The following is a 57,671-nucleotide window of genomic DNA, read 5'->3' on the forward strand; positions in this document are numbered from 1 at the left end:
CTCTGACTACTTTTTGCTTAAAGCTAATACTATACCGGATCACCGTTTGGACATCTCTTGTCATGGTATTACAGATTTTTTTGTTCTTAAATCTGTCTACTTATGCTAGGACAAGACAAATACAGCTAATAGCTATCAGCCATCAGCTATCAGCTTTTAGTGTCAATTGTTGTATTTTCTTTATATTTCTTTGCGTAAACCTTAGTGCGGCTTTGTGGTAAAAAATGAAATGCCGGCATCCGCATTTTCAGAATAACCGGTAGCTTTATCGCCGGTATCCTTATTATCCATGAGTATAATATATCCTTTTTGTGCTCCAATGAGGGCGGCTACTACTTTAAAAATGTGCCGGCTACCGGAAGCAATAATTCACCTAAATCAGCCAAATGAAAAAGATTATTTCAACACTTGCTTTTGGATTTTGTTTGTTCAGCATTTTTGCCCAGGAGCGGCAGGTCTCCCTACCCAAAACAAAATATAACCTTGCCGTAATTGCCCATCGCGGCGATCATACCAAAGTTCCTGAAAACACCATCGCTTCCATTAAGGAAGCAATAAAGAGTGGTGCTGATTATGTGGAAATAGATCTTCGCACAACAAAAGATGGTTACCTGGTATTGCATCATGATGCTTCTGTGGATAGAATGACCGATGGAAAAGGCAATGTAAAAGATTTAATGCTTGCGGCGCTGCAGGCATTAAAAGTGAGCGATAAAAATAAGCCCGCAAAAAAAACATACCGCATCCCGACTTTTGCCGAGGTATTAAAAACATGCAAGGGAAAAATTAATATCTATCTTGATTTTAAAGACGCTGATGTTGCATCAACGTACAGGCAAATACAGGAAGCGGGAATGGAAAACCAGGTAGCGGTTTACCTGAACAGCATCTCCCAATACAAAAAATGGCGTTCAACAGCTCCCGGAATGCCGCTGATCACAAGTGTGATTGATGGCGTTACCAACAAAGAACAACTTTCCTTTTTTCTTAGCCAGGGCACTATTGAAGTGCTGGATAATGTGTATGACACTGCCATGATCGCTACGGCCAATGATAACGGCGTTGCAGTTTGGTTAGATGTTGAAAGCGATGACGAAGCTCCAGCAATATGGAATACCGCTATTTCAAAAGGTATACAGGGTATACAAACAGATCATCCTGCCGAGCTGGTAAAATACCTTGCTGAAAAAGGTTTAAGAAACGGGCTTGGCAGGAATATTACCCAAATTGATCCTTATGCAAAATACAGGAACAAAAATTACAGGGAATTAAAGAATATCAAATACGGTAACGCGCCGGATGATCAGAACAAGTTTGATGCCTATATCCCCAATGATCTTAAACCCGGCGCTAAGGTAATATTATATATTCACGGCGGCGGATGGAGCGGAGGCGATAAATCAGAATTTCCCAAACAACTGATCGAAGAACTTGCCGGCAAAAGAGGGTACGTGGTTGCTTCAATGAATTACCGCCTGGTAAAAGATACCATGAACCGCTTTCCCGCACAGATAGAAGATGTAAAAAAAGTGATTGAATTTATTACCAAAAACGCTAAAAAATACAAATATAACGGTGATGAATACGCGTTGATGGGTGGCAGTGCAGGCGCTCACCTCGCTATGCTGTATGCTTATGGACATGATGCAAAAAAACAGGTAAAGACCGTGGTTGATCTGTGGGGTCCAACGGATCTCACCGATAAATCAATAAGACCTGATGGCAGCGATGCTGACAATACCGTTATCCGTTTTCTGGGCGAAAAAGATGTGAACGCGCAAATTACCAAAGATGCCAGCCCGGCATTATTTCTCAATAAGGAAACCGCAGTCCCTACCATATTATTTCATGGAGGCAAAGACCCGCTGGTAGACGTAAGCCAGGCAGAAAATCTGTACAAAAAATTACAGAACCTGCAGGTGCCGGCCCAACTGGAAATTTATCCTGAAGAAAAACATGGTATGAGCCCGGCTTCAGCGATTGACGTATTTGCTAAAATGCTTGTATGGCTCGACAAGTATTATCCTGCCAATTAGTAATCCAACATATTTTTTATGAAAAAAATGATCATTCTCCTGTTCCTGGCTCCGGCTTATTTAATTGCCCAGCAAAAAGCAACTGATATTAAAAATGTGATTGTAATTACAACGGATGGTTTACGCTGGCAGGAAGTTTTTAAAGGCATGGATACTGCACTTGCAAACGACGGACGCTTTAACCAGGGACGAAGAGACAGCATTGAAATATACGAAAACTACTGGTCAGAGGATCCTTCCGGCAGGCGAAAAAAACTGATGCCTTTTTTCTGGAATACTATCGCGGCTAAAGGCCAGCTATACGGCAACAGGGAAAAGAACAATAAGGTGAACGTGGCAAACCCACACTGGTTTTCATACCCTGGCTATAATGAAATTTTTACCGGCTATCCTGACCCTGCCGTAAATTCTAATGAATATCAGGCCAACCCTCATGTAACCGTGCTCGAGTATATCAACAATTTACCTGCATTTAAAGGTAAGGTAGCGGCGTTTGGCGCATGGGGGGCATTTAACAGGATTTTGAATGAAGAACGTGCAGGTTTTCCTGTAATTGCCGCTTTTGATACAACTGGTGGTAAAAACCCCACAACAAAAGAATTGCTGATTAATGCAATGCTTAAAGATTCCTATAAACCATTTGGATATGGGGAATGTCTTGATGTTTTTACACATTATGGTGCAATGGAACACTTAGAAACAAGAAAACCCAAAGTACTATACATTGCTTATGGTGAAACAGACGAATGGGCTCACGCCGGCAGGTATAAAGATTACCTGGATGCTGCAAAAAACCTCGATAAATGGATAAGTGATATCTGGAATTATGTGCAGCGTACACCAGCATACAAGGATAAAACCGCACTTCTTATAACCTGCGATCATGGACGCGGGGATTCGAAAAAAGAGCAGTGGACAAGCCACGGCTCACGCATAGCAGGTGCCGATGAAATATGGTTTGCCGTAATGGGACCAGGCATTCCTGCAAAAGGTGAAGTATCAAAAGATATGCAGCTCTATCAAAAACAGTTTGCACAAACCATCGCCTCATTGCTTGGCTTAACATATAAAACCGAACACCCTATTGCAGATGCTATTAAAGAAATAAAAAATTAATACTGATGACTTTTTTTTCAAAACAAAAATGTATGATCACTGTCATGGCAATATTTATATTGCCCTATGCAAATGCCCAGCAAACACCTAATCCTTTTCCTCCCCTGGAAAATCCTGACAGAATAGTTCTGAATGTAACCGAAGATCCTTCAACCTCGGTTGCCATTACCTGGCGCACATCAACCGCCGTAACTAAAGGCATTGTTGAAATAATGCCGGTATCTGCAGACCCGGCAGATATTGTAAAAGCAAACAAGCATGAAGCAGTTTCTTCTCCTTTTCAGCACAATGATATTTCAGCTTATTATCATTCTATAGTAATAAAAAATTTAATGCCGGCCACAAAGTATATGTACCGTGTGGGTTACGACAAATACTGGAGCGAATGGTTTCATATTAAAACAGCAGGTAAGCCAGGCGATAAAATTTCTTTCATATATATGGGAGATGTACAGGTTGGTATGAAAACCCTATGGCCACGAGTTGTTAGACAAGCTTTTGGCAAAATGCCTGAAGCCAATGCCATTATGTATGCAGGCGACATCGTTAACCGTGGTGATAATGATGATGAATGGGGAGAATTGTTTTACGGCGGAAGTTTTATACATGCTATGATACCAGGCATTCCTTCTCCGGGAAATCATGAATATTCCAAAACAAAAGATGGAAATTTATCTGCGCTTTGGAGACCACAGTTTACTTTACCAGAGAACGGGCCCGCAACTGAAAAACTGAAAGAAACCGTATACTTTACCGATATACAGGGCATGCGTTTTATTTCGCTCAACTCTAATGAAGCAGAAGAAGTACCGGAGGATCTGATCAGCCAGAAACTCTGGCTTGACTCTGTTTTGAAACATAATCCCAATAAATGGACCTGCATTATTTTTCATCACCCTGTTTATTCTGTAAGTAAGAGCCGCGATAACCCCTGGCTGAGAGATAATTTTAAGCCATTATTCGATAAATATAAAGTTGATCTCATACTCCAGGGGCATGATCATGCCTATGCAAGAGGTATGAAAAAAATTCCTTACGAAAACGGCCCTGAGTTTTCCGGAACCATGTATGTGATATCGGTTGCAGGCTCAAAAATGTATGAAGAAAATAAAAAAGACTGGATGGATAAAAACGGAGGGCACACACAATTATACCAGCTTATCACTGTTGACGGTGACGTACTTTCTTATAAATGCTACACCGCAACCGGGGCGCTTTATGATTCTTTTGAATTGATAAAAAGAAAAGGCCGGAGAAATAAACTCGTAGAAAATGAACCGGGAGTAGCGGCAATATGGCAAAATCATCTCACAAATATTAAGGATTACTAACACGCTGTTTCTAACAAAATCTTTACCTTGCTCACGCTCAATAAATTATTATTATCATGTATATTCCACAACTGAATCAAAAAAGCCGGCTAACACTTTTATTAGGCTTAGGCTTACTTCTCTCTAATATCATTTATAGTCAAACAAAAACAACATCAGCCACACCATCTCAGCCCAAAATAGTTGTTGGTATGATGGTTGACCAGATGCGCTGGGATTATTTATATCGTTTTCAAAACCGATATACTGAAGGTGGATTTAAAAGATTGATACGTGAAGGCTTCTCCTGCGAAAATACATTGATTGATTATTCTCCTACCATTACTGCATGCGGGCACACCTGCGTATATACAGGATCAACACCTGCCATACATGGTATTGTCGGTAATGACTGGTATGACAGGAAAGCCGGGAAAGATATTGGCTGCGTTAATGACGATGCTACCTTAACCGTGGGTGCTGAAAAACCCGGCAGAGGACAATCTCCTCATAATAATCTTGTTACCACTGTTACCGATCAATTAAGGATAGCCTCAAACTATCAAAGCAAAACAGTGGGTATTGCCATTAAAGACAGGGCCGCTATTCTGCCTGGTGGTCATGCCGCTACCGGAGCATTCTGGTATAATGGTGATGGTAATTTCATTACCAGCACCTATTATATGAAAGAACTACCGGAGTGGGCTAAACGATTTAATGAGAAAAAAATAGTTGATACCTATTACAAAAACGATTGGAAAACCCTGTATCCCATCGAAACTTATACCTTGAGCACGGCTGATGATAAGGATTATGAGGGCACAGCAAATGGTGAAAAAAAACCGGTATTTCCCAAAGACCTGAAACAGTTTATCGGCAAAAACTACGGCGCGGTTCGCACAACGCCTTATGGCAATACACTCACTTTTGAATTTGCCAAAGCAGCTATAGAAGGTTATGATTTAGGAGGTGGTAAATTCACAGATTTTTTAGCCATCAGCTTTTCTAGTCCTGATGCTATAGGGCATACTTACGGACCAAACTCAATAGAGCAGGAAGATGATTATCTGCGCCTGGATAAAGACCTTGCAGACTTCTTCAACTATCTTGATAAAAAATTCGGCAAAGGCAACTACCTGTATTTTATAACAGCAGATCACGGTGTTTCAGAATCACCTGGTTATTACCTTGAAAACAAAATGCCTTCAGGTGCTATTTCAGGAGATGATTTTTCAGGAAAACTGACCGAAACACTGAAACAGAAGTTTGGCGTAGAAAAACCGATCCTTGCTTTCACCAACTATCAGCTTTACATGAACTGGGATGAGCTCAATCAAAAAAATGTTGACCGGAAACAATTAGACGCAATAGTTAAAAGCGTGCTGCTGAAAGCGGACGGTATTGCCAACGTATTAACCAATGAAGAGTTGGGTACAGCGGCAGTTCCCGAACCAATAAAATCTATGATGATTAAAGGATATAATGTAAAAAGAAGTGGCGACTATACTGTTGTTATTCAACCAACCTGGAAAGGCGGAAGCATAAAAGGCGCCACACACGGCACATGGTATCCTTATGATGCGCATATTCCATTGGTGTGGATGGGCTGGAAAATAAAACCAGGCTATACCAACCGTGTAACCGGTATGACGGATATTGCTCCAACAGTAGCAGCATTATTAAGAATACAAATGCCAAGCGGCTCTATTGGTCAGCCTATACAGGAAGTTACGGGAGGAAGATGATATGAATAATTCAGTTACCTGTATTTAGGGCTTGCTGTTTAACTCCATTTGGTGATATTCTGATAAAGATCATTGTATATTCATACTTTGGTTATTAAATTGCTGCAAGGGTTTTGAATCAAATTTTTCAAAAACCATGCAGCTGTTTCGCCATAATTAAATTTTACGAACCTTTTTTGCCTCCACAGCCGGCGGGCTGCGTAACCAGAACGCCGCTGCTTTTTGTCTTTTGAAAAAATATGTTTCGCATTTTTTCAATTTTGCCTTCGGCGAAACCATACAAAAAGAGGCGGCTAACCCGGTTACTGGTAAAAACTTAAAAAAATAAATGCCGGGAGTTAAACAGCAAGCCCTATTTAGTAACTATATCATAGTTTGTATAAAAGTGGGCGGTGAAAATATAATCACCACTCACTTTTTATTTTTTCTGTATTCTTTATTCATATATCTCCGGTATATCAATCAGGGTTTGCAGGTACATCAGGCGTGAACCTTTTACATTGGGGTGGTGATAATAATGTCCCCAGTTATTGATGCGGGTATAGTCTTCGTGCCACATCGTAGTTTTGTCTACTTCCTTACCATCACGGTTTAAGGAGGTAGCAATATCAAACCTGCAACCATTAATACCGTATTTTTTTCTAACTTTTTCAATCAGCATATTAGCTTCCCGCTGTGTTGCATGTTCATTAGCCGGTATATTATTGAGGATTGGTATGGCTCCGTTTGCCTGAATATATTCAATCAGCTCGCCCAGGTTTTGCTCTGTATTGCCACCATTGGTACCTATGGTAACCATTACATATTTTGCCTTTATATAAGGCAACTCATTCTTAATACGTTCAAGCACTTCCTTAATGGTGCAGCCACCACGTCCACTCGATATCGACCTCCCCTTTACATGCTGCATGATAAGTTGCGTCCACGATAACGAAAAATCCTTAGCCGGAAAATATCCTTCGGGCTGGGTAATGGAGTCTCCATATATCAATAAAGTAAGCCCGCTCTCCATTGCCTGCACACATATCTGCCTTATGGTTAATGCATCGCCGTCCAAAAGCCCGAAACAGTAATAATCCCATTGATGTACTATACCATGCTCATTGTTATATGCACCTTCACCAACGCCACCTGCACCGTTGCCGTTTATTACCACTTCCTGTTCTTCACCGGTAACCAGATCTGCAATAATAACTTTGGATTGCTGGTAATGGCGCTGTATTTCCACTATATATTCATTCGCAGGGTCGATCCTCACCCGTTTCCATATAGCAGGATTGGTTTCTATAGCAACCGTTTGCCCGGGAACATCTATTACCACTTTAAAATCTCCTGTACTACTTTGAAATACAGCTTTGGTAGTTGCAGAAAAACGAGCATGGTAACGCACCAGTCTTTCTGCCAGGGCATAATATTTATTCAACCGGATGATCTGCTGCTTTCCTGTAATAACCAATCCCTGCGCCGTAAAATTACAGGCTACATTATTCAATAACAGTTCCGGGAATTGATCACTATCGTTTAAAATTCTTTTATATAAAATTGTAGTGGCTGTTTGCTCAATCTGTGATTGTTGCGGGTAAAGATTTACAAATGTTTGTGTAAAAGCAAATAACAAAAGTATTTTTTTCATTGCTGCTGCAAAATTTGAATAAAAATATTGAACAAGATACAATTCAGAAGATTAGGAGCGATTTTCTTTGTGCATATTTACAGGCTGGTTGAAGTTAGTGCGATCAAAAAACAAAAATCCCTGCATAATTGGTTATTATGCAGGGATTTTCTTAGAAAAGAAAATTTTCCTGTTTAAGTTGGTTAAAAAACAACCTGCTATTTTGCTTTAGCTATAGGCTCTTCTTCTTTCATTTCCACAACATCAGCAACAGTACCTTCTCCAACATGACACTGACCTTTAAAAGTAACCGTAGGTTCAACCTGCAGTTTACCGGCACTGATATTACCTTTAATAATTGCCTTACCCCTAAGGTTTAACAGATCTTTGATCAGGATTTTACCGCTTACTTTACCCAGAATATCGGCTTGCTGGCCTTCCACATCTCCTTCAATCACACCTTCAGCACCAATCAACACCTTTGCCGAGCCTGAAATATTACCTTTAAGCGTACCATCAATCCGGATATCACCATTACTTATAATATCACCTTTAATTATTGTACCCGCACCAATAAGGCTTGTGCTTGAGGAAGATGGGTTAATTTCAATGTCAGACCTGGATTTTGATGAAAACATAGTTATTGGTTTTTAGTGAATTAATCTTCGGTTTTATCTTCCTTAGGTATGGTTAACAGGGTTGTATCTGTAATAATAGCTGTAGTATTTCCTTTTAATACATTTTGAATATTCTCAAAGTATTTATCTCTGTATTTCATTTCCTGCTGTAACGAATCAACCTGCATTTTCAATGTTATCAGCTCCCTTCGCTCCGATCCGCTTCCATAACCCGGCACATAATACCTCAGCGGCGTAAATACCAGCAAAGCAACGGTTAAACCCACCAGTAACACAAAAATTGTGCACAAAGTAATATATACGCTCAATCTCGAAAGCCTCAGCGTAACAACCTCTTCATAGGTATCATCATTCATAATCACCATTCTGTACCTGTTCCTGAGCCGTTGAAGCGTTGCGTCTGCGTCGAATATTTTTGCCATTATCAGTTATTTCTGTTAAAAATAACCACTTTGACCAAGTTGTAAGAACTTATACTTGAAAAAATGTACAATTGAAATAATTTCGCTGAAAATTAGTTTATTATACTACCGAACTACAACTTCATGTCCTATCGTAAAAAAGCTTTAACGACATTGGTTCTCTTTTTATTTTGTTGTGGTTTTATTTCATCTGCAATAGCACAAAAAGATGCTACACTGGATGTAAAAAAACCCGAGAAATATGAGAAACGTATATTAGGTTCGGATAAAACCTTTACTACAAAGTATACCATTCCACGCAGGCTGATGCAGGGGATGAGCACACATTACAATTTCTTTTTTAACGGTGAGATCAAGTTAAATGATGTTATTACAGGAGCCAAGCAGGCTTTCAGGGATGACTATACAGAACTATTGCCGTTTTATAATTATACTTTAGAAGCTACCGCTGCCCAAAAAACCGAGCTGGACTCAGTGTTGCAAAAGTGCAATGCCGCTATTCTGCTGCACGATTTAAGAAACGAGTGGATTGATGATATGTATTTTTTAATGGGCAAAGCATATTTTTTTAAAGACCAGATGGACTCCGCAGGCATCACCTTTCAGTATCTCAATTATTATTTTCAACCTAAGAAACCGGAAGAGCTGGGATTTAAGAAATTTGTAGGCAGCAACCTGAATGATGAGGGGAATGTATATAACATCTCTACCAAAGAAAGAAAAGGTGTTGTTCAAAAAGTATTTAGCGAACCCCCAAGGCGCAATGATGCATTGGTGTGGCTGGTCAGAACTTTTATAGAAGACAGCGCATTCGGACATGCATCTGGCTTAATCCAGACATTAAAAAGAGATGAGATCTTTCCTGAAAGGTTAAAGCCTTCATTTGAAGAAATGCAGGCGTACTTTTTTTATAAGCAAAGCATGTGGGATAGTGCAGCACATCATCTTATACCTGCATTAAGCAATGCGGAAAATATGGCTGAAAAGGCAAGATGGGAGTACCTCATCGGGCAATTATTCGCCCTCAGCAAAAACAAAACAGAAGCAAATAAATATTTCGATCTTAGCATAAAACACGCCATTGATCCGGTAATGATGGTATATGCAAGGCTCAATCAAATTAAGCTGGCACATGGAGATGATGACAAAAAAGTTATTGAAGATAATATTCAGGAACTGCTGAAAATGGCCAGGCGTGACAGGTATTATAATTACCGCAGCATCATTTATTATATGGCAGCCCAAATGGAAATGGAGCGCGATAATTTTGATGGAGCAAAAACCTGGCTCCTGAAAAGTGTAACCTATAATCAGGAAGACCTGACACAAAAAAACCGTTCATACCTCTACCTCGGAAATCTTGCTTTTGACCATAAACAATATGAACTTGCCGCAAAGGCCTATGACAGCCTTGATGCAGGCAGCCCGCTTATTAAAAATCCTGAAGAAATCGGGCAGAGAAAGGCGGCTCTAGCTGAAGTAATTTCAAGACTGAAGACGATATCTACACAGGACAGCCTCCAAAAAATTGCGGCCATGCCTGAGGCTGAAAGAGAAAAATTCCTGAAAGCGGCGGCAAAACGGCTACGTAAAGAAAGAGGACTGAAAGAAACCGATTCTTCGGGCAGTTTCAGCTCTAATAACCCCTATGCCAATAAAGGCGCCGGTGACATGTTTGCAGCTAACGGAAAAGGAGATTGGTATTTTTATAACAACTCCTTAAAATCAAAGGGGTTTTCAACATTCAGAAGTACATGGGGCACCAGGCCAAATGTTGATAACTGGAGACGCATTACCGATGTTTCAGCCCGGTCAAAATCGCCCAATATCAATCCAGGTGCAAGCCGGGTACCGCTCGACCAGAAAGAAGAACAACTAACCGACATCAGTTATGAAGGATTATTAAAAACAGTTCCGCTTACGCCTGAGGCATTAACTGCATCTAACGATTCTGTTGAATCAGCACTGTTCTTTCTCGGTAATACATTTAAAGACAAATTTGAAGATTACGGAGAAGCGGTAAAGAAATACGAAGAGTTGCTGAACCGCTTTCCCAATACACCCAACCTGGAGGAAGCGCTGTTCAACCTGAATTACTGTTACACTAAATTAAATCTTCCGGTTAAAGCAAAACAATACAGGGAATTACTGACGCAGCATAACAAGCAAAGCAAATACCTGCGGTTTATTGATGACCCTAAAGCTGCGCTGGAGAGCATTAATAAGCTGCAAACCGATGCCACTAAAAATTACGAAAGGATATATAACCTGTTCCTTGAAGGAAATTTTGAACAGGCTGTGATTGAAAAGATCAAGGCTGACAGTTTATTCGGCAACGTATACTGGACGCAGCAGTTATTATATATTGAATCGATTTATTACATTAAACAACGCGATGACAGTTCTGCAATAAATGCTTTAAAAAATCTTATAAATATCAACGCCGAATCGGGCATGGCTAAAAAAGCTGAAAATATTATTGATGTTTTAAAACGTCGTGCTTCTATTGAAAAATATCTTGCAGATTTAAATATTGAACGTGCCGAAGAAGATGCTGTCATATTACCCGAAGAAAAAAAGCCCGAACAACAGATTGTTGAAAAACAACCGGAACCTCAGTTAAAAGCTCCTGGTAAAGAACAGGTAGCCCAGCGTAAGCCGGAACCTAAAACTACCGATATAACAGCGCCCAAAGCAACCGCGGCAAGGCCTGCTATAGATTCTTCCATGCTTAAAAAACCTGTTGTTAAGCAATCGGGGTTCACCTATAATCCCGCCGAACCGCATTTTGTTGCTGTCGTACTCAATAAAGTAGACGTGGTATATGTTAACGAAGTGAGAAATGCATTCAACAGGTATAACCGGGAATCATACAGGGCACAACCGGTTGAAATGAGCATAGAAACATTAGACGATAACAACAAACTTATTTTAATGTCGGATTTTTCAGATGCCGCAGCAGCGCTCGAATATGTTGAAAGAACAAAAAAGGTTGCGGGTGCGCAGATTGTGCCCTGGCTGGCTGCCGACAAATACTATTTAACTATAATTTCACCGGCAAATCTTGATGTTTTAAGAACAAATAAGAATCTTGACATTTATAAGAATTTTGTGCAGTCAAATTATCCCGGACAACAGTAAAAAATCGTGCATTCGTGGTATTAATTCTAAAATATGCGCATGAAATTTGCAAAACATATACAATTGATATTTTTTAATAATTAATTACAGCTATGGCTAAAGCGAAAAAATATTTGTGGAGAATTTTCTTTATAGGACTGGGATGTGGCATTCTATTTATCCTCCTGATAAGCTGGGGTGTATTTGGGAAATTACCCTCACTTTCTGAGCTGGAAAATCCATCCATATTATCGGCTTCAGAGGTACTTGCCAGGGATGGAAGACTAATGGGGAAATACTATATCACCGACAGAACAAATGTTCCCTACAAAGATATTTCACCTAATGTGCTGAATGCGCTTGTTGCCACAGAAGACGAGCGCTTTTACAAGCATTCAGGTATTGACGGGCGAAGCCTTGCCAGGGCGGTATTTTATTTTGGCAGTGAAGGTGGTGCAAGTACCATTACACAACAGTTGGCAAAAAACATGCTTGGGCAAGGCAGCAAAAACACACTCTCCAGGATGATTGAGAAGTTGAAAGAAATGATCGTTGCCATTAAGCTGGAAAGAAATTTTACCAAGGAAGAAATCATTGCTTTATACCTTAATACAGTTGAATACAGTGATCATGTATATGGTATCAGGAACGCCTCCAGAACATTCTTTCAGAAAGAGCCCGACAGGTTGAGCGTTGCGGAATCAGCCGTTTTGATCGGGATGCTTAAAGCTACAGGTACTTATAACCCGAGAACAAACCCCAAACAATCGTTAGACAGAAGAAACACCGTAATAGACCAGATGGTGAGGAATAATTATATAACTGCTGCCGAAGCTGCTAAAATAAAAACTACGATCATTGATCTGAAATACGAAAAAATGACGCAGAACACCAACCTGGCTCCTTATTTTATTGATGTTTTGCGCAACGATCTGAGGAAATGGTGCAAAGAACATAAAAATCCAAAAACCGGTGAACCGTATGATATTTACAAAGACGGGTTAAAAATTTATACAACCATTGATCCCCGTATGCAATTGTATGCAGAGATGGCAGTGGCGAGACATATGCCAAATCTTCAAAAGGTTTTTGACAACCAGAAAAATATTAAAGATGGCAGTGTTTGGAAAACAAAAGATGGTAAAGCTGTTCTGGAAAAAGCTATGAAGTCGAGCGATCGCTGGCAAAAGATGAAGGATGATGACATTAAAGAAGCCGATATACGGAAGGCATTTAATGAAAAAACACAAATGAAAGTATTTGCATGGAACAGCAAGCGGGAAAAGGATACCGTAATGTCGCCACTGGATTCTATTAAATACTGCAAGCAGATGCTGCAGGCATCTTTTGTGATAACAGATCCGCTTACCGGGGAAGTGAGGGCATGGGTTGGCGGTATTGATTTCAAGACTTATAAATATGATCATGCCAACTATTCAACCAAAAGACAGGTAGGCTCTACATTTAAGCCTATTCTGTATACACTTGCCATCATGAACGGTTACACGCCTGAAACGCCTATTCCGCTCGACCCGGTCAATCTTGGCGGAAAGATAATTGCAGATAAAAAATATACAGGAACGCGTCCGCTGAGTTATTGTCTTGCAGCTTCCATAAATACTGCCGCTGCCAAATTAATGAATGAAATAGGTGTAAACAGAACGGTTGAATTTGCGCACCAGGCAGGTATACAAAGTAAAATACCTCCCTACCCTTCTATTGCGCTTGGCGCCGCAGATCTTTCACTGCTGGAAATGGTAGGCGTATATAGCATGTACCCTGGCGGAGGAATGCATACTGATCCCATTTATATTTCCAGGATTGAAGATCGCAACGGCAATGTACTGGAAGCTTTTAATACAACACATAAAGAAGTGATCAGCGAAGCTGACGCTTATATTATGACCAGGATGATGCAGGGTGTAGTAGATTTCGGTACGGGTAAATCTATGCGGAGCGCATATAACATAACAAGCGAAATAGCAGGTAAAACCGGCACCACCAACAATAACGCTGATGGTTGGTTTATGGGATTTACTCCTCAATTATTAGGTGGCGTATGGGTTGGAGCTGATGACCCGATATTGCGTATTTCAAACAACTATGTTGGACAGGGCGCCCAGATGGCAATGCCTATATGGGCCTATTTTTTCCAGGAAATATATAAGGATAAAACGCTGGGTATTGATCCGAAACAAAGATTTGTAGTACCGGCAAGCATCAAGAGTGAAATGATACAGGATTGGAGCGAACCTGCAACAGATACTCCATTTGTTGAAGGTGAGAATGCAGGACAGAGCGAATCCAACCAGTATATTGACGTTCCTGTTAGCGATGGAAGGGAAAGGGTTCCTACGGAATCCAAGCTTACTTCAGAAGAAGAAAGGATAAAAATGGAAGCGCAGGGCAATAAAAAAGAAGAAAAGAAAACTGATTCTTCAACCGGCGAAAAGAAAAAAGGCTTTTTTAAACGCCTGTTTGGAAAAAAAGATAAAAATTAGCAGCTACTGCTAAAACAAATGCTTTATCGTAATTGCCCTGGTACAATAATCTTATTCTCTTACTGCTTAATTGCCGCATGCACTTACTCTGCCAAAAGCAGCCAGCGTTTGTTGAAAAAGGCTGAGGCAAATGCTCCATATGATGTAATAGTTGTTCCGGGCATTCAATTTGAAAACAACCAGTGGGATACCGTTATGAAAGGACGTGTATACTGGTCAAAATTTTTGTTTGATAAAGGCATTGCCCAAAATATAATATACTCGGGCGCCGCGGTATATACACCATATTGTGAGGCAGAAATAATGGCCATGTACGCTGAAGCTATTGGTATTCCCAAAGCAAATATCTATACGGAAACCAAAGCAGAGCATAGCACTGAAAACATATTTTACGGGTATAAAAAGGCATTGCAACTCGGTTTTAAAAAAGTCGCGCTGGCATCAGACCCTTTTCAAACAAAAATGCTCAGGAAATTCATCCGCAAAAAAGTGAGTAAAGATGTTGCAATAATTCCTTTTGTAACTGATACTTTAAAAATGTTGCAGCCGGCTATGATCACTCCTTCTATTCCTTATGAAAAAGCATTTAAGGAAGATTTTATTTCAATAAAGGAAAGAGACAGCTTCTGGCGCCGGCTCCGGGGCACCATCAGGGGAAATATAGATACAACAGCCTATCGTTAGGGTAACATGAACTGATAGCTGACACAGCCTATAGCCCCCCGCTCACAATCCTGCGGTGATAATTAATTTGCCCGGTATGATAATTCAAATGCCCGAGCAGGTGCAACAAAAAGTAAGCTGTATTTGTTTTTTCATCAATTACAGGCAGTGGATAATCTTTTTGCAGATCATTTTTAGAGAGTTGTTCCAGTGTATCGGTTACTACCGCACGTGTAATTTCAATATCTTCCAATAGTTTGCCTCTTGGTACATTCTTCAAACGAAATTCCGCATCGCGGTTACGTACATAGCCAGAATCGCCCAGTACGGCGCCAATGTAATGCTGGAGGTTTCCGGTAAGATGAAGACAAAGATTACCGCCGCTGTTGGTAATGCCTTCTTTAACCTGCCACAATAATTCGTCTTTGGGATATAAAGTAATTTCTTCTTTTAGCTTATCGAGATCTTTCTGAAAAAGCGGAATAAGATGTAAAGTGATCATGATTTTTTCATTGATATACTGTGCGATTATGAACGCAATATCAGCATTTAAATTATCAGAAATAAATTTTTGTATTTACCTGTTTTGAACTTTATTTGAAAAATCCAGCTTTCAGCATTGATCATATGCTATTAAAATAAAAGTACTTTTCCGGAACGCCTTTTTCAATATTTATCCCGGCAAGTTTTTTACAACCATGAGTATTTATTAACAGAAACCATATTTAGTTCGTAAAAAGCAATACATGTTTTGAAAACCATTAAGAAGTTAAGGGTCATTAAGGCTTTTTACTTAATTTTCTTAATATCTTAATGGTTAATTATAAGAATTGATAGTATTCCCGGCTAATAAAAAAAATTGCCCGCTCTTTGTATTATTTAAAGAGCATTTAATAATGAAAAGAATTTCAGGCTTTCTGTTGCTTACCTGCTTAACTACATCAATATACGCGCAGTCTCCCGTAACTGAACAATCGCTTATTTTTACGTGATGGAAAATGGGCATTCCCTGGTAATGATATTGATGATGGGCGATACCGGTTAAGCCTGTATCTGTCTGACGATGAAGGGAAAACCTGGAAATGGAGAACCGCTATTGAAAATCATGAAAAAAACGAGGGCGGCTATTCTTATCCCTCACTTATACAGGGAAAAGATGGATTTTTGCACATGACATACTCTTATCATAACGACAAAAAAGTAAAATCTGTTAAATATGTTGTGGTAGATCCGGCAAGAATACTACAATAAATGCCGGTTTTATATTAAAACTGAGCTTTTATTATTAATAAACAGCCGTTTTTAAGCATAAAAAGCCTCCGAAAGCCTTGCCATTTCTGCATTTTTGCCTACCTTTGCCGTCCCAATTTTTTAAAAGCATTGGGTTTATATCATGTCAGATAATCAAATTGTTAACTCAAACGCTGATGTTCAGGAGGCTGCAACCGCACCTACAGCGATAACAAATCAACCTGCACAGGTACCGGCCGAACCGGAAACTGCTCACGACGATTTCGACTGGAGCATTGACAAACGCAACGTATCTTCTTATAAAAAAGAAGAAAAAGAAAAGTACGATGCAGTATACGAAAGCACTTTTAAGACCATTACAGATAATGAAATGGTGGAAGGTGTTGTGGTAGGCCTTACTAAAACCGATGTTGTAGTAAACATAGGTTTCAAAAGCGATGGATTGGTTTCATTGAACGAATTCCGCGATCTGCCAGGCTTGAAAGTAGGTGATACTGTTGAAGTAATGGTAGTAGAAAAAGAAGACAGGGAAGGACATCTTCATCTTAGTCGTAAACAGGCGCGTATTACACGTGCATGGGAGCGCATAGTTGAAATACACAAGACAGGCGAAGTAGTTACCGGTGTGGTTACCAGCAAAACAAAAGGTGGTTTGATTGTGGATGTGTTTGGTATGGAAACTTTCTTACCTGGTTCACAAATTGATGTTAAGCCTGTAACTGATTACGATCAGTTTGTTGGTAAAACAATGGAGTTTAAAGTGGTTAAGATCAACGAAACCATTAAGAACGCTGTTGTATCTCACAAAGCTCTTATTGAAAGCGATATTGAAGCACAACGCGCTGAGATCATCAGCAAGCTTGAAAAAGGCCAGGTACTTGAAGGTACTATCAAGAATATTACCGACTTCGGTGCATTCCTTGATCTTGGCGGCTTAGATGGTCTGTTATACATCACTGATATCAGCTGGGGCCGCATAAGCCATCCGAGCGAAGTGTTGAAAATGGATCAGAAATTAAACGTGGTTGTGCTTGACTTTGATGATGATAAAAAACGCATCAGCTTAGGCTTGAAACAACTTACGCCTCACCCATGGGATACATTGCCTGAAACCATCAGCGAAGGAAAAGTAGTAAAAGGAAAAGTAGTGAACATTGAAGATTACGGTGCTTTCCTTGAAATACTGCCTGGTGTTGAAGGTTTGGTTCACGTAAGTGAAATTACCTGGGCTAATACCCCTATCAATGCTAAAGAATTCTTCAAATTAGGTGATGAGCACGAAGCTAAGGTGGTAACGCTTGATAAAGATTCACGTAAGATGAGTCTTTCTATCAAACAGCTTACTCCTGATCCCTGGAATGAGATCGAAAGCAAATACCCGGTTGAAAGCCGTCATAAAGGACTGGTAAAAAACATTACGCCTTACGGTGTGTTTGTTGAGCTTGAGCCAGGTATCGGTGGCATGATCCACATCAGTGATCTTAGCTGGCTGAAACGCTTTAACCACCCGAGTGAGTACACTAAGGTTGGCAGCGAAATCGACATTATCATCCTCGGTATAGATAAGGAAAACCGCAAATTACAGTTGGGTCACAAACAGCTGGAAGAAGATCCCTGGAATGCATTACAGGATACTTTCGCTGTTGGAAGCATACACGAAGGCACTGTAATCAAGAAAGATGATAAAGGCGCAGTAGTTCAGTTACCTTACGGACTGGAAGGTTATGCACCTGCACGTCACCTCTTTAAAGAAGATGGCAAAACAGTTGGTGCAGATGAAACAATACAGTTTGTAGTGATTGAATTTGACAGGAACGAAAAACGCATACTGTTAAGCCATACACGCATTTGGGAACAGGCTAAGGCTGACGAAAAAGAAGCAGAGAATAAAGAGAGAAAAGCTGAAGCTGCTAAAACCAAAAAAGCAGTTAAAGACATCCAGGGCAAGGTTGAAAAAACCACACTCGGAGATCTTGGCGTACTCGCTGAACTGAAAAAGAAAATGGAGCAGGGCGGAGAAGAAAAATCCGCTGAATAAATTCCTGGCAGAGACAAAGCATGCTTTGTCTCTATCCACAAATAAAAAATCCGCCTGGTGTATAGCCGGCGGATTTCTTTATTTTAATAGTACCCCTCCTGTAATCCGTACACCAGTTACTTTTCATTAATGCGCGGGCAGATATTATCTTACCTTCGCCGCCACGTCTCCCATATAACCAAAAGTTGAGCATTAGCACAAAGCAGACGGGGACGTGGCGTATAAGCAGGGTTAATTCGAGATTACAAGCTATGCTGTTGTATTAGAAACCGGATTACAAAACTCACAACGTCCGGCTAAACACAATGCTGGTAGGAGACTGTAGTGAAGAAAAAAAGATTTTTTTATTTGTGGAAACAGGTTACAATAACGATATTTATTGCATTAACCCATTCAATTGCTCTTCTCCAAACTGCGCTAAACTTTGCAGTTTCAGATCAGCGGCATCCCATTTACCCGCATTAAAAACAGATGGCGCCGGCACTACCACACATTTCATGCGTGCCGCCTTAACCGCTATCATTCCGTTAAATGAATCTTCAAAACAAATACATTGAGATGGTGAAACGCCTAACTGCATGGCGCAATTAAGATATACTTCCGGATGCGGCTTACCATATTGTAATGCTTCGGCAGAAGTTATGCTACTCAGGTAGTGCCGGATATTTAATTTATCGGCAACAATATTTGCCAGCTTTATGGGCGAAGATGTAGCTATCGCCATCCTGAATCCCCTGTCTTTAAAAAAAGCAAATATTTCAGGTACCCCGGGCATAGCAACGCCATGTTTTTCAATTTTATCAATGGCTTTATTAATAATACCTGTTACCGCGTTGTTCGCATACTGTTCTTCTATCTTAAAAAAGTTGAACCAGTGCGCTATCCACTCCACAGTACGCAAACCCGTGGAACTATGGTACTGCTCAGGCGTAAGCTCAATATTAAATTCCTTTAAAAGCTCGGCTCCTGCTTCCTCCCATAAAGGCTCTGAATCAATAAGAAGCCCATCCATATCAAATATAACTGCATCTGATTTCATGGCGCAAATATATAACCAGGCAGCAGAATGCGGAGATTCTTTGGGCACATTTCGAATTTTCGAATATAGGTACTGCTGCGGCGGCACGAGGCATCTGCGCTCGCATTTTCCGCTACCAGTCAGTGTACCATCTACCGGAAAGTTAACGTCTGTGAAGGTTTGAAATGCACCCGATTCTTTTCTATTTGTTTCAGATATCAAGTCCCCTTATCAAACTGCTTTAATATTTTTTGAGCTCTCGACTTAAAAGCGGCAGTTTCATGAGGCATCTGATCCTGAATAGTAAGTTTTAACTCAGGTATGATTTCAGGATATTGCTTTGCAAGATTTGCAAGCACGGTTAAGCTGAAAGCCTTCACTGCAACCATCTCTTCCGGGTCAGCTATGTATTGAAAACATAGGTCCATTATCATGCCATGCAATGATTTTGGTATTTCAACAGCCTGTAAAAGCCTGATGGTATTTCTTCTTACAGCATTATGTATACCTGGTTTTTTCAGGTTCAGGATTATTTTTTTCAAATGCTTTTTAATGAGCTCAGGATGAGCGATTACACTATAGCTTAATGGCCATGCTGCTCTTTGCACAACGCGGTATTCATCATTAAAAAAAATAGCTATCAGCGCATCAAACCTCTTTTGATCCTTGCCGATATACTTTACAATGTATTCACATTGTTTTTTTGAATGTTCCTTTAAAATAGCTGCTTTTAAATCCATAATATTAACTCCCAATTTACGAAAACGATTGTGTGATTTTTTAAGATTATTCAATTTATAGCCGCGGGGTTTGTTGTTTTCCTATACTTTTAAATAATTTCGAATGATGCTTAAAAATGTACTTCAGGAATTTGGCCTTACCGCTCCGGAACTGGAAGTAATTCCTTTCGGGTCCGGATTGATCAATCATACCTGGAAAATAAATCAAAACAACGGCAAGGCTTATATTCTCCAACGGATCAATCATAATGTTTTTAAAGCTCCGCAAGACATTGCATATAACATACGATTGATAGGTTCCTATCTTGCAAAGCAATATCCCGAATACTTTTTTGTACGCAATGTATTTACAAATAAGGGTGATGATATTCATTTTGTAGAAGGAGAAGGGTATTTCAGGCTTGTACCTTTCGTAAAACAATCGCATACGGTAGATGTGGTTCAAACCCCCGGTCAGGCTTTTGAAGCAGCCAGGCAATTCGGAAGATTTACACATGTGCTGAATGATTTTCCCGTATCACAGTTAAAAGTAACCATTCCTGATTTTCATAATCTCACACTACGTTATAACCAGTTTATACAATCGTTGCAGAATGGAAATAAAGAAAGAATAACAGAGGCGCAGGAAGAAATTGCCTGGTTAGAGCAGAAACATTATATGGTGGAAAGGTTCGAAGCGATGAAAAATAACCCTGATTTCAAAATCAGGGTAACGCATCATGATACAAAGATCAGCAACGTATTGTTTGACGAGAATGATAAGGGCATATGCGTGATAGATCTCGACACCGTTATGCCGGGTTATTTTACAAGTGACGTGGGCGATATGATGCGTACCTGCCTGTCGCCAGTTAGTGAAGAAGAAAAAGATTTTTCCAAAATTGAAATACGAAACGAGTATTATAAAGCAATAGTACAGGGATACCTTGCCGGCATGGAAGGTGATTTAAGTGAAGCTGAATGCAAAAGCTTTTTTGACGGAGGTTGTTACCTGATATATATGCAGGCCTTACGTTTTATAGCAGATTATATAAACAATGATGTTTATTATGGATCAAAATACCCCGGGCATAATTTTGTAAGGGCAAAAAACCAGATTACTTTATTAAAGCGACTGCTTGAAAAAGAAGAAATGCTGAGAGCTATAGCGTAGCTATCCCTCCCGGCATCTTATTAATGTGTAAGGCGTATCATTATCAATGTGAACATCCACAGCCATGTCCGCAACTTCCATCTCCCTTGTGCTCGTGCTGATGGTGCGTATGCGCATTATGCACGTGCCCGTGTGAAATTTCTTCGGTGCTGGCCTCCCGGATATTTTTAATGGTTACAGCAAACTGCAATGTTCTTCCTGCAAAAGGGTGATTACCATCCAGGATGATCTTATCTCCATCAATATCCGTAACAATCAATTCCTGTCCATCGGAAGCCTGAACCATAGAACCCAATTGCAAACCATCTGCTCCTTCAGGAAATTGCTGACGGTTCACTTCAAACACCAGTTCAGGATTAAAGTCTCCATAAGCTTCACCGGGCGTAAGTGTTACTTTCTTTTCTTCAGCTATTTTCAAACCCGCAAGTGCATTTTCAAGTCCGGTAAGAATATTACCGTGACCATGCAGGTATTCAAGCGGTTCAAATTCCAGATTGCCGTCAACAATATTGCCGGCTTCATCGCTGGCGGTATATTGAATGCTTACTACCTTATCTTTTTCAACAACCATATTTTATTTTTATTGTGTTACTGTAAAATTGATCTTCCTTGCAAGCCAGCTTTGTTTTACAGGAATGATCCAGCTTTGTTCAAGCTCCTGTTTTGTTTGCACGGTATTATTGAAATATAATGTATCCGGTTGAACGAAACCATTTTCAGCCGCATACTGAATTTGCGGTAAAGGCAACAGTTCTATTTTATCATTTTTTATAAATGCCAGTAATTGCCTGTCGAATAAAGCAATATTGAACCGCTGCTCCAGGTCCTTTATTACTCTTACAGAGCTATCGGTACTGCAGCCGCTTACACCGGTTTGTGTTTCATCAGCCATCAATATAACAAATTGCCCGTAGAATATAGTTGCAAACCCTTTTACAGGCGAGCCATGTGCATTCCATTTACCAACAAATTCATTCAGTATTTCTTCTGTTGCCAATACTTCAGAAAGCATAAACTTCCTGTTTGCCTGGTAAATCCACACCCTGGAAAGGGGGTCAAAATCTTCGGGAAGTAATTGTTGATAGTGTAAATCCATCCTGCAAAAATACGGAAAGGATTGGAAAAGCCTATCGCGTGTACGTATTTCAAATTTTCAATGCATATTGGTTTGCGCCCCTTTGTTCCCACCACGAAGCAGAACAATAGTTAAAATACCTACAGGCTATTTGGCGGAGGAGTCCCGGTCTTCCTTTCAATTTCTACCAGTTCTGCCTTTCGCATTTCATCGCTGTTATATAACCCTTTTCCCAATAATTTAAGATCATCATTTGAAAACGTCTCAATCCGGTTCAGGTCAAATTCGTTTAAAAACACATCGCTCACATTCCAGGCACTCAGTTTGCCCCGGTAAAATGTCACTTCATCTTTGGTAACCTCAGCCACCCTGAAATACCTTACAGTTCGGTTATTGTTATAATCTGTATACCTGATTTTGTATATGTCGCCGGTGCTGGGCTGATTAAGCAACAGCGCGATGCTCTCCTTTCTTTCTTTGTTTACATAACGAATGTAAAAGAACAGGAATAAGCCTATCGCCAACGCAAGAATCAAAATGTTTTTTCCGTAACGCAAAAGATTTGAAATTTTAGATTTTAGGGTTTCCGGTTTTCTTTTTATATATGGTATCTTTCACATTTCCATACAATCGCATTTCCACATTCGCCCCACATTTTTAAATTCATTAATTCTCAAATTATTCCATCGCCATTGCTACTAACTCTGCAATATCCAGCACTTTAGTATCTTCTTCTTTCTCTTTACTTTTCACGCCATCCGTAAGCATGGTATTACAAAAGGGACAGGCAGAAGCAATAACTGCCGGATTAACACTCAGAGCCTCTTCTGTTCTTTCAGTATTTATTCTTACTGTTCCCTTCTCCTCCTCTTTAAACATTTGCGCGCCACCGGCGCCGCAGCATAAGCCTTTACTTTTGCAGCGTTTCATTTCAACCAGTTCGCTATCCAAAGCTTCCAGCACTTTTCTTGGTGCTTCATATATATTATTGGCGCGTCCCAAATAGCAACTATCGTGATAGGTGATCCGTTTCCCCTTAAAACCTCCCTCCTCTTTCATTTTTATCTTTCCTTCATCAATCAATTGCTGCAAAAATGTGGCGTGATGTATTACTTCGTAATTGCCACCCAGTTCCGGGTATTCATTTTTGAGTGTGTTAAAACAATGCGGGCAGGCAGTTACTATTTTCTTGATGTTATAATTATTCAACACCTGAATGTTCTGGTATGCCATCATCTGGAATAAAAACTCATTGCCGGCTCTGCGTGCAGGATCTCCTGTACAAAGCTCTTCCTTCCCCAAAACAGCATATTTAATGCCTGTTTTATTGAGGATAGTAGCAAACGCCTTAGTAATTTTTTGTGCACGCTGGTCAAAGCTACCGGCACAACCTACCCAAAAGAGTATTTCAGGATTCTCCTGGTTTGCAAATAATTCTGCCATTACCGGAACACGCATAGGCAATAATTTGTTTCAAAGCTAAACGAAATTTATTACTATCCTATTGCAACCGCTAAAGTTACCAGGGTAAACGCATCTAAATTAGTTTACGCTATTCACAAATGTGTATAACGAGGGGAGTTGGAAAAAGTCTGAAAAGTTATCCTGAAATGATTTTAGGATATGGACGAAGACCGATATATGCATTTAAAAAATGTTATCATTCTTTGATGACTTAACTGTTCCGAAAGTCGATCGCACTATATTACATTCCGTAAAAGATATAATTGGCATCACTATTTTATGCGGTAATAAGCGGCTGTGATGATTGGGATAAGATAGCGTTTTACAGACAACAGAAATCCGATTGACTTAAACAGTTTTTAGCATTGCCCAATAGCATTCCATCATATAATACCTTCAACCGTGTTTTTGCTGCTCCTGGTCTGCACGAACTCCGGCATTGCTTTATATCGTGGGTTCAGGGCCTTGCCCCAAATTACGAATACACCTGTTGTGAGCATTGATGGTAAACGGTTAAGCAATAGTGTAGTTGATGGCAAAAGGAATTCATACGTATGGTCTGCGCCTGGTGCAATGCCTGCAATATGGTTCTGGGTCAGGTAAAGACCGATGAGAAAAGCAATAAGATCACTCCTATTCCTGCATTGCTGGATTTATTAGCACTGGAAGAGGCTATTATTAACATAGATGCAATGGATTGTCGGCAACAAATTGCTGAAAAGATAATTGATCATAAAGCAGATTATATACTTGCAGTAAAGGAGAACAAGCCCCATTTACCTGATGATAATAAAAGAAGCCTTTGAACAAACAACTGAGCCTCCCGACCATTACAAAGACCATTTAAAAAAGCTAAACAAATTCAGACCTGATGAATATTTTGACCTGAAAGACTTTTTCAGGTCATAATTAATAAAATATTCAAAATCAACTTCCTCACCTCAAAATAATTTTGCTCTATATTTACCCTCTTTAACCAAACATTGAAAGAATGCCATCAGGTATTTTTGCCATTCTGGATGATATAGGCGCATTAATGGACGATGTAGCAGCAGCAAGTAAAATCGCTACACGTAAAACAGCAGGAATTTTAGGAGACGATTTAGCAGTGAACGCAGAAAAGGCCACAGGGTTTCTTGCCTCCCGCGAAATACCCGTGCTTTGGGCAATTACCAAAGGATCGTTTCTGAACAAGCTTATTATTGTTCCCATTGCCTTACTACTCAATGCTTTTTTTCCTGTTGCCATTAAAATAATTTTGGTGCTGGGAGGATTTTATTTAGCCTACGAAGGTGTAGAAAAAATTATAGAATACCTGTTTCACCGTTCACCTAAGAAACATTCTGTTATAGAGCAGGAAACAGAAGGCAATGCTGCAATCGCGGAAAAAAATAAAATAAAATCCGCTGTTACAACTGACTTTATTCTTTCGGTTGAGGTTGTAATTATAGCATTAGGAGCAGTTTCAGACAAAACACTGGCAATACAAATTATAGCTGTTTCTGTTGTTGCCATTCTTGCTACGATAGGTGTGTATGGACTGGTTGCATTGATTGTAAGAATGGATGATGCCGGCCATAAACTTATAAAACAGTCAAACGGCAAAGGAGCTTTATCGCAAGTTGGTAAATTATTAGTTAAATCGCTACCGGTTGTTATTAAGCTTTTAGCGGTTATTGGCACTATTGCATTATTGTTGGTTTCCGGAGGTATATTTGTTCACAACATTGATTACCTGCATCATGCATTTCCGGAGGTGCCGTCAATCATTAAAGAACCTGGCATTGGTTTTATTGCAGGGTTAATAGTGGTGATAATAGTGGCGGGGATAAAAAAAATCATTTCGGCTATCAGGAAGTAAGATTCACTTATAAAGCTAACTATAAATATGTCTCTGTTCATTTCCATATGTATTGGCATTGGGTTAGCTGCAAGCAGCGGCTTCAGGATTTTCATTCCCTTACTTGCTGCAAATATTGCAGCACTCACAGGTTTTCATCAGTTTGGTAATGGCTTTGAATGGCTGAATGGATGGACAGCATTCTACATTTTACTTACTGCAAGCATTGCAGAAATTGCCGCATATTATATTCCCTGGCTTGATAATGTTTTAGATCATATCGCAATGCCTGTTGCCGTTGCGGCCGGTACATTATTAAGTGCTTCATTTATATCTGCTGAGTGGGAGCCTGCGCTTAAATGGGGATTGGCATTATTGGCAGGCGGGGGTACTGCCGGTATTATTCATAGTGGCATGGGGCTGTTGCGTTTGGGCTCCACTGCAACTACAGGTGGACTAGGAAACCCGGTTGTTACCACGGCCGAAAATGGCGCATCAATCGGATTTTCGGTAATGGCATTACTCCTGCCTGTTTTAGCGATAATTGCAGTGCTGGTATTGCTTTTTTTTATTTTACGGAGAAAAAAACTGAAAGCCGGGATATGAGTCATTTCATGTCTCACAATAAAACATACATCATGTACATTATTTAGCCATATTTATTGTTATCACCGGCTCATTCATCTTTCTTTTACCCCGACGCCGTACGATACTCCTTTTGCGGTAAATTGATTTTATCCATGCTATCAGTCCGAAAATTATACCAGTCAGACCTACCGCGGCAATAATAACAGCAACAACTTCAGATCCGTTACAGGCTATACTACATGCTAATGCCGCCAGTAACGCCGTTAACACAACTCCTGAAAAAATAGCAAGAGCAAGCTTCCAACCTTTATTTTTTCCTGTTCCACTTTCGCCGGGCTTCGTTATTACTAATCGCTTTAGCTGCTTCTTCAATCCTGCTTTTAACTTCCGCCATTCTTTTATTGAAAGCTTTTCTTGCTTACCATCCTTACCAGGTACAACCACATTATTATTCCTTTCAGGAAAAACTATACTTGCATGGGCTGAATTATGCAATTGCGAAAACAAATTGGTATTAAATGTAATGATCAGTATAAAAAATGAGCAAAGCGCAATAATAAAATCGTTTATTTTCTGCCTGATATAATAACGGTATTCAAAGTAAACTTTCTTTTGTCGTTTATCGGGATAAATAAACACTGCAACAATGAAAAATAATAAAACAAGACTGAAAGCTTTATCAGAAAAATATATACCCTGCTCCTGCAATTGATTTCCTGTGTATAATGCTAAAAAGAAGAGCACGATTTTAATCAGCAGCATTATCAGCCGGGCTTGCACGGCATGATACATAGCCCATGAGGATATTTTTTTCATAAGCAACCATTTTAATTTCTTACCGGTAACTTTCCTTTTCTAATGTAAGCATAAAAAACAAAATTCCCATCTTTATAAAAACTTGCAGGGTTATTTACAATTGCACGGAATGGGTTGGGTGGAGATTACTATATTATCAAAATATCTTTCCTGATCCTTTACAGCACCTTTATTCCAATAGTTTTCAAAAAATATCGCATTGATCTTATAGCTGCCGGGTATATTATTCCAGTCTCCATGCCAGTTCAGATCATAGCTGCCGGCCTGCAAAACATCATCAATCCAAAATTCAAATATACCATCACTTTTACCGGGAGTATTCAATTTTACATGGGCTACAATACAATACCATTTACCTGCTTTAACATCACTAAAAATATCATTTACACCTCGCTTATTACCCAGCCAGCGCAGGTTCCTGAAATCATTATACCGCTGGGTTACCAGTTCCCCTTTATCATTTATCCCACTTGCGGGATCCATTACAAGATAATTATGATCAGCAACTCTTCCTCCAGACCATATATGTGCAATCATAGACTGCTGCCAGTTTCTCCCTGCAATAACAGTAGCCCTGGAAAGCTTATCCCCTCCTCCACCCTGCCAGTTGGGTTCAAATTTAATATCCATACGCCAGTATATTTCATCAAAATCTTTGTCAGGCATAGCGGCATGGCTCATATAAGGGTCAGGGGATCTGCCAATAGCTTTATGAAGTTTTCCTGCATCTACTTCTCCTTTCTGCCATCTTACACGCATTCCGGCACTTCCATTTCTCCCAGCATTCTCCATAAGTATAAAATCGCCATCATCATCATCGTATGCAAAATATCTTTCCCGCAAATCTTCCTTATTTTCAAAATCGTCACAAAATATTGTTCCTTCGGGAGCATTGCTGCAGGAAAAACAATCAGGTTGAGCATTAAGCCCTGCATTGATTAAATAAAGCAGATAAAGTACAAGATGATGCATGAATCTTTAATTTAAAAACAGCCTGGGTGCTTCTTAATTTTCTGAATGCCTTAAGAACCAATTATTATTTGCCATATCAATATAAATGCTTTAATTGTTAAAAAAAACTGTGATCCGATTTATTATTTTTTTTCTGCTTACTGCAATTTCAGGCTGTAAAACTACAGTCAGCTATTCCTCTAACGCCTCCCGCTTAATATACAATAATGATGGCAGTGAAATACTTGGGAACAATTGGTTTGATCAACGCCCGCTTACGATTGCAGATGTCAATCAATATGTAGATATGATCGCCCATTCACAGGTAACTACATTTATGATATGCTCAGGCAGTGATTTTTTTTATTACCCTTCAAAATATGGCAGGTTAATCGGCGATGATAAAAATGCAACATTGAGTTGTATAAATGATACTGCTCTATATAAAGCATTGCGAAGGTTTTATAACAATGCAGCAGCACTTGAAAAACAAGGCACTGATATTATTGAAGCCACAGTAAAGAGAGCTAAAGAAAAACAACTGGAAGCATTTATAACCTATAGAATGAATGATCTGCACTTTGCTGACACCAGCACTCATTGTTCACTCCAGTATAGTGATTTCTGGAGTGAACATCCAGAGTTCTGGACGAATGATACCACCTTAGCTGGCTGGAACAGCCGCAACGCGCTTGATTTTGCTCATAAAGAAGTTAGAGATCACAAACTGAACATCATAAGAGAACAACTGGAGAAGTACGGCGCATTAATTGATGGCTATGAACTGGATTTTATGCGTTTTATAGTGTATTTTAAAAAAAGTGAAGCAGAACAAAATGCACCGCTCATTACAGACCTTATCCAATCCGTAAAAAAAATCACAGATTCTGTTGGTAAAATTCATAACAAAAAAATATTACTTACCGCCCGTGTTCCCTCAACAATAAGCGATTGCAAAAAGAAAGGACTGGATGTACAAACCTGGGTGAAACTGGGATTAATAGATTTCATAACGCTTGGCGTGCATTGGAGAGGAGAGCCTGCCATGCCTGTAGCAAATTTCAAGAAAGCGGCAGGCCAGGCAATTCCTGTATATGCAACACTTGATGACGGAGGCTATAATCCCCGCGAAGTATACTCGCATGGCATGTATAGGGGAATGGCTTCCCATGCGCTTGCCCAGGGAGCGGCGGGTTTAAATTTGTTTAATTATTTTTTTACTGCTTACAATAAGGCTGGCGGTCAACTAACAACGGAACAGGGAACAGTAGTATGCAGGATTATTGCTCCTGAGTTATTACAGGAACTGGGCTCATTGAAAACATTAGAAAAACGAAACAAAATTTATACGTTGTCTGATGGTGCCACTTCATACGACTTAACGCCCAACAGCCCTTTACCATTAAAAATTCATTCAGATAATAAAGCGAATATTTTTGTTGGCGATGATGTTAAAAAGAACAAGCCAAAGGAAATTGTACTATTTGTAAGAACAGGCGATACGGATTCATGCTCTGTATCTGTAAACGGATATATATTGAAAGATACAAGTGCCGCATACCCGGAACTATACGACAGGCGGAAAGGATTAAGTAATGATCAGAAAGTTTGGGCATTTGCTGTACCGCACGATTATATAAAACAAGGTAACAACGAATTATTGTTCTCCTCCGCAAGTAACAATTTAATGGTGCTCCGCATTGAATTGGCATTGAATTACGGCGACATTAAAAACTATGGTTATTTTTAGTATACAATAAATGCACTATAACAATAATGACTAAAGCATTACTAACCGGGTACTGCCTGCTGATGTTGAGCATAACCTGCACTTACGGCAATACAGATAGCATTCCCGGCGTAAAAAAAATAAAGGACCTCATCATCTATAATGACGCTGCATTTTACTGTGCATTCCCTTCTGTTATAAAAAAGCCTGATGGAGAATTAATCGTTGCATTCAGGCGTGCGCCCAACCGGCTGATTTTTGGAGAGAAAGGCAACAATCATGTTGATCAAAACAGTTACCTGGTAATGGTTAGATCAAAAGATGGAGAAAACTGGTCAGCCAGCCCTGAACTGCTGTATGCACATCCATTTGGAGGGTCGCAGGATCCCTGCCTGCTACAATTAAAAGATGGAACAATATTATGTGCAAGCTACGGCTGGACACAGGTACGTGCCGATGGTATACCGAATTTGAAAAAACCCTACTTTGAAAACAGTGGGTATATTTTTCTTGGAGGCTATCTTACAAGATCAACAGATGGCGGCAAATCATGGAGCGATGCAATTTACCCATCGCATACAGCTGCTGAGATTCATTACAATGCTTATGGTCAAAAGCTGCCTGCATATAACCGTGGAGCAATGTATGAAGCAAAGGATGGAAGAGTGCTGTGGATAGTTGCCAGTTCAGACAGTGTAAAGAAAACATCAAATTATTTGCTAACGTCATCGGATAAAGGCTTAACCTGGCAATACAAAAGTGAAGTTGCCAAAGATCCAGCCATTTCCTTTAATGAAGCCGCTGTTTATGAAACACCCGGGGGAGATATCATTGGTTTCCTCCGCACTGCCAATTTTAATGATAATGCTGTTATAGCCCGTTCAAAAGATGGCGGCAAAACTTTCAAATGGGAGTCAATGGGTTTCCAGGGACATCCTTTAAATGCGCTGCGGCTTCCGGATAACAGGGTGCTGCTTACATATGGTTACAGGCATAAACCCTGGGGTATAAGGGCAAGAATATTAAATGCGGAATGCACTGATTTTAAAACAGCGCCTGAAATTATTTTACGTGAAGATGGCGGCAATGGTGATATCGGCTATACATGGCCTGTACTACTTGATAACAAACGAGTATTAATCGTATATTACTTTAATCAAGAAAACGGTATACGCTATATTGCAGGAACTATACTGGAAATAAAATAAACATATAAAAGCCTTAAAAGTTTAACTACAGCTATTTTTAGTAATATCATTCTGCTGAAATTTGCAAACGCTATGAAGCCTTTAATTATTTTGATCCTTGTTTTTGGGATTGCATTACTATCGGTAAAAACAATAAGTGGCAATTATGATCCTGCTTTTTCCGCAAGAATAGCTATGTCAGCAATGTTACTGTTTACCGCCATTGCCCATTTTGCATTTTCGAAAGGAATGGAAATGATGTTACCGGGTTTTATTCCCGCCAAAAAGGCTGTGGTGTATTTTACGGGGCTGATAGAGATAGCTGCAGCAATAGGTTTACAGGTATCAAACTTAATAACAACGACAGGCTGGCTCCTTATTCTTTTTTTTATACTGATTCTGCCTGCCAATATTTATGCAGCCATCAAGAAAGTAGATTATCAAAAAGCCACAGCAGAAGGAGCAGGAAAAAAATATCTTTGGTTCAGAATTCCCCTGCAAATATTTTTTATCGCATGGATTTATTTCTCAGCTATTGATTACCATTAATAATGCTGTTCGAACGTATCCGCCCATACATTACATATATTTTCCCGTGCATTTTATCCCTGATTAACCTCCAACTCACTTTCTCCCCAGCAAATACGTTGCTACATCTGCCAGTTGCTGCCCTGTTACGCCTGCCACTGCAGGTTCCGGCATCAGACTCTTATCCTGTTTTTTTCTTGAACTTATTTTTTCAACAGGAACAATATGCTGTTTTCCCGCCACATCTTTTATAGTGATGGATTGATTGTTCTCACTTATTAAAAAACCAAAGAAAGATTCTCCGTCTTTTATATTTACAAGCCAGGGCTCGTACCCCAACAATATTGCGCCGCTCGGATTGATGATTGCATCCAACAAACCAATCTTATCAAATTTCTTACCGATACTCGTTAACTCAGGACCAATATCATTACCTGTTTGCTGAATGCGATGACAGGAAGCACAAAATTCGGTGAATACTTTTTTCCCTGATTCCGCATCGCCTTTCAATACGGCAATCTCTTCAATCGGATATACTTTTTGCCCGCCGGGCTGTTTAAAATATTTACCAGCCTGTACTCTCACCGCAAGGTCGGGGTTCTTAAAAATGTATTCTTCCATCGGCGGAACAAGCAACTTAGGAAATTTATTATCAGCAGCCAGGCCTATCAGCATTTGTCCTCCTACAGAATCTCTTGCCATATCTCTTAACCTGTATCTCCTCGCATCAAATGACAGTCCCTCATCCAGCACCGCATGCATTTTCGCTTTCATTGTAGCTACTTTACGCTCATGCCCGGTATTTACATTTATTTTTTTCCAGTCAAGCAAATTATACCAGTCATTTCCCTGCCTGAACGAGAGCCAGTAGGAAGCCTGTTCTGCCACATCTTTCATCGTACTTTTGCTTAATGAGAACATTGTTTCAGCAGCTTTCTTGTCTTTCATAAAAGCAATAGCTGTAATAGCCGCCCTTCTTTCTTTAGCATCAAGCGTTGAATCTGTTGCTCTTTGCAAAAGATCGCCAAGCGCTGCCGCAGGATGCAAATCCCATGCTATGCCTGTCATCTTCCCGTCCCATTTACCGGGTGCTTTTCCTTCAGCAAACACTTGTTTTATTTCGGCATATAAGTCTTCCTCATGCCCTTTTACCGCAGCGGCAATTGTATTCAGGTACCATTTGTCTTCGCCATCATATTGTTTCAGCAGTTCGATAAGAACTGGTTTCGTTCTATCAAACGATAGATCACGTATAGCAACTGCCACCTCTCTTCTCACTAATGCAGAAGGATCGCTTTGCAATTGCAAAGCATAAGGCAATATATCAGGTACGGCTACACGAAGCGACCTGAACGCAGTAACGCGTATCATTTCATTGTCACTCTTTAGCAGTTGTTCTGTTTCAGCAACACCCTTCGTTCCGAGCTGCGGCAACAACCAAACGGCCCTTGCCTGTATGTATGGATTCTCATCTTTCAGTAATGCCTTTACCGGTTCAATCACTGATTCTCCTTGTTTCTTCAACGCGGTAAATGCCAGATACCGTACGTTGATAGCCGGATTCCGGAAGGCAGCTATCTGTCCTTCCGTATTACTCAAATCAATATTGGGTGTAGTAAGTTTTTTATTTTTGGGTGTGATGCGGTATATTCTTCCAAAGCCTGTAGTATCCTTCATCTGGTGACCGCCCACCACTGGATCATACCAGTCGGCAATATAGATAGCGCCGTCCGTTCCTATCGCTACATCACTTGGCCTGAACCATTTTTCCTTATGCGTATTTGCAGCGCTGTCATTCCACACATACATAGGATTATCATCACTGAGAGAAGTAATAAAATTGGTTCTCTTACCTGGCAAAAAACCTGACTTTTCCCGAATAGGGAGATACCCGAAAATCACATTTCTTCCGGCATCAGCACTCATCAGCATACCGCGGTACGCAGCACCTAAAGCATCACCTTCATTCAGCACTATTCCTGTAGGCGCTCCTGCCCCGCTCCTGTCGCCCACCGGCATTACACCCGGATCTTCCTGGTGCCAGTGCGCTGTAAATATATCCTGGTCGGGCCGTTGATCTGCCTGCCATGATCTTGTGCCATCAGTACTAAAAAAACCCGCATTACCACCTTCCATCAACCATGATACACGACAAGCCGCAACTTCATCATCATTATCATTCTGCCATATATTACCATAAGAATCCATTGTAAGCTCATAGGCGTTCCTGAAATTATGCCCGACCACTTTTAAACCCGCACCATCAGGTTGTATGCCCAAGGCAAGACCTCCCACCCAAACTTTACCGTCATCACTTTTCATATTGCCTTCATTCTTTTTATTATAAGGCGTGCCGCCGGTATAAATACTTCCTGACCGCAACGTCCATCCATTCTTATCCGTTACAATATGCGGACCTGCATTACCGGTATTAAAATACCAGTTCCCGTCCGGTCCGGCAAGCACCGCATGCAAAGAATGATCATGGTCTTTTCCACCAAAACCTGTGAGAAAAATTTCTTTCTTATCAGGAATATCATCGCCATTATCATCGGTATAAACAATGATATTCGGCGCACATGATACATATACTTTATTACCTATCACAGCAATGCCCAACGGCGCCACCAGGCTGGTATCCTGCACAAATAATTTAGCAGTATCTGCCACGCCATCGTGATCGGTATCTTCCAGTATCATTACCCTGTCGCCTTTAGCGTGATGAAAAAATTTAGTGGAATCATTGTTGAAATTCCTGTAATTCACCGCTTCGGTTACCCACACTCTGCCTCTCGCGTCAATATCAATATTGGTAGGATTAAAAAACATGGGAGATTCAGCCCACAAAGTAGCTTCAAGATCATCAGGAAGATAAAAAGGTAAATCTGTTTTGGCTTTCGTTGAGGGCTGTTTACAACTTATACTTATTAATAAAAAAAATACAGCGAAAAGAGGCAAGCGTTTAAAAATCATTTATAAAATAATTTACGTAAGTAAGCGAGATTATGTTTATAACTTAAAACGGTTTCCGCGCCTTTGGGTATGGCGCCTTCAATCTGCATCCAGCCATTACCGGTATAATTCATTGCATATACGGCATCAGCAACGCCATTCCAGTCTACACTTCCTTTGCCCAGTAAAAAGCCATTTTCTTTCATATGCAGTTCACACACTTTGTCTTTCCCCAATTTTTTAAATTCAGCTACAGGATCAAAACCGGCATCAGCCGTATTCCTGAAATCAAAATATACTTTCAGGTTCTTAGACCCTACAGCATCCATTATTTCTTCGTGTTCTTTTGCATTGAGATAAGATTCGATGCCCAATATCACGCCTGTTTCTTCTGCAAGCGGCATTACTGCTTTAAGGTGTTGTATTGCTGCTTCCTTTCTTGATGCGTCATTGCGCAGATCACTCGCATTAAAAAATGCCAGCAACACTACTTTGGTATTAAGATTTTTAGCTGCTGTTATCGAATACTTTATCCAATCCTGTGTGCGCGGATCGCTGTGAAAAGGATATTGATTAAAGAGCCCCAGTGCAAGACTTGAAACAATAATGCCTGTTCGCCCGGATGCTTTTTTATATGCCTCCTGCACTTCTTTGTGGCGTATATGCAGGTCGTTATCAGGACCACCCATATTTACCATAATACCATCTAAACCAATTTCTTTTGCTACATCAAAAGCTTCCACATTACTGCTCTTGCCAATAGACCAGTCGCATGCGCCAATTTTAATTGCAGGCATTGACGATGCAGCCATCAGGGTTTTAAAAACACCTGTTTGCATCAGCGACGAAAGCAGCAACGATTTCTTAATAAGCAGGCGACGTGAATACATGGCTTTAGGTTTTGAGGTTTGGGCTTTGGGCGGTCAGGTATCAGCTTTCAGGTATCAGCATCCAAGAAGACCCGCAACTTAAAACCTGTCACCACTGATCGCCCAAAGCTGATAGCTGACGGCTGACAGCTCATAGTCCAATAATTAAATATATCAATTTTTACCGGGTTTTGTAAACTTGCATAAATTTAGAAAATGGCGACCCAGATAAAATGTCCGAATTGCAGTCATGTGTTCCAGATGGAAGATGCGGTTTCTGAAGAATATAAAAAGGAACTGCGTGAAAAGATGAACGAGTATATCAAAAAGAAGGAAGAAGAAAATGTAAAAAAACAGGAAGAGTTCTTTAAAAAAGAGCAGGCATTATTACAACAAATACAACAAAAGGAAACGGAATACTCCAACCGCTTATCGCAGGAAAAAATAAAGCTCCAGCAATCGCTTGAGGAAAACCTGCGTAAAAGTATAAGCGCGGATTTTGAAAACCAGCTCAGGTTATTGCAGCAATCTAATAAAGACAATGAAATAAAATTACAGGAAGCACGCAATATGCAGCTGGAATACCTGCGCAAAGAACAGGAACTGAAAAATAAAGAGCAGGAGCTGGAAATACAGGTACAGAAACAATTGCTCGCAGAAAGAGAAAAAATAACGGATGAAGTGCGCAGGCTGGAGGAACAAAAAGTGCATGCCCGGGAAACCGAGCACCAGCTTAAAATGAAGGAAATGGAAAAGCAGCTTGACGATCAGAAAAAGCTGATTGACCAGATGAAACGCAAAGCCGAACAGGGTTCAATGCAAATGCAGGGCGAAGTGCAGGAGTTATTGCTTGAAGATTTGTTAAAAAACGCTTTCCCTTTTGACGAAATAAATGAAGTAGGCAAAGGCGCTAAAGGAGCTGACTGCATTCAAACCATCCGCAACCAGTTTGGACAGGAATGTGGTAAAATTATATACGAAAGCAAGCGTACGCAGCATTTTTCTGCCGACTGGATAGAAAAATTGCGGGTTGATATGCGTACCCGGGATGCAGACATAGCCGTAATTGTTACGCAGGCCATGCCTAAAGATATGGATCAGTTTGGAGAAAAAAACGGTGTTTGGATCTGCACTTTTGCGGAGGTAAGCGCATTGGCGCATATTTTGCGGGATAGTATTATTAAAATTTTCACTGCCACCCGGTCGCAGGAAAATAAAGGCGATAAAATGCACCTTTTATATGATTATTTAACAGGCAGAGAATTCGCCGAACAATGGAAGGCAATACGGGAAGGTTTTCTTTCCATGAAAATATCTATACAAAGAGAGAGAGACGCTATGGAAAAACTATGGAAGGCGCGGGAAAAAAACCTTGAAAAAGTATTGTTAAATGCCGCCCATATCCGGGGATCCATAGAAGGAATAGCAGGTCAGGACTCTATTGACCTAAATTTGCTTGAAGAAGAGGATAAAGATAATTTATTGGGTAACTGATACGTTATACCTTGTCCAAGCGCGTTTTGATGTATATCTGGATAATACCCATCATATTAGCTATTGCTTTAATCTGGCACTTTTCGCATACGCGTATCCGTCAGACGATTACTGAATCTGCTGATCAGCAGGGGCATGATAAACTTGCCCAGGAAGATGCGCATATTGAATGCCCGCTGGTATACAATGGCAGCGAACTGGAATTTTCTGATGAAGTATTTCATATTGTACTTTCAAAACATTTTCAATATTATAACCGCCTGCTGGATATTGATAAAGAAAAATTCATCAATCGCCTGCGCAAATTCATTCATAACAAAATATTTGTAATTCATGATAAAAAGGGATACCGCGAAATGCCGATCCTGCTCAGCGCTTCGGCTATACAGTTGACTTTTGGTTTAAAAAAATTCCTGTTATCACATTTCAATATCATACAAATTTTTCCGGAGGCTTTTGTGGGGCTGGAGCCCTTCAGAATACTTATAGGCAATGTAACCGGCAATACCATCAATATTGCCTGGAAGCAGTTTTTGGAAGGTTATAAAAACAAATATGATCTGCAGAATGTAGGGCTGCATGAAATGGCACATGCGCTATACTACCAGAATTTTGAAACCGAATTATATATTGATAAAGATTTCCGTGAATCTTTCCAGATGTTTAATGCCATTGGCGATAAAATATATCATGTAGAAAAAGTGCTCACTATCGGGCTTTATTCAGAATATGCCATTAAAGATTTCCAGGAATTTTGGGCAGAAAGTATAGAGATCTACTTTAAAAGCCCTGACCGGCTACAACTGCATTACCCCGAATTATATAAAGCGCTGTGTGATATCCTCAACCAGGACCCGCTAAACTATCCGAATCATTTGTTTCAGTCAAGTTAAAATGTCGTTTTAAAGAATATTGGAAGATAAAATCAATTCAGTTTCCCGGTTTGAAGCTTAATAAAGTAAAGGAGAAATCAGGGTAAGCCTAAATTCACATATTGCCTTACCTCACATACTTACCTATCTGCTGATATAATTTCTTCCTGTCTGCTGGCGCCAGTGCATCCGCTTCTGAGATTTTACCTTCGGCATCTATAATAATATATAACGGTAATGCATAGCCTTTTCCGTTCCAGAATATTCTTGAAAGATCTCTTATCAGTCTTTCATTGGCTTTAATATGATTACCTTTTAAATCAAAATACTTTATCAGTTCTTTCCATTCACTTTCTTTGTTTTCAACATCCACCGAAATAAACAAATGCTCTACTCCTTTTGACTGGAGATATTTGTGCAACTCAGCTTCATGATCAAACTGATCTTTACAGGTAATACACCAGGTAGCCCAGCATTCAATATATACAGTTTTGCCTTTAAACAGCAGCATTAAGTCCCTGAATGTGTTGATAGCTGCGTAATTCGGGATAATTTTTTGTTCCGGTGAAAACGGTTGGCTAACTTTTTTATCATAAGCAATGGCCTTATCTGCCAGTGGCTGAATAAAAGCTGTGTATGCGCTCTGCGGGTAACGCCTTTTAAAATCATTAAATAATAATCCTAAAGCTTTATAATTTTCTTCAAGCTGTAGTGACGAGTATAGCAGATCCGCCTGCACAAACTCAGCAACCGGGGGTTGCATGTTGTTTTGAATACGTCTGAACATTTCTTTCATATCTGCAGCAGGATCGGCAGGCGGCGCAGGCGATGAGCCTTGTTTATTCTTTTGCCAGCCCAGGTAACCACTTATATAATCTCCGGCATAGGTATTGAATTTATCGCTGTAACCAAAAGTTCGCAATGCCGGGGGATTATTCACCGGGTACTGCTTATATACCTTTTCCCATAGTGTACCGAAATCGGCAGGAAAAACAGGCTTGTAAAACGGGTTGTCTTTTTCAAGCAGGGTAGTCGCATATTTGCTGGCAATTACTTCTGATATTAGTGATGCATGATAATAATCAAGCGTAAGTACTATAAAATCGTAAAAAGCTTTGTCAATCTTTTTCTGTTCATACAACAATTTAAAAACGTTCAATCGTACCTGCTTATCTTCTTCCACGTGCTTCTGAAGTAAAGCAGCCGTTGTATCATTCTTATAGCGCATTATCAAACTTCCGGGATACAGCAGCTCCGCTTTTGTCAATTGTAATTGTCCTTCCCTGTTATTGCCTTCAATAATAAGGGGAGTTTCCTCATTCTCTTCGTCTATGGTTACCCGTAAAGCATCTCCTTTCTGTACAAATAATTTTATTTCCCTGTTAAAAATACTAATGCTTACAAAACCGGTTTGATTTTCATGTAAAGAAATTACAAATGGCTTTTTACCACGGAGAGTATCGGTGCGCATCGCACCCCAGAAAACCGTATGATTTACAGGCAGGAGAATATTAACAAGCCCTTCTTCCAATCCTGCAACTTTTAATTCAATAGTTGCCTGGGGCTTCTGCGCAACAACAGTCAGCACAAAACACCATAACACTAACAACAAGCCTGATCGTTTCAATAGCAATACATTTTTGGGTTGAGTAAATACTGCAAGGGTATTATAAATCTTAATCCAGCACCTGTGTGCTGATAATATCGTCTATCGTTTCTCTTCTTCTTATCAATTTGGCTTCACCGTTTTTAACCAATACTTCCGCAGGGCGAAATCTTGAATTATAATTTGAAGCCATTTCAAAGCCATAGGCGCCGCCATTATAAAATACCAGGTAATCGCCTTCTCTTACTTCCGCAATCATACGGTTGTCTGCAAATGTATCCGTCTCACAAATATTTCCTACTACATTATACGGCAACATTTTCCCTTTCGGATTTGATATGTTTTCAATATGATGATAAGAGCCATAAAACATTGGGCGAATCAAATGATTCAGCCCGCTGTCCACCCCGGCAAAACGGATATCGCCGGATTGTTTCAGCACATTTACTTTCGTTACAAAATATCCCGCTTCACTCACCATAAATTTGCCTGGCTCAAACCATACCCTGAATGTTTTACCATATTGCTTTGCATATGCGGAAAATGCCTCAGCTACCTTTTTACCAAGTAACTGGATATCTGTTCCCTCATCACCTGGTTCATAAGGCACTTTAAAACCTCCACCTAAATCAATTATCTCAAGCTCAGGGAAATGCTTAGCTGCTTCAAACATTACCTCAATGCCTTTTACAAATACATCCACATCTTTTATTTCGCTGCCGGTATGTATATGCAATGTACGGATATGAAGATTCGTATCTTTTACCAACTGCACTATTTTATCAACATCTTCTAACGGTATACCAAACTTACTTTTACTGTGACCAGTGGAGATTTTTAAATTGCCGCCTGCCATAATATTGGGACGCAGCCTTATCCCAACAGGATAACTATGCCCGTATTTTTTCCCAAATTTTTCGAGGTTGGAAAGACTATCGATATTGATATGCACGCCCAATTCTTTCGCCGCTTCAATTTCACTGAAAGCGATATTATTGGAAGTGTACAAAACCCTGCCCGGCTCAAAACCTGCCATCAACGCTAACCTTGCTTCATTTACAGAGCTGCAGTCAATATTGCAACCAATGCTTTTGATGTGCTTCAGCACATTAATATTGGTAAGCGCTTTGCATGCGTAAAAAAAAGTAGCATCAATGCCTGAAAATGCATCTGTCAGCCTGCTGTATTGCTCAGTAATTCTTTCTGCATGATATACATATGTTGGAGTGCCAAATTTTTCCGCAATATCAATTAATTGCTGATGACTTAATACCTGTGGCATAATTTTGAGAGATAAGAAGCAAACGAGGAAAATATACTCAAGGTTTTACTTCCTGGTTAAAAAATTTGGCTGCGAAATTACAGCAATAGCAGTAGATCAGGAAAAATAGGTTATTATTAAAAATTACCGATCAACGCCGGACAGGAATATACAAGTTGTCAATTTATACCGGGTTTACAAAAATTACCTGATTGAACAATGATCTGACAGCAATAAATTTTAAGGTTTTGTAACATTGAAAAAAGGAAAATTCCAAAAAAAGGTTGTACCATTAACTATCAATTAGCGTAATCTTATGGAAACCGACAAAGTATTTGCGGAGCAATATTCAAAGCCATCTGACTTTAAATTCAGTAGTAAAGTAGCCGGCGTTTTTGACGATATGGTTAACCGTTCCGTTCCCTATTATGAAGAAATGCAAAGAATGGCGGCTGAATTGGCCGCTGATCATGCAACAGAAGGTTCATATGTATATGATCTTGGCTGTTCTACAGGTACAACGCTGATCAATATGGATCAAAAAGTACCTGCTACCATTCCCTTTATAGGCATTGACGATTCAAAAGACATGCTCGACAAATGCAGAGCTAAGCTGAATGCCCTGGAAATCAAGCGTAAAGTAGATTTAATTACTGCTGACCTTAATAAAGATATTACTATAGAAAACGCATCGGTAGTAGTGCTTTGCCTTACGTTACAATTTGTGAGACCAATGAACCGTGAACGCCTGCTGAAAAAAATATTTGATGGGGTAAACCGGGATGGCTCCTTGATATTGATTGAGAAAATTCTTGCGGAAGACAGTCGTTTTAACCGGGACTTTATAAAATATTATTACGACATGAAACGCCGTCATAATTATAGTGAACTGGAAATTTCACAGAAAAGAGAAGCGCTTGAAAACGTGCTCATTCCTTATAAGCTCAGCGAAAATATAACCCTGCTCAGAGATGCAGGCTTTGAGCACTGCGAGATATTTTTTAAGTGGTACAATTTTGTTGGAATAATAGCCAAAAAGAACGCATGATAACTATAGGCAATTTCTTTTTTAAATACCGTAACCTGCTCTTTATTGTATTATATCTTTTGCTTTTCGTTCCTTCACCCCCGCTTTTCAGCGAAGCTGCTTTTGGATCAAACTATTATATATGGCCGCTGGTGCTTGGTTTATTGGTAACAGTAACAGGGCAAATAACAAGAGGAATGACCATTGGACTTGCTTATATAATAAGAGGAGGAAAAGATGGAAAAGTTCACGCAGATCAACTGGTTACCCAGGGCATTTTTAATCACTGCCGCAACCCTTTGTATGTAGGCAATATATTAATGCTAGCCGGGGTAGGCATCCTCGCAAATTCATTATTGTATATGTCGGTTATAATACCGTTATTCCTTTTTATATACCAGTCTATTGTTTTAGCCGAAGAAAATTTCCTCCGGGGAAAATTTGGTGAATCATTTGAAACTTATTGTAAAAAAGTTAACAGGTGGGTACCCTCGCTAAAAGGAATATCAGCTACATTTTCATCAATGAAATTTAAATGGAAAAGATGGCTGATTAAAGAATATAACACTCAATTCGTATGGCTCACAGGTATCACCCTGATCATCCTTTTTAAATACCCGCAGCTCACGCAAAATGATACCGGAAAAAGAAATGTGGTATTGGCTGTTATTTTACCGGTACTGTTATTATACTACTTCACTATACGATATCTCAAGAAATCAGGCAGGTGGAACGATTAAAGTAATCAAGGTCATTTAAAATGTAAAACAGTGACAAAAACAGCTTCTTAAAGCTGTTGGCTGGAAGCTGAAAGCTACCGTTGCTGAACTGACAGTTGAAAGCCTTAATAATACCCATACATGCTCCTTACCTCTCTCACTATATCCTCAATCACCGCGTCATCACCCTGGGCATTATAGGTTTGTTTCAGGCTGCTGCCAAACACCCATGCCACGCTCTGCCAGAAGCCGGCGGAAAAACTGCCTTTATAATCTTTGATGATCTCGTAGCAGGTATTGCCTGTTTCCCTGGCAATCAGTTTCATCAAAACTTTACCCTGGTAAACCGAGAGGTCAGTAAGCGGTTTGGTAAACTCGCTGCGCAGGTCCTTTTCGCGGCTTTTTACATAAGCTTTGCGCTTTTCCTTATCCGGAATACTATCCAGGTGCGCCTTAATATCATTAAAAACAACAGAAGCTTTCCTGGCATAAGGATAGGTAACATATACCGCGTTCCTCAGCCTGGTCCATTCCTTATGCGCCCTGCGTTGCGCCGGTGTAAGATCAAGAAAAATATATACGGTAGACAGCTCGCGGTAAGGCATGGTATCGCCCTTATAAATAATAGCAGGAACAGTAAGGGTATCATTCACTCCATACCTGCTTTGTGATTTTGCCGCAAAAAAGCACAGCATAACACAGAGTACGGTAAGGGTCGATTTACGATATAATTTACACACACGCGTCATTCAATAATTAAAATAAACGATTTTTCCTGATTTTTAATACGTCTGAGACAATAATGGTAACCCAACCGCTGCCAACATGGAATAATTTAACTAAAGCAAAGTTAAAAAGCTTTATCAGGGAATATTATTTTGCATAATATACGAACGTGTATAAATACAGGTTTGGGTATCTGGCGGGCTATTTATTCTTTATCTTCAGCAAGCACATGAAACAATGGATTGCATTTTCTTTGGTAGTATTACTTTTTATTGCATGTAAAATCAAACCCAAAAACGACACACCTGCAATAGAAGAACCCCCGGTTTCATCATTATCGGGGAAAGAACTGGCTTTAACCTATTGCAGCAGTTGCCATGCTTTTGTTAATCCCGAATTATTGCCTGCTTCAAGCTGGAAGCTCTCAGTGCTGCCTGCTATGGGTTACCGCATGGGTATATATAACCGCGGATCCAGGCCCGACAGCTTATTTGATGCTGGTATAAGCGGCGAAGTGGTGCGCAATGCCAATATATTTCCTGAAAAGCCTGTTTTAGCAAAAGAAGACTGGCATAAAATAGAGGAATATTTTATAAAAAATTCACCTGATACCATTTTGCCGCCTGTACGAAAAACCCCTATCCGTATCGGGCTTAAACATTTCCGGTATAAGGAAACGTTATTTTCGCATCGTCCCGCATTAACCACAATGGTTAAAATACTGCCAGACAATAAGGGTATAGCGTACGCAGATGGAAAACCCGGCCGAAGTATTTTAACTTTTTTAAACCCTGACCTCCGGGAAAATTTTAGCTTACCACTTAGATCAACGCCTGTGCAGTTCAGGGAAAAATCAAATGAGTTATTCCTCACTATTGCAGGAAATGGCATTTTTCCTACTGATGCATTCGACGGTTCTTTACAACGCCTGGTAAAAAAAGATACGGGAATGGGATTTCAATCAGGTGATATGCTTATTCCAAACTTAAAAAGACCGGTTTGTATAGCTTTTGAAGATTTGAACAAAGACGGGCTGGAAGATGCTGTGATTTGTGAGTTTGGTAATCAAACAGGTGAGCTGGCCTGGTTTCAGCAAAACCAAAACGGTGGCTATACCAAAAATCTGCTCAACAGTAAGCCCGGCGCCATTACCGCAATTATTAAAGATGCCAATAAAGATGGATTACCAGATATATATGTATTGATGGCACAGGCTGATGAGGGCGTTTTTTTGTACGAGAACCTGGGAGCAGGCAGGTTTAAAGAAAAACGGTTATTATCATTTCCTCCACTATACGGATCTCAGTACATTGAGCTGGCTGACTTTAACAAAGATGGTTTTGATGATATTGTATATGTGTGCGGTGATAATGCTGACAAAACGCCAATCCTGAAAAATTATCACGGCATTTATATTTTCTTAAACGATGGTAAAAACAATTTCCGCCAGTCTTATTTCTACCAGATGAATGGCGCATATAAAGCCATGGTAAACGATTATGACCTGGACGGAGATCCTGATATTGCTGCTATTTCTTTCTTTCCCGACTATCGCAATTATGCCACCGAAAGCTTTATTTACCTGGAAAATAAAGGGCACCTGAAATTTGACGATTACTCATTTCCGGAAGCAACAAAAGGGAGATGGATTGTAATGGACGCCGGGGATATGGATGCAGACGGAGATACAGACCTGGTTTTAGGCTCTTTTGTTTATTTTATAGCAGACGGAGACACAACAGGGCTGGGAAAACAATGGCTGACTACCGGTCCTTCTGTTATTGTTCTGGAAAATACAATAAGATGAGCGGGAGGAAAAATCTAGGATGCATTCCAAATCCAGGAAAAATATAAGGATGACATTTGCTTTCTTTCTACAAACAGTTGGCCGCTATGCGGCAGGATGCCGGTTACAGCTTACAAGTTCCCGGCTTACCGGTTGCAATATTCACTGGTTATTTCACAGAGGTACACGAAGGCTACACAAAGAGCCACAAAGAATAATAAAACACTCTGTGTAACTTTGTGTATCCTTCGTGGCTCTTTGTGTAACAAACCCATTCCCGCCGGGCAGACACCGAAATTCGTGGCAGGAAATATATCAGGGGTTATTTAAAAATAACTTCGGGCATGCCCGATACGCAGAATGGAACACGGATAAAACGGATATGGCGGATATTTACGGAATATATCGGTGTTTATCAGTATCATCCGTGTATTCCGTGTGCTATTCTATAAAAAGTATTTGTTGTAATGCTAAATCATTATACACACGGCGCAACGCAGGAAACCTGTTTTTCAATTCATCCGTAATGATGTCATTATAAGGCACGAGGCATCTGCCATAAATAGCAGTAGTACCTACATTCGGAAAATTGGAATACTCTTTCTTAAGGAAATGACATTGAATAGTGAATTTAAAAAAGCCACGTCATAATCGACATGGCTTTAATATTTTTGAAATCTCAGAGGTTAGATGTCTTACGGTTAATAAGGGAGCTGATGATTTCCGGTTCTAACGGGTTGGTTGTTCAGAATTTGGAGTGGTGCTTCCAGGTATTGGTTTACTGCTTTTTAAGGATGATGGATTGGTTTTTAAGCATTGGAGTGATATATGGTAATTGCTTAGGAGTGGATTTGAGTTTCAGAGGATCCGGATTTATCTCGGTGGCTTTCTCAGGATTTGGATGGATTGTGCTTTTCTAACGGTTTCCGGTTTTCAGAGGATGTGGCTGCTGTATCGCTGTTTGACAATACAAAGATGTAAAGGAAACAGCAGCTTTAAAACTTATTTCGGTAAAGGTGAATAATGCTTCGATTTTCGGGAGAAAAGCCCCGATGAAGAAAATAATCGTGACAAAAAAATAGGGAGTACTGTTAACTCCCTATAATCCGTTAAACCTCATATCTCAGGTAAAATGGCCGATTGTTGAAAGCAGTTAGCTGAAACGCATCACACCACTCTCCCCATATAAGGATCTGTAATATTTTCCTTACCTGTTTCAACCCGGCCGGCAAATCTTTTTTCAAAATTTCCAGCGCCTGATACTTTTACCGTAAAGTCATACCAGCCACTGCTTTTACCAAGGTTAAGCACAACATTTTCTGTGGTAGATTTTGTTATAACTCGCTTTACAATTTTGTTTTTATATGCATTGTCAATAACCTCAACGTGTAAGGATCCCCGGGCGCTTTTGTTTGTAAGCTTTAACTCAATATTGCCGGATATATTTTTTGTTGCAGAGGATTCGTATTTACAAAGAATATCAACAAGAGGGTCATTCTTATCTCCTTTAAACTCCCTGAAAAAGCCATTAGGCCCATAAGCGCATAAATGATATTTACCGGCTTCAAATGCATCAACCGGCCATTCGTATGTCAGGCTATCGCCTGCTACAACTGCAAACGCCCAGTTTTTTCCATTTTCAGTTTTACCTTTTTCATCTGTAAACGCTCCCGGGGCATATATGCTGAATGGTGATCCGCAGGATTGATTTCCGAAAACTGCGTTACCTGCTGTCAGCTTAATTGCTATGTTTTTTCTATCACTGCTTAACCGGCTATCAGCGTATAATTCATACGATAAAGGAGTGGCTTTTCTTGTTCCTTCTTCCTGTGATGACATCAATCCTGATAAATCGGCTTTCTTTACTGATTGCTCAATTTCACTGGTTGAGATATTTTTATAGCTGGCCGGCGCATTCTTAAACTTAGCATTATAAATATCTTCTACAAATTCATTTCTCTGCAAAAAAGGAACTTTGTTTACCGGTGTACCATCAAAGGGGCTGAATGCCGAGGTAAGGTCTCCACATATAGTACGCCGCCATTTACTGATATTATCTAAGTGGATATTTTTATTGAATTTTTTATTGATGAAAGTTTCAAGAAACTGCAGGGTGGATGTGTGATCAAATACTTCTGAACATACCTTACCGCCCCTGCTCCATGGTGATGCAATGACCATAGGCACTCTGAAGCCTAAGCCAACCGGTGCTTCTCTTGCCTGCTTTTCAGGAATACCGTGTTTTAATTCATGTTCTAGTCTTACATGTTCTATTTCCGTATCAATGCCTTCAGAGCATTTGCCGGTTCCCGGCTTATTATTATCCGGTATGGAGAACGGTGGTATATGATCGTAGTAGCCATCATTTTCATCGTAGGTTAAAATGAGAATGGTTTTCTTCCATACCTCCGGATTTTTAGTGAGTATATCCAGTACTTCAGAAACATACCATGCTCCATACCAGGGTGCGCTGGGATGATCAGAAAAGTTTTGCGGGCCGGCAAACCATGAAACGGTTGGAAGTTTTCCTTCATTCACATCTTTACGAAATTGATGTAGTATATCTCCTGCAGGTATGGTTACTGTTCTTTCCTCATTGCCATCCCTGTACTTTAGCTGTGTAATACTGCGATAGTTTGGATCGCCTTCGTTTACAACAAAGGCATTGCGATAAAGATTTTTTTCCTTTTCAGGCAGCTGCTCAAATGTTGCCTTATTCCACTTCTTTAATTCTTCCTGGGCATTACCAAGCACCTCTTGTTTTTTCGCAATTTCAGTTTGTATTTTTTTAGCGGCATCTTCGCTTGAAGGACTTTCTTCCTGCAGTTTTGTTATTTGACCGGGTAATTCATCGGCAAGTTTTTGTAAGTTTTGAATATATCGGGGAGAAAATTTTACATTGTATGCCGCGAAAAATTCCAGCAGGTTACAACCAAAGTTTGCCAGCCATGATCGCTCTTCTCCCTGGAAGCCACCACCGCAGCTTATCTCATTCTGATAAAACTTCCACGATATATCGTTCTCCTGCAATAGCTCAGGAAATGTTTGCCACTGCATTTTGCCATAGCTGTAATTATCATTACGGATATTAGCTTTGGGAATATCGTTTTCTATATTGGTTATTTTACCCGTCCAGAAAAAAGAGCGGTTGGGCGTTGTGCTCGTCATTGCTGAGCAAAAATTCTGATCGCAAACGGTGAAAGCGTCCGCCATGCCAAAATTAAATGGCAGGTCAGCTCTTGTATAATGCCCCATAGTTAAAGGCATATCTGAATAGTTTTTATTGCCCGATTTTTTTGCCTGCAACCACTTATCGTACTTCCCCCCGTTATGCGCATCTACCTGGCTTGGCCGGGAGTGGGGAAGATCACCCATCCATGTTACTTTAGTATCTTTTATATCAAGCCTGAACGGTGCATAAGTTTCTCCCTTATCATTGGTTTGAAACCAAACAGGTTTTTTATCCGGTAACAAAATGGCTCTCGGATCATTAAAGCCTCTTACGCCCTGCAACGTTCCAAAACAATGATCAAAAGACCTGTTCTCCTGCATCATTATTACAATATGCTCCGCATCCATAAATGTACTGCCGGGGGCAGGATCAATAGCAAATGCTTTTTGGATAGATTCAGGAACAAAAGATGAAAGGCCTGCAGCGCCGGACAGCAGCATTGACTTACGAAGGAATTCTCTTCGGGTATCCATAACAGATTTATTGAATTAATATGAGCAATAGCAACCCTTTCAAATATCGTACATTATACCTAATAGCTATTATTATTTTTATTGTTTTCTCAATGTCATAATAAAATTTTCCAAACACTTGTATTAAGGATAACCTGTGTTGTAACTTTATAGACATAAAATAGCTTTTATGAAACAGTATAATAAATTTCGCTTTATTGCTCCAGGTATCGCGTTATTTTTTTGCCTGTATTTTTTTGCTTCCTGCTCCACCACAAAACAACCTGTTGAAGTAGTGGGTGCGTCTGAGGCAGAGATGGCGCAGGCGATCACATCAGGTAAATGGATATTTGTTGCCAACCAGGTTATGCCTCAACGTGGCCGCTCACGAACGCTTACCTCACGCTACACTGTTATTTTAAATAATGATACACTTACATCAGCGCTTCCTTATTTTGGACGTGCCTATACCGCACCCATAGGCGAAACAACAAGCCCGTTAGATTTCAGCTCAACAAATTTTACCCTGAACAAGAATGAATCAGGTACAGGAAGATGGGACATCAATATCAGGGCAAATGATGTTCGCGAAGTTCAGGTATATAATTTTACTTTATTTACCAATGGCTCGGCTCAGTTAAATGTGCAGCTTACCAACAGGAGCCCTGTCAGCTTCAGTGGCAGGGTAATGCCGGTAAAATAACTGGTTGGCAGCCTGTTATATTTAAACGATGGATATTGCATTTTGCGAATCGTAATATCCGTCGTTTTATAAGCTAAAACAGATTTTCTTCCTAAGCTGGCTTCTAACATGCATGTATACAATACGTAACCACGCCCCACACGGCAAAATCTGCTCCCGATATATCAACGTCAATCGGTGAAAGATTTTTGCATTCAGGAATAAGCCTTGTTTTGTTAAAAGTTTTTTCTAACCGCCGTATCAGCATTTCACCATTGAGCACAGCAATCACAATTTTACCATTGGCTGCCTTCACCGACCGGTCTACTATTACAATATCACCATTGGAAATACCTGCATCAATCATAGCATCGCCGCCTACACGCATTATAAATGTAGCGGGTTTATTTCTCATCAATTCTTCATTCAAATCAATACTGCGTTCCATATAATCATCTGCAGCAGCTCCGAATCCTGTAGCATCCGAATGCTCCACATCCCACTGGCTGAATTTTTTTGTTCCGTTATAACTGGATTTATAAAAAACTTTCTCTTCCATATATTTAAAAATTTGTTTTACTAAAATATTTAGTAAATTTATGCTAAATAATTGATTGATCAAAATCATCGTTATGCAAAAAATAATTCAGGCATTACCCGGGTATAACGTAAACGAATACCTGCTGGTGCTAAGTCCGCCGGAAGAGCTGTGGCACAAGATCATGAAGATAAAAGAAGATTTTGCCAACACCTACAAAACAGATACTGCCAGGTGGGGCAAACCGCATATCTCCCTGGTAAACTTTGTGCAGTATGAAATGATGGAATCAAGAATCATACACCGGTTGAAAACAGTGGCAATGGGTTCGCCGGCATTTAAGCTGGAGCTGAAAGATTACGGAAGTTTTCCTTCGCACACCATATATATAAATGTGCTATCAAAAATACCGGTGCAGAACCTGGTTAAGGAAATCCGTACAGAAACACAGCGGCTCATGAAATTAAATGATGATAATAAGCCGCATTTTATGCTGGAGCCACATCTTACTATTGCACGCAAACTGGCGCCCTGGCAATATGAAAAAGGCTGGCAGGAATACAGTCACCGGCATTTTACCGGACGTTTTATTGCAGATAGCATGCTGCTGCTGAAAAGGCGTGTTGGCGAAAAAGCATACCAGATAGCGGAGCGGTTTGTATTTCAGAATTTGCCGGTGATGACGAGGCAGGGTGAGTTGTTCTGATTGGATAATCACGGAGATACTGGGACACTGAGTTTCACAGAGAATTTTTAATTACTGAAAATTATGGAACAATATATAGCACAGCTGTATAAACGCTTTCTGAAAAAGAAAAGCAGTCAGCATCTCAAATGATGGATACAGCTACACACTTCCTATGAAAGAAGGAATTAAAAGAATGATTTTATAATTTATCACGCTATGCAGATATGAATACATGACCCGCGTGACTCACTGTATTCTCACTGCTTCTGTGATGCAACAAAATTATATGTCCAACAAATTACAACAAGATCACTATAAAGTATCTGCTCGGGATAAAGAAGAAGCCGAGCAATACCTGCATGGCAGGGGCGCCCAGTTTAATACCAAAAACAAATTCTTAAAAGACGAAATTACCCGCGAACATATTGAAGGCATTGATGACTGGACAGACCCTAATGTTCCCACCCAATATATAGAACAGCAAAGCAAAACCATTGTGAATAAAGTGGATAGCCCTGATGTTGGAATGGCTTACAGCATGAATGCCTATGCAGGCTGCGAACACGGCTGTATATACTGTTATGCCCGCAATGTGCATGAATACTGGGGCTACAGTGCAGGACTTGATTTTGAAAGAAAGATCATCGTAAAAATGAACGCACCTCAATTACTGCGCAAGCAGCTTATGCATCCCAAATGGGAAGTAATGCCGATAATGGTTAGTGGTAATACAGATTGCTACCAACCGGCGGAACAGAAGTATCGCTTAACAAGAGGATTATTACAGGTTTGTAATGAATTTAATCATCCCGTAGGTATACTCACCAAAAATGCCTGGATCATAAAAGATAAAGATGTATTGCAGGAACTTGCACAAAAAAAACTGGTAACAGCAATGGTTTCCATTACCTCTTTTAATGAAGAGCTGCGCCGCGTAATGGAGCCGCGAACAGCTACAGCGGTTCAGCGATTGAGAGTAATTGAAGAACTAAGCAATGCCGGTATAAAAATGGGCATTATGATGGGTCCGATGATACCCGGGCTTAATGACCATGAAATGCAGCGCATCATGAAGTCGGCGGCAGATGCAGGTGCAACGTTTACGGCGTATACATTTATCCGTTTGAATGGCGCCATCAAATTTTTGTTTCACGACTGGCTGTATAAAAATTTCCCCGACCGGGCGGATAAGGTTTGGCACATGATAGAACAAAGTCACGATGGTAAGGTAAATGATACCCGCTGGGGCCTGCGTATGCGTGGTGAAGGCGCCATAGCGCAGATCATAGCGCAGCAGTATAAAAAATATGGCAAGCTCTATCATATGAATGAGGGAAGGCAGGGATTGGATACTACGATCTTCAGAAGACCGGGAGAACAGGGGAAGTTGTTTTGAAGGAATATTGTAGCCTGGTGATTAATGACCTGGTGTATTATTATGACAAAGGATATCTCCTTCAGGTTCGTAAAGACAACGTGTATAAGATTGCCATTAAGAAAACTATAAAATTTTACCAGCGCGTGGATTCCGAAAGCATTTCTTTTGAAGGCCCCAAAACCCGGACAGGGATGTTTCACATCGACAAAGTAAGATATTATCCTGTAGTTAAGTACTTTATTGGCGACAGGTTTAACCATTTTATAAAAGCCAATGCAATTGATTTTAAAAAGGAGGAAGATATAATCAAATTATTCCGGTATTGTAACAAATGATTTTTTGCTTCCTGTCTCCTGCTGCTAAATAACTTTTAAAACTTTCACTGTTGCTATTCACTATTGCCCATTCATTACAAAAACCACGGCACTTCCGGAATTTGTATAGACACCGTAACCTGCTGATCAACGCTTAAACTGTCGGTTTCAGTTTTGATAGTAACAATATGTTGATTGATGGCAATATCAACGTCGTAATAATCCCCGGTAAATAATACTTTCTTCACCACGCCTTTCAGCATTGGTTTTTGTGTGCCGTTAACCGTGCATTGAGAAGAACGTATAAAAAGATTTTTTCCATCCGGCACAGTATAATTTATTACACTTCCAGGCAGTAAAATATATTTACCAAAAAGCCCTGCTGCATATTCGTTAACCGGTCTTTTATAAATTTCCTCAGGAGAGCCCTGCTGAATAACTGCTCCGTTTTGTATGATTAAAATATTATCTGCCCACGATAATACATCCTGCGGATCATGAGAAACAAGGATACAGGTAAGCTGCAGCCTTTTACCAATATCTTCTATAACAGATTTTAAAATGGTTTTGTGTGTAAAATCAAGATTGGAAAAGGGTTCATCAAGCAACAGTAATTGGGGAGAACTAACCAATAATTTAGCAAGCGCTATACGCTGCCTTTCTCCCCCTGAAATTTGATTTGTCCAACGTTTCAGTAAATGATCAATGCGGCAGATGGTATAAATATTTTGTGCTTCATCTTCTTCGAGCGTATTGCCGTACGATAATACTTCTTCAACGCGATAGTTATTTCTTAATTCAAAATGCTGCGACAGGTATGCAATGCCTTTATGCCCGGGTATTAGTGTTTCAAGCGGGCTTAAAACTTTTTCTCCCCTGAACAGTACTACTCCGGAATCGGCATGCGCTAGTCCGCCAATAATTTTTAGCAAAGTGCTTTTGCCTGAGCCCGTTGCACCTGCTATTGCCGTTTTGCTGAACTGAGCAACGGAAAGGTTAATGTTTTTGATTTCAAATCCAAGCTCATCCTTTCTATTTACTTCCGATATTTTTAAAAAGTCCATTTGCTGATTAAGTTTATAGGCTTAGGTTTTTAAAACGCCCGTAATTAGCAGGTAAAAATTATGCCGATACACCATCTGCAATTTCTACCAGTAACCTGGTTAGCCGGTTGCGGAAGCAAAAAAACAAAAATTTAAAGTAACCTTTGCCGGCATATATCCTATGTGCTTAAAATACTCAATTCCGGTCTACGATGTGCTACCTATGCAACTCATAATAATTCACCGGGAGCTGGGAACGCAGATACGCTATTTCATTTTCAGTAAGTGGTGGAGCAAGCGTAGCCGCAATAATATCGCGGAGCTGCTCAGGCGTGCGTATGCCCACAACTGCTGCTGTTACTTCCTGCCGGGCCAGCACAAACTGTAAAGCTGTTTGCGATGCATTTCTCTGCAACCCGGAAATAGCCTGCACCGCAGATGCCATTTTATATACCTGGTCTTCATCATAATTAAGGTATGGGTTAGCGTGTTTGCCCGCAAGTAATCCTCCTGCTAAGCTTCCCCTCGTCAAAATGCCAATCCTGTTTTCTTCCAGCAAAGAAAAACAGGTTTCTTCCGGCCGCCGGTCAAGCAAACTATACTGCATCATCACGCTCACTATAGCAGCGCGCTGCACATATTCACGTATAACATTCGGCCTTATAGAAGAAATACCATAGAACCTGATCTTGCCCTGTTGCTTCAGGATTTCAAAAGCTTCGATTGTTTCATCTATCGGGTCATCAATTGTACCACCATGTAGCTGGTAAAGATCAATATAATCTGTTTGCAATCTTTTAAGGCTTTCTTCCACTTCGGTAAGCATATGCTCTTTCCGGGGATCCCAGTCAAGTCCTTTACCATCTGGCCTGCGGCGGTTGCCCACCTTGGTAGCAATAATTACTTTGCTTCTTTTTTCTTTAATTGCTTTGCCAAGTGTCTCTTCATTAAAGCCATCCTGGTAAATATTGGCGGTATCAAAGCAATTTATACCCGAATCAATTGCTTCGTGAATCAACATGGCATTGGCATCATCATCTCTGCCAAGAGACATGCAGCCAAACACCACTTCGCTTACAGATAAGGTTGACTTTCCAGGTGTGTGGTATTTCATGGAAAATGCTTTGTTATACAAAGTTAGGGGATTAGCGGGGAGCGGGGAGCTATCGGCTTTCAGCTATCAGCAGTCAGCTAAAGAGCTAAGCCCACTGTTTTGCTTTTAGGGGATAAAAAATTTTGATGCTAAAGCTTCACCCATGCCAGGTAAAATACAACTGCTATCCACCACTGATCTGCATTGACCTGACACCCTTACCTTGTACTCTGTTCAATATCCATACACCAATCTCAGACTTCAGCAACCGCCCACCGCTCACAGCCCTTAGCTGATAGCTGACTGCTGATAGCTGACCCATGACCGCTGACTGCTCAATCTTACCTACTTTTGCAGCTATGCGCATAGAACAGCTATATGATCATTTCCTGCAATTTTCATCTGTAGAAACAGATACCAGGAAACTTAAGCCCGGTGATATTTTTTTTGCTTTGAAAGGCCCAAGCTTCAACGGCAATCTTTTTGCCAAAAAGGCGCTTGATGAAGGCGCCGCTTTTGTGGTGGTAGATGAAGACCCGGGCTTTTCTGATAACAGGATCATCCGCACGGCTAATGTACTTACTACCCTGCAGGAGCTTGCGGGTTATCACAGGCGGCAATTCAATATTCCTGTTATTGCTATTACCGGCAGCAACGGAAAAACAACGACCAAGGAGCTGGTTCATGCTGTGCTTTCTTCTGCATACAGAACCTATACCACCCAGGGAAATTTAAACAACCATATCGGTATACCACTTACATTACTGGCTATACAAAAAGACGCGGAAATAGCCGTAGTGGAAATGGGTGCTAACCATCTTAAAGAAATAGAAGGCTATTGTGTATATACTGCGCCTACTCACGGTTTGATCACTAATTGCGGCAAAGCTCATCTTGAAGGTTTTGGCGGCATTGAAGGCGTAAGAAAAGGAAAGGGGGAACTGTTTGATTACCTGCGCCTGAATAATGGCACTGCTTTCGTAATGTGGGATTATGATTACCTGCGGGAGATGAGCAAAGGAATTCCTACCATATATACATATGGAACGGATGCGGCTAATATAACCGGCAATACCATTAAAAGCGAACCTTTTCTTGAAATAGGCTGGATAAAAGCCGGCAATATTATGCCTGTTCAAACACAACTGGTAGGCGATTATAACCTGCCAAACGTGCTGGCTGCTATTGCTGCAGGCAAATATTTTAAAGTTCCTGATGAAAAGATCATTGCATCTATTCAGCAATACACACCTTCAAACAGCCGCTCACAGTTGATTGAAAAAGGAAGCAATAAAATTATACTGGATGCCTATAACGCCAACCCGAGCAGCATGAAGCTGGCAATAGAGAATTTTTCAAAAATCCGGGCTGACAATAAAGTATTGGTATTAGGGGCTATGATGGAACTTGGCCCTGAAAGTAAAAAAGAACACCAGGACATTGTTTCCCTGATAAAAAATTATACGTGGAGCAATGTGATTTTGGTGGGAGGAGATTTTGAAGGTATTGCTGAGCCTTTTGTATATTTTAAAAATGCAACCGAAGCTACAGCCTGGTTAAAGCAACACAAGCCGGTAAATAGTTCATTGCTGGTAAAGGGTTCGAGGAGTATGAAGATGGAAACCATATTAGATGTGTTGTGAGTTGTCATAATGCATTAACATTTGTTCATCTGCAGCAGGTGATCAGGCAGACCCCTCCTTGGGTCGGGGTGACAAGCTATAGTACAATGTTCGGCATTAAAATAAATGTTCAACAATTGTAGTATAGCTCAGCATAATTCCCACAGCTTGTCTCCCCGACCCAAGGAGGGGTCTATGCCTTATGCCAGCGCATATTTTTTAAATCGAAAAATTGAAATATATCCTACCTAAAAAATCCTCCTCCAATTCAGATTAAATAAGGAAATTTGCAAAAAATTCCCCGGAACGATGAGTGAAGAAAAAAAGCCCGGCTATTTATCTTCTGTTTTAGACAACAGGTGCCCACGATGCAGAACAGGTAAGCTTTTCGTGAATAGCAACCCTTACAAGCTCAAATCAGTTGTAAAAATGAATAAGAGCTGCCCCGTATGCGGCCAGCCAACAGAAATAGAAGTAGGCTTTTATTACGGTACAGCCTATGTGAGCTATGCATTAACCGTTGCTTTTTGCGTAACTACATTTGTAGCATGGTGGGTGCTGATCGGCTTTTCTGTTCAGGATGGAGACTACAGGTTATTATACTGGGGTATAATTAATGCTGTATTGCTTATAGTATTGCAGCCTGTATTTATGCGCTTATCCAGAAGCTTATGGCTCTCCTGGTTTGTAAAGTATGAGCCTGACTGGAAAAACAAACCCATTTCTTCTGAAAGCGTGGAACGCGTTGTGCCAGAGCAGATGAATAACTGGTAAAAGCCATTATACGGCGGCCCGCAAGCGAACTATTAAGCATGCCAAATGCAATAAACAGAACACGGATAAAACGGATATGACTGATATTCACAGAATATATCTGCGTTAATCCGCAACATCAGTGTCTTCCGTGTGCTATTTTTAAAAAGAGATTACTGTAGTGCCGCGTCAAGCAAGATGGAATTTGTAGCAGAAAGCGCCAGGAAATCCATTTTCAACATTCATTCACCCGTTTACCCGGGAATACTTATCTTCATTTATAGTATCACTGCTGTAACGATTGTTGTGTTTGCTTCTGTGCCGGCAGATATTTTCATTCATTTCATCTTCCATTCATGACATTGCTCATTATTGCTTTCTGCATTGTATTACTCGTATTGTTGATCACGTGGGGCAAAACAAATGCCTTTCTTGCTTTTCTCATAGTATCACTGCTTGCAGGCTGGCTGCTGGGCATACCTGTAACCAAACTTGCAGGCGCTGTTGAAAAAGGTATGGGCGATACGCTCGGGTCGCTTACTGCCGTAATTATGATGGGCGCAATGCTGGGTAAGCTTGTAGCAGAAAGCGGGGCGGCGCAACAGATCGCTTCATCGCTGATGAAAACATTTGGTGTTAAGTATATTCAATGGGCATTGATGGTAACCGGTTTTGTAATTGGAATTCCCCTGTTTTATAATGTAGGTTTTGTGTTGATGGTGCCACTTATTTTTTCAGTAGCATATCAATATAAATTACCTGCGGTATATATTGGTTTACCAATGCTGGCATCGCTTTCGGTTACTCACGGTTATCTGCCACCGCATCCTGCACCGGCTGCATTGGTCAAACAATTTAATGCCAATATGGGTTTAACGCTGTTGTATGGGTTGGCAGTTGCCATTCCTGCTATAATTATTGCCGGGCCCATTTTTGCCAAAACATTAAAAAAAATTGTAGCCAAACCATTACAAACTTTTCAACAGGAACTAATACCAGAGGAGAAACTACCCGGGCTGGGCA

The 57,671-nt window shown here is 40.2% G+C and carries 49 protein-coding genes (1 of these 49 running past the window's edge); 28 read left to right on the forward strand and 21 right to left on the reverse strand.

Features of this window, described 5'->3' with window-relative positions; genetic code table 11:
• Positions 1–386: 386 nt before the first annotated feature.
• Genes DC498_RS22290 through pafA form a run of 4 tightly spaced genes read left to right on the forward strand, consistent with a single transcriptional unit; the run spans position 387 to position 6,207 of the window.
• Positions 387–2,036, forward strand: coding sequence for a glycerophosphodiester phosphodiesterase family protein (locus DC498_RS22290; protein ID WP_116876375.1), 1,650 nt, complete (start codon positions 387–389; stop codon positions 2,034–2,036).
• A gap of 18 nt (positions 2,037–2,054) precedes the next feature.
• Entirely contained in the window at positions 2,055–3,152 is a 1,098-nt protein-coding gene (locus DC498_RS22295; RefSeq protein WP_116876376.1) for an alkaline phosphatase family protein, read from the forward strand.
• A 44-nt stretch (positions 3,153–3,196) separates the two neighbouring features.
• Positions 3,197–4,483, forward strand: a complete 1,287-nt coding sequence (locus tag DC498_RS22300; protein ID WP_165813935.1) for a purple acid phosphatase family protein — start codon at positions 3,197–3,199, stop codon at positions 4,481–4,483.
• A gap of 56 nt (positions 4,484–4,539) precedes the next feature.
• Positions 4,540–6,207, forward strand: coding sequence for an alkaline phosphatase PafA (gene pafA / locus DC498_RS22305; protein WP_116876378.1), 1,668 nt, complete (start codon positions 4,540–4,542; stop codon positions 6,205–6,207).
• 436 nt (positions 6,208–6,643) lie between these two features.
• Here the strand turns inward: pafA and DC498_RS22310 are convergent, their stop codons facing one another.
• From DC498_RS22310 to DC498_RS22320, 3 genes are all read right to left on the reverse strand, one after another.
• Complete coding sequence (locus DC498_RS22310) at positions 6,644–7,840, reverse strand: SGNH/GDSL hydrolase family protein (RefSeq protein ID WP_116876379.1); 1,197 nt, start codon at positions 7,838–7,840, stop codon at positions 6,644–6,646.
• Between the two features lie 197 nt (positions 7,841–8,037).
• Positions 8,038–8,457: a bactofilin family protein gene (locus DC498_RS22315; RefSeq protein ID WP_116876380.1), complete on the reverse strand. Its 420-nt coding sequence runs from the start codon at positions 8,455–8,457 to the stop codon at positions 8,038–8,040.
• A gap of 20 nt (positions 8,458–8,477) precedes the next feature.
• A complete protein-coding gene (locus tag DC498_RS22320; RefSeq protein ID WP_116876381.1) occupies positions 8,478–8,879 on the reverse strand; it encodes a hypothetical protein in 402 nt (133 codons plus the stop codon).
• A gap of 123 nt (positions 8,880–9,002) precedes the next feature.
• On the opposite strand from DC498_RS22320, the gene DC498_RS22325 reads away from it, so the two are divergent.
• From DC498_RS22325 to DC498_RS22335, 3 genes are all read left to right on the forward strand, one after another.
• Positions 9,003–12,020 carry a type IX secretion system periplasmic lipoprotein PorW/SprE gene (locus tag DC498_RS22325; protein ID WP_116876382.1) on the forward strand — a complete coding sequence of 1,006 codons (3,018 nt, stop codon included), beginning with the start codon at positions 9,003–9,005 and terminating at the stop codon, positions 12,018–12,020.
• A gap of 92 nt (positions 12,021–12,112) precedes the next feature.
• Positions 12,113–14,500, forward strand: a complete 2,388-nt coding sequence (locus DC498_RS22330) for a penicillin-binding protein 1A (RefSeq protein ID WP_116876383.1) — start codon at positions 12,113–12,115, stop codon at positions 14,498–14,500.
• Between the two features lie 108 nt (positions 14,501–14,608).
• Positions 14,609–15,184, forward strand: coding sequence for a YdcF family protein (locus DC498_RS22335; protein WP_206197726.1), 576 nt, complete (start codon positions 14,609–14,611; stop codon positions 15,182–15,184).
• Between the two features lie 28 nt (positions 15,185–15,212).
• Here the strand turns inward: DC498_RS22335 and DC498_RS22340 are convergent, their stop codons facing one another.
• Positions 15,213–15,665 (reverse strand): DinB family protein, encoded by a 453-nt coding sequence (locus tag DC498_RS22340; RefSeq protein WP_116876385.1) that lies wholly within the window; start codon positions 15,663–15,665, stop codon positions 15,213–15,215.
• Between the two features lie 464 nt (positions 15,666–16,129).
• Here DC498_RS22340 and DC498_RS26840 point away from each other — a divergent pair, with 464 nt between their 5' ends.
• A complete protein-coding gene (locus DC498_RS26840; protein WP_116876387.1) occupies positions 16,130–16,414 on the forward strand; it encodes an exo-alpha-sialidase in 285 nt (94 codons plus the stop codon).
• A 142-nt stretch (positions 16,415–16,556) separates the two neighbouring features.
• Complete coding sequence (gene rpsA / locus DC498_RS22355) at positions 16,557–18,452, forward strand: 30S ribosomal protein S1 (RefSeq protein WP_116876388.1); 1,896 nt, start codon at positions 16,557–16,559, stop codon at positions 18,450–18,452.
• Between the two features lie 376 nt (positions 18,453–18,828).
• On the opposite strand, the gene hxpB is transcribed toward rpsA, so the two are convergent.
• Both hxpB and DC498_RS22365 read right to left on the reverse strand, forming a co-directional pair.
• The gene (hxpB, locus tag DC498_RS22360) at positions 18,829–19,491 is read right to left on the reverse strand and encodes a hexitol phosphatase HxpB (protein WP_133176948.1); all 663 of its coding nucleotides are present in this window, start codon (positions 19,489–19,491) and stop codon (positions 18,829–18,831) included.
• Between the two features lie 197 nt (positions 19,492–19,688).
• Complete coding sequence (locus DC498_RS22365; protein WP_116876390.1) at positions 19,689–20,210, reverse strand: hypothetical protein; 522 nt, start codon at positions 20,208–20,210, stop codon at positions 19,689–19,691.
• 103 nt (positions 20,211–20,313) lie between these two features.
• On the opposite strand from DC498_RS22365, the gene DC498_RS22370 reads away from it, so the two are divergent.
• On the forward strand, positions 20,314–21,363 hold the full coding sequence (locus DC498_RS22370; RefSeq protein ID WP_240628077.1) for a phosphotransferase enzyme family protein: 1,050 nt from the start codon (positions 20,314–20,316) through the stop codon (positions 21,361–21,363).
• A gap of 43 nt (positions 21,364–21,406) precedes the next feature.
• Here the strand turns inward: DC498_RS22370 and DC498_RS22375 are convergent, their stop codons facing one another.
• From DC498_RS22375 to DC498_RS22390, 4 genes are all read right to left on the reverse strand, one after another.
• Positions 21,407–21,934 (reverse strand): FKBP-type peptidyl-prolyl cis-trans isomerase, encoded by a 528-nt coding sequence (locus DC498_RS22375; RefSeq protein WP_116876391.1) that lies wholly within the window; start codon positions 21,932–21,934, stop codon positions 21,407–21,409.
• Between the two features lie 9 nt (positions 21,935–21,943).
• Positions 21,944–22,459 (reverse strand): hypothetical protein, encoded by a 516-nt coding sequence (locus tag DC498_RS22380; protein ID WP_116876392.1) that lies wholly within the window; start codon positions 22,457–22,459, stop codon positions 21,944–21,946.
• Between the two features lie 119 nt (positions 22,460–22,578).
• Complete coding sequence (locus tag DC498_RS22385) at positions 22,579–22,995, reverse strand: hypothetical protein (protein ID WP_116876393.1); 417 nt, start codon at positions 22,993–22,995, stop codon at positions 22,579–22,581.
• A gap of 121 nt (positions 22,996–23,116) precedes the next feature.
• Positions 23,117–23,896, reverse strand: coding sequence for a (Fe-S)-binding protein (locus DC498_RS22390; protein WP_116876394.1), 780 nt, complete (start codon positions 23,894–23,896; stop codon positions 23,117–23,119).
• A 554-nt stretch (positions 23,897–24,450) separates the two neighbouring features.
• Between DC498_RS22390 and DC498_RS22395 the strand changes: the two genes are divergently transcribed.
• From DC498_RS22395 to DC498_RS22405, 3 genes are all read left to right on the forward strand, one after another.
• Positions 24,451–24,708 carry an ISAs1 family transposase gene (locus DC498_RS22395; RefSeq protein WP_255415859.1) on the forward strand — a complete coding sequence of 86 codons (258 nt, stop codon included), beginning with the start codon at positions 24,451–24,453 and terminating at the stop codon, positions 24,706–24,708.
• A 185-nt stretch (positions 24,709–24,893) separates the two neighbouring features.
• Positions 24,894–25,763: a DUF808 domain-containing protein gene (locus DC498_RS22400; protein WP_116876396.1), complete on the forward strand. Its 870-nt coding sequence runs from the start codon at positions 24,894–24,896 to the stop codon at positions 25,761–25,763.
• Between the two features lie 27 nt (positions 25,764–25,790).
• The gene (locus DC498_RS22405) at positions 25,791–26,348 is read left to right on the forward strand and encodes a DUF4126 domain-containing protein (RefSeq protein ID WP_206197727.1); all 558 of its coding nucleotides are present in this window, start codon (positions 25,791–25,793) and stop codon (positions 26,346–26,348) included.
• A gap of 39 nt (positions 26,349–26,387) precedes the next feature.
• Here the strand turns inward: DC498_RS22405 and DC498_RS22410 are convergent, their stop codons facing one another.
• Together DC498_RS22410 and DC498_RS22415 are read right to left on the reverse strand one after the other, a co-directional pair.
• On the reverse strand, positions 26,388–27,146 hold the full coding sequence (locus DC498_RS22410) for a hypothetical protein (RefSeq protein WP_116876397.1): 759 nt from the start codon (positions 27,144–27,146) through the stop codon (positions 26,388–26,390).
• 90 nt (positions 27,147–27,236) lie between these two features.
• Complete coding sequence (locus DC498_RS22415; protein ID WP_116876398.1) at positions 27,237–28,118, reverse strand: hypothetical protein; 882 nt, start codon at positions 28,116–28,118, stop codon at positions 27,237–27,239.
• 109 nt (positions 28,119–28,227) lie between these two features.
• Between DC498_RS22415 and DC498_RS22420 the strand changes: the two genes are divergently transcribed.
• From DC498_RS22420 to DC498_RS22430, 3 genes are all read left to right on the forward strand, one after another.
• Positions 28,228–29,847 (forward strand): hypothetical protein, encoded by a 1,620-nt coding sequence (locus DC498_RS22420; protein WP_133176949.1) that lies wholly within the window; start codon positions 28,228–28,230, stop codon positions 29,845–29,847.
• 26 nt (positions 29,848–29,873) lie between these two features.
• The gene (locus DC498_RS22425) at positions 29,874–31,034 is read left to right on the forward strand and encodes a sialidase family protein (RefSeq protein ID WP_116876400.1); all 1,161 of its coding nucleotides are present in this window, start codon (positions 29,874–29,876) and stop codon (positions 31,032–31,034) included.
• Between the two features lie 72 nt (positions 31,035–31,106).
• Positions 31,107–31,562: a DoxX family protein gene (locus DC498_RS22430; RefSeq protein ID WP_116876401.1), complete on the forward strand. Its 456-nt coding sequence runs from the start codon at positions 31,107–31,109 to the stop codon at positions 31,560–31,562.
• A 75-nt stretch (positions 31,563–31,637) separates the two neighbouring features.
• On the opposite strand, the gene DC498_RS22435 is transcribed toward DC498_RS22430, so the two are convergent.
• Together DC498_RS22435 and DC498_RS22440 are read right to left on the reverse strand one after the other, a co-directional pair.
• The gene (locus DC498_RS22435) at positions 31,638–34,514 is read right to left on the reverse strand and encodes a PVC-type heme-binding CxxCH protein (RefSeq protein ID WP_116876402.1); all 2,877 of its coding nucleotides are present in this window, start codon (positions 34,512–34,514) and stop codon (positions 31,638–31,640) included.
• Positions 34,511–35,383, reverse strand: a complete 873-nt coding sequence (locus DC498_RS22440; RefSeq protein WP_116876403.1) for a sugar phosphate isomerase/epimerase family protein — start codon at positions 35,381–35,383, stop codon at positions 34,511–34,513. The genes DC498_RS22435 and DC498_RS22440 overlap by 4 nt, the downstream gene beginning before the upstream one ends.
• 195 nt (positions 35,384–35,578) lie before the next feature.
• Between DC498_RS22440 and DC498_RS22445 the strand changes: the two genes are divergently transcribed.
• The gene (locus tag DC498_RS22445) at positions 35,579–36,856 is read left to right on the forward strand and encodes a DUF2130 domain-containing protein (protein ID WP_116876404.1); all 1,278 of its coding nucleotides are present in this window, start codon (positions 35,579–35,581) and stop codon (positions 36,854–36,856) included.
• Positions 36,857–36,885: 29 nt separating this feature from the next.
• Positions 36,886–37,749, forward strand: a complete 864-nt coding sequence (locus DC498_RS22450; protein WP_116876405.1) for a zinc-dependent peptidase — start codon at positions 36,886–36,888, stop codon at positions 37,747–37,749.
• A 106-nt stretch (positions 37,750–37,855) separates the two neighbouring features.
• Here DC498_RS22450 and DC498_RS22455 read toward each other — a convergent pair whose 3' ends face one another.
• Both DC498_RS22455 and lysA read right to left on the reverse strand, forming a co-directional pair.
• Positions 37,856–39,355, reverse strand: coding sequence for a TlpA family protein disulfide reductase (locus DC498_RS22455; RefSeq protein ID WP_133176950.1), 1,500 nt, complete (start codon positions 39,353–39,355; stop codon positions 37,856–37,858).
• Between the two features lie 49 nt (positions 39,356–39,404).
• The gene (gene lysA / locus DC498_RS22460) at positions 39,405–40,616 is read right to left on the reverse strand and encodes a diaminopimelate decarboxylase (protein WP_116876407.1); all 1,212 of its coding nucleotides are present in this window, start codon (positions 40,614–40,616) and stop codon (positions 39,405–39,407) included.
• A 295-nt stretch (positions 40,617–40,911) separates the two neighbouring features.
• Between lysA and cmoA the strand changes: the two genes are divergently transcribed.
• Both cmoA and DC498_RS22470 read left to right on the forward strand, forming a co-directional pair.
• Positions 40,912–41,643, forward strand: coding sequence for a carboxy-S-adenosyl-L-methionine synthase CmoA (cmoA, locus tag DC498_RS22465; RefSeq protein WP_116876408.1), 732 nt, complete (start codon positions 40,912–40,914; stop codon positions 41,641–41,643).
• The gene (locus DC498_RS22470) at positions 41,640–42,362 is read left to right on the forward strand and encodes a methyltransferase family protein (RefSeq protein ID WP_116876409.1); all 723 of its coding nucleotides are present in this window, start codon (positions 41,640–41,642) and stop codon (positions 42,360–42,362) included. The genes cmoA and DC498_RS22470 overlap by 4 nt, the downstream gene beginning before the upstream one ends.
• A gap of 104 nt (positions 42,363–42,466) precedes the next feature.
• Here DC498_RS22470 and DC498_RS22475 read toward each other — a convergent pair whose 3' ends face one another.
• Positions 42,467–43,036 (reverse strand): DUF4294 domain-containing protein, encoded by a 570-nt coding sequence (locus tag DC498_RS22475; RefSeq protein WP_116876410.1) that lies wholly within the window; start codon positions 43,034–43,036, stop codon positions 42,467–42,469.
• A 260-nt stretch (positions 43,037–43,296) separates the two neighbouring features.
• On the opposite strand from DC498_RS22475, the gene DC498_RS22480 reads away from it, so the two are divergent.
• Positions 43,297–44,874 (forward strand): FG-GAP repeat domain-containing protein, encoded by a 1,578-nt coding sequence (locus DC498_RS22480; protein ID WP_116876411.1) that lies wholly within the window; start codon positions 43,297–43,299, stop codon positions 44,872–44,874.
• A gap of 1,146 nt (positions 44,875–46,020) precedes the next feature.
• On the opposite strand, the gene DC498_RS22485 is transcribed toward DC498_RS22480, so the two are convergent.
• Entirely contained in the window at positions 46,021–48,558 is a 2,538-nt protein-coding gene (locus DC498_RS22485) for a phosphocholine-specific phospholipase C (protein WP_116873709.1), read from the reverse strand.
• Between the two features lie 169 nt (positions 48,559–48,727).
• Here DC498_RS22485 and DC498_RS22490 point away from each other — a divergent pair, with 169 nt between their 5' ends.
• Positions 48,728–49,240, forward strand: coding sequence for a DUF4251 domain-containing protein (locus DC498_RS22490; RefSeq protein WP_116873708.1), 513 nt, complete (start codon positions 48,728–48,730; stop codon positions 49,238–49,240).
• A gap of 103 nt (positions 49,241–49,343) precedes the next feature.
• Here DC498_RS22490 and DC498_RS22495 read toward each other — a convergent pair whose 3' ends face one another.
• Complete coding sequence (locus DC498_RS22495; protein WP_116873877.1) at positions 49,344–49,778, reverse strand: LexA family protein; 435 nt, start codon at positions 49,776–49,778, stop codon at positions 49,344–49,346.
• Between the two features lie 73 nt (positions 49,779–49,851).
• Between DC498_RS22495 and DC498_RS22500 the strand changes: the two genes are divergently transcribed.
• The 3 genes from DC498_RS22500 to DC498_RS22510 all read left to right on the forward strand — a co-directional run bounded on the left by DC498_RS22500 (position 49,852) and on the right by DC498_RS22510 (position 52,158).
• The gene (locus DC498_RS22500) at positions 49,852–50,463 is read left to right on the forward strand and encodes a 2'-5' RNA ligase family protein (RefSeq protein ID WP_116873707.1); all 612 of its coding nucleotides are present in this window, start codon (positions 49,852–49,854) and stop codon (positions 50,461–50,463) included.
• Positions 50,464–50,731: 268 nt separating this feature from the next.
• On the forward strand, positions 50,732–51,841 hold the full coding sequence (locus DC498_RS22505; RefSeq protein ID WP_116873706.1) for a PA0069 family radical SAM protein: 1,110 nt from the start codon (positions 50,732–50,734) through the stop codon (positions 51,839–51,841).
• Complete coding sequence (locus DC498_RS22510) at positions 51,838–52,158, forward strand: hypothetical protein (RefSeq protein ID WP_116873705.1); 321 nt, start codon at positions 51,838–51,840, stop codon at positions 52,156–52,158. Before DC498_RS22505 ends, DC498_RS22510 begins: the two co-directional genes overlap by 4 nt.
• A 74-nt stretch (positions 52,159–52,232) precedes the next feature.
• On the opposite strand, the gene DC498_RS22515 is transcribed toward DC498_RS22510, so the two are convergent.
• Positions 52,233–53,201 (reverse strand): ABC transporter ATP-binding protein, encoded by a 969-nt coding sequence (locus DC498_RS22515; protein ID WP_116873704.1) that lies wholly within the window; start codon positions 53,199–53,201, stop codon positions 52,233–52,235.
• A gap of 196 nt (positions 53,202–53,397) precedes the next feature.
• Positions 53,398–54,294 (reverse strand): aldo/keto reductase, encoded by an 897-nt coding sequence (locus DC498_RS22520; RefSeq protein ID WP_116873876.1) that lies wholly within the window; start codon positions 54,292–54,294, stop codon positions 53,398–53,400.
• A 338-nt stretch (positions 54,295–54,632) separates the two neighbouring features.
• Here DC498_RS22520 and DC498_RS22530 point away from each other — a divergent pair, with 338 nt between their 5' ends.
• From DC498_RS22530 to DC498_RS22540, 3 genes are all read left to right on the forward strand, one after another.
• Positions 54,633–55,916, forward strand: a complete 1,284-nt coding sequence (locus DC498_RS22530) for a UDP-N-acetylmuramoyl-tripeptide--D-alanyl-D-alanine ligase (protein WP_116873702.1) — start codon at positions 54,633–54,635, stop codon at positions 55,914–55,916.
• A gap of 288 nt (positions 55,917–56,204) precedes the next feature.
• Positions 56,205–56,669, forward strand: coding sequence for a DUF983 domain-containing protein (locus DC498_RS22535; protein ID WP_116876412.1), 465 nt, complete (start codon positions 56,205–56,207; stop codon positions 56,667–56,669).
• 335 nt (positions 56,670–57,004) lie between these two features.
• A protein-coding gene (locus DC498_RS22540) for a gluconate:H+ symporter (protein ID WP_116876413.1) crosses the window boundary here: on the forward strand, positions 57,005–57,671 show its 5' portion. Its footprint extends 647 nt past the window's final position; only the first 667 of its 1,314 coding nucleotides appear in the window; the start codon lies at positions 57,005–57,007; its stop codon lies beyond the right edge, outside the window.

The organism is Terrimonas sp. (assembly GCF_003075435.1).
In the GTDB taxonomy this organism is placed as follows: Bacteria; Bacteroidota; Bacteroidia; order Chitinophagales; family Chitinophagaceae; genus Agriterribacter.

What these genes read in the sequence shown, in the direction of transcription:
- DC498_RS22415 (WP_116876398.1), bottom strand. Translation starts at nt 28,118, where the DNA reads ATGCATCATCTTGTACTTTATCTGCTTTATTTAATCAATGCAGGGCTT.
- DC498_RS22505 (WP_116873706.1), top strand. Translation starts at nt 50,732, where the DNA reads ATGTCCAACAAATTACAACAAGATCACTATAAAGTATCTGCTCGGGAT.
- DC498_RS22470 (WP_116876409.1), top strand. Translation starts at nt 41,640, where the DNA reads ATGATAACTATAGGCAATTTCTTTTTTAAATACCGTAACCTGCTCTTT.
- DC498_RS22380 (WP_116876392.1), bottom strand. Translation starts at nt 22,459, where the DNA reads ATGGATTTACACTATCAACAATTACTTCCCGAAGATTTTGACCCCCTT.
- DC498_RS22375 (WP_116876391.1), bottom strand. Translation starts at nt 21,934, where the DNA reads ATGGTTGTTGAAAAAGATAAGGTAGTAAGCATTCAATATACCGCCAGC.
- hxpB (WP_133176948.1), bottom strand. Translation starts at nt 19,491, where the DNA reads ATGAAATCAGATGCAGTTATATTTGATATGGATGGGCTTCTTATTGAT.
- DC498_RS22405 (WP_206197727.1), top strand. Translation starts at nt 25,791, where the DNA reads ATGTCTCTGTTCATTTCCATATGTATTGGCATTGGGTTAGCTGCAAGC.
- DC498_RS22370 (WP_240628077.1), top strand. Translation starts at nt 20,314, where the DNA reads ATGATGCTTAAAAATGTACTTCAGGAATTTGGCCTTACCGCTCCGGAA.
- DC498_RS22340 (WP_116876385.1), bottom strand. Translation starts at nt 15,665, where the DNA reads ATGATCACTTTACATCTTATTCCGCTTTTTCAGAAAGATCTCGATAAG.
- lysA (WP_116876407.1), bottom strand. Translation starts at nt 40,616, where the DNA reads ATGCCACAGGTATTAAGTCATCAGCAATTAATTGATATTGCGGAAAAA.
- DC498_RS22450 (WP_116876405.1), top strand. Translation starts at nt 36,886, where the DNA reads ATGTATATCTGGATAATACCCATCATATTAGCTATTGCTTTAATCTGG.
- DC498_RS22445 (WP_116876404.1), top strand. Translation starts at nt 35,579, where the DNA reads ATGGCGACCCAGATAAAATGTCCGAATTGCAGTCATGTGTTCCAGATG.
- DC498_RS22365 (WP_116876390.1), bottom strand. Translation starts at nt 20,210, where the DNA reads ATGGATTTAAAAGCAGCTATTTTAAAGGAACATTCAAAAAAACAATGT.
- DC498_RS22315 (WP_116876380.1), bottom strand. Translation starts at nt 8,457, where the DNA reads ATGTTTTCATCAAAATCCAGGTCTGACATTGAAATTAACCCATCTTCC.
- DC498_RS22290 (WP_116876375.1), top strand. Translation starts at nt 387, where the DNA reads ATGAAAAAGATTATTTCAACACTTGCTTTTGGATTTTGTTTGTTCAGC.
- DC498_RS22520 (WP_116873876.1), bottom strand. Translation starts at nt 54,294, where the DNA reads ATGAAATACCACACACCTGGAAAGTCAACCTTATCTGTAAGCGAAGTG.
- DC498_RS22490 (WP_116873708.1), top strand. Translation starts at nt 48,728, where the DNA reads ATGAAACAGTATAATAAATTTCGCTTTATTGCTCCAGGTATCGCGTTA.
- DC498_RS22325 (WP_116876382.1), top strand. Translation starts at nt 9,003, where the DNA reads ATGTCCTATCGTAAAAAAGCTTTAACGACATTGGTTCTCTTTTTATTT.
- DC498_RS22535 (WP_116876412.1), top strand. Translation starts at nt 56,205, where the DNA reads ATGAGTGAAGAAAAAAAGCCCGGCTATTTATCTTCTGTTTTAGACAAC.
- rpsA (WP_116876388.1), top strand. Translation starts at nt 16,557, where the DNA reads ATGTCAGATAATCAAATTGTTAACTCAAACGCTGATGTTCAGGAGGCT.
- DC498_RS22475 (WP_116876410.1), bottom strand. Translation starts at nt 43,036, where the DNA reads ATGCTGTGCTTTTTTGCGGCAAAATCACAAAGCAGGTATGGAGTGAAT.
- DC498_RS22425 (WP_116876400.1), top strand. Translation starts at nt 29,874, where the DNA reads ATGACTAAAGCATTACTAACCGGGTACTGCCTGCTGATGTTGAGCATA.
- DC498_RS22390 (WP_116876394.1), bottom strand. Translation starts at nt 23,896, where the DNA reads ATGCGTGTTCCGGTAATGGCAGAATTATTTGCAAACCAGGAGAATCCT.
- DC498_RS22530 (WP_116873702.1), top strand. Translation starts at nt 54,633, where the DNA reads ATGCGCATAGAACAGCTATATGATCATTTCCTGCAATTTTCATCTGTA.
- DC498_RS22330 (WP_116876383.1), top strand. Translation starts at nt 12,113, where the DNA reads ATGGCTAAAGCGAAAAAATATTTGTGGAGAATTTTCTTTATAGGACTG.
- DC498_RS22440 (WP_116876403.1), bottom strand. Translation starts at nt 35,383, where the DNA reads ATGTATTCACGTCGCCTGCTTATTAAGAAATCGTTGCTGCTTTCGTCG.
- DC498_RS22400 (WP_116876396.1), top strand. Translation starts at nt 24,894, where the DNA reads ATGCCATCAGGTATTTTTGCCATTCTGGATGATATAGGCGCATTAATG.
- DC498_RS22320 (WP_116876381.1), bottom strand. Translation starts at nt 8,879, where the DNA reads ATGGCAAAAATATTCGACGCAGACGCAACGCTTCAACGGCTCAGGAAC.
- DC498_RS22485 (WP_116873709.1), bottom strand. Translation starts at nt 48,558, where the DNA reads ATGGATACCCGAAGAGAATTCCTTCGTAAGTCAATGCTGCTGTCCGGC.
- DC498_RS22300 (WP_165813935.1), top strand. Translation starts at nt 3,197, where the DNA reads ATGGCAATATTTATATTGCCCTATGCAAATGCCCAGCAAACACCTAAT.
- DC498_RS22310 (WP_116876379.1), bottom strand. Translation starts at nt 7,840, where the DNA reads ATGAAAAAAATACTTTTGTTATTTGCTTTTACACAAACATTTGTAAAT.
- DC498_RS22295 (WP_116876376.1), top strand. Translation starts at nt 2,055, where the DNA reads ATGAAAAAAATGATCATTCTCCTGTTCCTGGCTCCGGCTTATTTAATT.
- DC498_RS22480 (WP_116876411.1), top strand. Translation starts at nt 43,297, where the DNA reads ATGAAACAATGGATTGCATTTTCTTTGGTAGTATTACTTTTTATTGCA.
- cmoA (WP_116876408.1), top strand. Translation starts at nt 40,912, where the DNA reads ATGGAAACCGACAAAGTATTTGCGGAGCAATATTCAAAGCCATCTGAC.
- DC498_RS22500 (WP_116873707.1), top strand. Translation starts at nt 49,852, where the DNA reads ATGCAAAAAATAATTCAGGCATTACCCGGGTATAACGTAAACGAATAC.
- pafA (WP_116876378.1), top strand. Translation starts at nt 4,540, where the DNA reads ATGTATATTCCACAACTGAATCAAAAAAGCCGGCTAACACTTTTATTA.
- DC498_RS22430 (WP_116876401.1), top strand. Translation starts at nt 31,107, where the DNA reads ATGAAGCCTTTAATTATTTTGATCCTTGTTTTTGGGATTGCATTACTA.
- DC498_RS22495 (WP_116873877.1), bottom strand. Translation starts at nt 49,778, where the DNA reads ATGGAAGAGAAAGTTTTTTATAAATCCAGTTATAACGGAACAAAAAAA.
- DC498_RS22435 (WP_116876402.1), bottom strand. Translation starts at nt 34,514, where the DNA reads ATGATTTTTAAACGCTTGCCTCTTTTCGCTGTATTTTTTTTATTAATA.
- DC498_RS22410 (WP_116876397.1), bottom strand. Translation starts at nt 27,146, where the DNA reads ATGAAAAAAATATCCTCATGGGCTATGTATCATGCCGTGCAAGCCCGG.
- DC498_RS22515 (WP_116873704.1), bottom strand. Translation starts at nt 53,201, where the DNA reads ATGGACTTTTTAAAAATATCGGAAGTAAATAGAAAGGATGAGCTTGGA.